Source organism: Cupriavidus sp. CP313, assembly GCF_054072015.1.
Genome location: NZ_JBSVZB010000006.1, coordinates 169,098 through 222,994, shown reverse-complemented (window position 1 = coordinate 222,994; position 53,897 = coordinate 169,098). Strand labels below are relative to the sequence as shown.

56 protein-coding genes and 2 pseudogenes (2 of these 58 cut by a window edge) are annotated in these 53,897 nt (G+C 66.1%); 29 read left to right on the top strand and 29 right to left on the bottom strand.

The features are described 5' to 3' along the window. Positions 1 to 485 carry the 5' portion of an LLM class flavin-dependent oxidoreductase gene (locus tag ACW4E8_RS11490; RefSeq protein WP_456804619.1) on the bottom strand. The gene continues 667 nt to the left of window position 1, outside the view, so only the first 485 of its 1,152 coding nucleotides appear in the window; its start codon is at positions 483 to 485; the stop codon falls past the left edge of the window. Between the two features lie 211 nt (positions 486 to 696). Here ACW4E8_RS11490 and ACW4E8_RS11485 point away from each other — a divergent pair, with 211 nt between their 5' ends. After that, positions 697 to 1,041 (top strand): VOC family protein, encoded by a 345-nt coding sequence (locus ACW4E8_RS11485; protein ID WP_010814000.1) that lies wholly within the window; start codon positions 697 to 699, stop codon positions 1,039 to 1,041. A gap of 15 nt (positions 1,042 to 1,056) precedes the next feature. Here ACW4E8_RS11485 and ACW4E8_RS11480 read toward each other — a convergent pair whose 3' ends face one another. Beyond that, positions 1,057 to 2,241, bottom strand: coding sequence for a helix-turn-helix transcriptional regulator (locus ACW4E8_RS11480; protein ID WP_456804618.1), 1,185 nt, complete (start codon positions 2,239 to 2,241; stop codon positions 1,057 to 1,059). Positions 2,242 to 2,643: 402 nt separating this feature from the next. On the opposite strand from ACW4E8_RS11480, the gene ACW4E8_RS11475 reads away from it, so the two are divergent. From ACW4E8_RS11475 to ACW4E8_RS11465, 3 genes are read left to right on the top strand one after another with little or no spacing between them, the layout of a single operon-like run. Then, positions 2,644 to 3,453: an SDR family NAD(P)-dependent oxidoreductase gene (locus ACW4E8_RS11475; protein WP_456804617.1), complete on the top strand. Its 810-nt coding sequence runs from the start codon at positions 2,644 to 2,646 to the stop codon at positions 3,451 to 3,453. A gap of 33 nt (positions 3,454 to 3,486) precedes the next feature. Then, on the top strand, positions 3,487 to 4,443 hold the full coding sequence (locus ACW4E8_RS11470; RefSeq protein WP_456804616.1) for an alpha/beta hydrolase: 957 nt from the start codon (positions 3,487 to 3,489) through the stop codon (positions 4,441 to 4,443). After that, entirely contained in the window at positions 4,440 to 5,540 is a 1,101-nt protein-coding gene (locus ACW4E8_RS11465) for a 3,4-dihydroxy-2-butanone-4-phosphate synthase (RefSeq protein WP_456804615.1), read from the top strand. Before ACW4E8_RS11470 ends, ACW4E8_RS11465 begins: the two co-directional genes overlap by 4 nt. A gap of 4 nt (positions 5,541 to 5,544) precedes the next feature. Here ACW4E8_RS11465 and ACW4E8_RS11460 read toward each other — a convergent pair whose 3' ends face one another. The 4 genes from ACW4E8_RS11460 to ACW4E8_RS11445 are packed head-to-tail and all read right to left on the bottom strand — an operon-like array spanning position 5,545 to position 9,667. Further along, a complete protein-coding gene (locus ACW4E8_RS11460) occupies positions 5,545 to 6,510 on the bottom strand; it encodes an acetyltransferase (RefSeq protein ID WP_456804614.1) in 966 nt (321 codons plus the stop codon). 23 nt (positions 6,511 to 6,533) lie between these two features. Next, a complete protein-coding gene (locus ACW4E8_RS11455) occupies positions 6,534 to 7,325 on the bottom strand; it encodes an SDR family oxidoreductase (protein ID WP_456804613.1) in 792 nt (263 codons plus the stop codon). A gap of 33 nt (positions 7,326 to 7,358) precedes the next feature. Beyond that, positions 7,359 to 8,552 (bottom strand): sulfotransferase family protein, encoded by a 1,194-nt coding sequence (locus tag ACW4E8_RS11450; RefSeq protein ID WP_456804612.1) that lies wholly within the window; start codon positions 8,550 to 8,552, stop codon positions 7,359 to 7,361. Then, positions 8,549 to 9,667 (bottom strand): DUF1214 domain-containing protein, encoded by a 1,119-nt coding sequence (locus tag ACW4E8_RS11445; protein WP_456804611.1) that lies wholly within the window; start codon positions 9,665 to 9,667, stop codon positions 8,549 to 8,551. Before ACW4E8_RS11445 ends, ACW4E8_RS11450 begins: the two co-directional genes overlap by 4 nt. A gap of 212 nt (positions 9,668 to 9,879) precedes the next feature. Between ACW4E8_RS11445 and cysD the strand changes: the two genes are divergently transcribed. The 4 genes from cysD to ACW4E8_RS11425 all read left to right on the top strand — a co-directional run bounded on the left by cysD (position 9,880) and on the right by ACW4E8_RS11425 (position 14,484). Next, positions 9,880 to 10,776, top strand: coding sequence for a sulfate adenylyltransferase subunit CysD (cysD, locus tag ACW4E8_RS11440; protein ID WP_456804610.1), 897 nt, complete (start codon positions 9,880 to 9,882; stop codon positions 10,774 to 10,776). Beyond that, entirely contained in the window at positions 10,776 to 12,722 is a 1,947-nt protein-coding gene (gene cysN, locus ACW4E8_RS11435; RefSeq protein WP_456804609.1) for a sulfate adenylyltransferase subunit CysN, read from the top strand. Before cysD ends, cysN begins: the two co-directional genes overlap by 1 nt. A 103-nt stretch (positions 12,723 to 12,825) precedes the next feature. Beyond that, complete coding sequence (locus ACW4E8_RS11430; protein WP_456804608.1) at positions 12,826 to 13,965, top strand: helix-turn-helix transcriptional regulator; 1,140 nt, start codon at positions 12,826 to 12,828, stop codon at positions 13,963 to 13,965. A gap of 78 nt (positions 13,966 to 14,043) precedes the next feature. Further along, positions 14,044 to 14,484 (top strand): nuclear transport factor 2 family protein, encoded by a 441-nt coding sequence (locus ACW4E8_RS11425; RefSeq protein ID WP_456804607.1) that lies wholly within the window; start codon positions 14,044 to 14,046, stop codon positions 14,482 to 14,484. A gap of 66 nt (positions 14,485 to 14,550) precedes the next feature. Here ACW4E8_RS11425 and ACW4E8_RS11420 read toward each other — a convergent pair whose 3' ends face one another. Both ACW4E8_RS11420 and ACW4E8_RS11415 read right to left on the bottom strand, forming a co-directional pair. Continuing rightward, positions 14,551 to 15,207, bottom strand: coding sequence for an isochorismatase family cysteine hydrolase (locus ACW4E8_RS11420; protein ID WP_456804606.1), 657 nt, complete (start codon positions 15,205 to 15,207; stop codon positions 14,551 to 14,553). Positions 15,208 to 15,284: 77 nt separating this feature from the next. Beyond that, the gene (locus tag ACW4E8_RS11415) at positions 15,285 to 16,205 is read right to left on the bottom strand and encodes a pyridoxal-phosphate dependent enzyme (RefSeq protein ID WP_456804605.1); all 921 of its coding nucleotides are present in this window, start codon (positions 16,203 to 16,205) and stop codon (positions 15,285 to 15,287) included. A gap of 143 nt (positions 16,206 to 16,348) precedes the next feature. Between ACW4E8_RS11415 and ACW4E8_RS11410 the strand changes: the two genes are divergently transcribed. Further along, on the top strand, positions 16,349 to 17,260 hold the full coding sequence (locus ACW4E8_RS11410; RefSeq protein ID WP_456804604.1) for a LysR family transcriptional regulator: 912 nt from the start codon (positions 16,349 to 16,351) through the stop codon (positions 17,258 to 17,260). A gap of 79 nt (positions 17,261 to 17,339) precedes the next feature. On the opposite strand, the gene ACW4E8_RS11405 is transcribed toward ACW4E8_RS11410, so the two are convergent. Then, positions 17,340 to 17,630 (bottom strand): excalibur calcium-binding domain-containing protein, encoded by a 291-nt coding sequence (locus ACW4E8_RS11405; RefSeq protein ID WP_018311926.1) that lies wholly within the window; start codon positions 17,628 to 17,630, stop codon positions 17,340 to 17,342. A 79-nt stretch (positions 17,631 to 17,709) separates the two neighbouring features. Next, positions 17,710 to 18,168 (bottom strand): MarR family winged helix-turn-helix transcriptional regulator, encoded by a 459-nt coding sequence (locus ACW4E8_RS11400; protein ID WP_456804603.1) that lies wholly within the window; start codon positions 18,166 to 18,168, stop codon positions 17,710 to 17,712. A gap of 68 nt (positions 18,169 to 18,236) precedes the next feature. Here ACW4E8_RS11400 and ACW4E8_RS11395 point away from each other — a divergent pair, with 68 nt between their 5' ends. Both ACW4E8_RS11395 and glnA read left to right on the top strand, forming a co-directional pair. Further along, positions 18,237 to 18,716, top strand: a complete 480-nt coding sequence (locus ACW4E8_RS11395) for a hotdog fold thioesterase (RefSeq protein WP_436223997.1) — start codon at positions 18,237 to 18,239, stop codon at positions 18,714 to 18,716. A gap of 150 nt (positions 18,717 to 18,866) precedes the next feature. Then, the gene (gene glnA / locus ACW4E8_RS11390) at positions 18,867 to 20,342 is read left to right on the top strand and encodes a type I glutamate--ammonia ligase (RefSeq protein ID WP_456804602.1); all 1,476 of its coding nucleotides are present in this window, start codon (positions 18,867 to 18,869) and stop codon (positions 20,340 to 20,342) included. 72 nt (positions 20,343 to 20,414) lie between these two features. Here glnA and ACW4E8_RS11385 read toward each other — a convergent pair. Next, positions 20,415 to 20,696, bottom strand: a pseudogene (locus tag ACW4E8_RS11385) (Rid family hydrolase); the annotation flags it as partial. A gap of 351 nt (positions 20,697 to 21,047) precedes the next feature. On the opposite strand from ACW4E8_RS11385, the gene ACW4E8_RS11380 reads away from it, so the two are divergent. Beyond that, entirely contained in the window at positions 21,048 to 21,488 is a 441-nt protein-coding gene (locus ACW4E8_RS11380) for a nuclear transport factor 2 family protein (protein ID WP_456804601.1), read from the top strand. Between the two features lie 65 nt (positions 21,489 to 21,553). On the opposite strand, the pseudogene ACW4E8_RS11375 reads toward ACW4E8_RS11380, so the two are convergent. From ACW4E8_RS11375 to ACW4E8_RS11360, 4 genes and pseudogenes are all read right to left on the bottom strand, one after another. Further along, positions 21,554 to 21,793: pseudogene (locus ACW4E8_RS11375) on the bottom strand (isochorismatase family protein); the annotation flags it as partial. Positions 21,794 to 21,798: 5 nt separating this feature from the next. Then, complete coding sequence (locus ACW4E8_RS11370) at positions 21,799 to 22,593, bottom strand: SDR family NAD(P)-dependent oxidoreductase (RefSeq protein ID WP_456804600.1); 795 nt, start codon at positions 22,591 to 22,593, stop codon at positions 21,799 to 21,801. Between the two features lie 91 nt (positions 22,594 to 22,684). Continuing rightward, positions 22,685 to 23,833 carry an alkene reductase gene (locus ACW4E8_RS11365; protein WP_456804599.1) on the bottom strand — a complete coding sequence of 383 codons (1,149 nt, stop codon included), beginning with the start codon at positions 23,831 to 23,833 and terminating at the stop codon, positions 22,685 to 22,687. Positions 23,834 to 23,851: 18 nt separating this feature from the next. Beyond that, positions 23,852 to 24,250: a VOC family protein gene (locus tag ACW4E8_RS11360; RefSeq protein ID WP_456804598.1), complete on the bottom strand. Its 399-nt coding sequence runs from the start codon at positions 24,248 to 24,250 to the stop codon at positions 23,852 to 23,854. Positions 24,251 to 24,354: 104 nt separating this feature from the next. On the opposite strand from ACW4E8_RS11360, the gene ACW4E8_RS11355 reads away from it, so the two are divergent. Continuing rightward, complete coding sequence (locus tag ACW4E8_RS11355) at positions 24,355 to 25,296, top strand: LysR family transcriptional regulator (protein WP_456804597.1); 942 nt, start codon at positions 24,355 to 24,357, stop codon at positions 25,294 to 25,296. Positions 25,297 to 25,611: 315 nt separating this feature from the next. Here ACW4E8_RS11355 and ACW4E8_RS11350 read toward each other — a convergent pair whose 3' ends face one another. Then, the gene (locus ACW4E8_RS11350) at positions 25,612 to 26,529 is read right to left on the bottom strand and encodes a LysR family transcriptional regulator (protein WP_456804596.1); all 918 of its coding nucleotides are present in this window, start codon (positions 26,527 to 26,529) and stop codon (positions 25,612 to 25,614) included. Between the two features lie 301 nt (positions 26,530 to 26,830). On the opposite strand from ACW4E8_RS11350, the gene ACW4E8_RS11345 reads away from it, so the two are divergent. From ACW4E8_RS11345 to ACW4E8_RS11330, 4 genes are read left to right on the top strand one after another with little or no spacing between them, the layout of a single operon-like run. Then, entirely contained in the window at positions 26,831 to 28,033 is a 1,203-nt protein-coding gene (locus tag ACW4E8_RS11345; protein ID WP_456804595.1) for a CaiB/BaiF CoA transferase family protein, read from the top strand. Between the two features lie 13 nt (positions 28,034 to 28,046). Beyond that, a complete protein-coding gene (locus ACW4E8_RS11340; protein ID WP_456804594.1) occupies positions 28,047 to 29,000 on the top strand; it encodes a hydroxymethylglutaryl-CoA lyase in 954 nt (317 codons plus the stop codon). 19 nt (positions 29,001 to 29,019) lie between these two features. Continuing rightward, entirely contained in the window at positions 29,020 to 29,406 is a 387-nt protein-coding gene (locus ACW4E8_RS11335) for a VOC family protein (protein ID WP_456804593.1), read from the top strand. A 38-nt stretch (positions 29,407 to 29,444) separates the two neighbouring features. Further along, positions 29,445 to 30,413: a Bug family tripartite tricarboxylate transporter substrate binding protein gene (locus tag ACW4E8_RS11330; RefSeq protein WP_456804592.1), complete on the top strand. Its 969-nt coding sequence runs from the start codon at positions 29,445 to 29,447 to the stop codon at positions 30,411 to 30,413. A gap of 47 nt (positions 30,414 to 30,460) precedes the next feature. Here ACW4E8_RS11330 and ACW4E8_RS11325 read toward each other — a convergent pair whose 3' ends face one another. Both ACW4E8_RS11325 and ACW4E8_RS11320 read right to left on the bottom strand, forming a co-directional pair. Beyond that, positions 30,461 to 31,615, bottom strand: a complete 1,155-nt coding sequence (locus ACW4E8_RS11325) for a glycerate kinase (RefSeq protein WP_456804591.1) — start codon at positions 31,613 to 31,615, stop codon at positions 30,461 to 30,463. A 22-nt stretch (positions 31,616 to 31,637) separates the two neighbouring features. Beyond that, positions 31,638 to 32,594 (bottom strand): D-2-hydroxyacid dehydrogenase, encoded by a 957-nt coding sequence (locus ACW4E8_RS11320; RefSeq protein WP_456804590.1) that lies wholly within the window; start codon positions 32,592 to 32,594, stop codon positions 31,638 to 31,640. A 435-nt stretch (positions 32,595 to 33,029) separates the two neighbouring features. On the opposite strand from ACW4E8_RS11320, the gene ACW4E8_RS11315 reads away from it, so the two are divergent. Together ACW4E8_RS11315 and ACW4E8_RS11310 are read left to right on the top strand one after the other, a co-directional pair. After that, positions 33,030 to 33,404, top strand: coding sequence for a VOC family protein (locus ACW4E8_RS11315; RefSeq protein WP_456804589.1), 375 nt, complete (start codon positions 33,030 to 33,032; stop codon positions 33,402 to 33,404). 121 nt (positions 33,405 to 33,525) lie between these two features. Then, positions 33,526 to 34,005 carry an SRPBCC domain-containing protein gene (locus tag ACW4E8_RS11310; protein ID WP_456804588.1) on the top strand — a complete coding sequence of 160 codons (480 nt, stop codon included), beginning with the start codon at positions 33,526 to 33,528 and terminating at the stop codon, positions 34,003 to 34,005. Between the two features lie 48 nt (positions 34,006 to 34,053). Here ACW4E8_RS11310 and ACW4E8_RS11305 read toward each other — a convergent pair whose 3' ends face one another. The 5 genes from ACW4E8_RS11305 to ACW4E8_RS11285 form a co-directional block, all read right to left on the bottom strand. Further along, positions 34,054 to 34,290, bottom strand: coding sequence for a hypothetical protein (locus tag ACW4E8_RS11305; RefSeq protein WP_456804587.1), 237 nt, complete (start codon positions 34,288 to 34,290; stop codon positions 34,054 to 34,056). Positions 34,291 to 34,377: 87 nt separating this feature from the next. Further along, positions 34,378 to 35,031, bottom strand: a complete 654-nt coding sequence (locus ACW4E8_RS11300) for a TetR family transcriptional regulator (RefSeq protein ID WP_456804586.1) — start codon at positions 35,029 to 35,031, stop codon at positions 34,378 to 34,380. A 13-nt stretch (positions 35,032 to 35,044) separates the two neighbouring features. After that, positions 35,045 to 35,422: a nuclear transport factor 2 family protein gene (locus tag ACW4E8_RS11295; protein WP_456804585.1), complete on the bottom strand. Its 378-nt coding sequence runs from the start codon at positions 35,420 to 35,422 to the stop codon at positions 35,045 to 35,047. A 23-nt stretch (positions 35,423 to 35,445) separates the two neighbouring features. After that, entirely contained in the window at positions 35,446 to 36,231 is a 786-nt protein-coding gene (locus ACW4E8_RS11290; RefSeq protein WP_114133871.1) for an SDR family NAD(P)-dependent oxidoreductase, read from the bottom strand. A gap of 39 nt (positions 36,232 to 36,270) precedes the next feature. Continuing rightward, on the bottom strand, positions 36,271 to 37,143 hold the full coding sequence (locus tag ACW4E8_RS11285) for an alpha/beta fold hydrolase (RefSeq protein WP_456804584.1): 873 nt from the start codon (positions 37,141 to 37,143) through the stop codon (positions 36,271 to 36,273). A 126-nt stretch (positions 37,144 to 37,269) separates the two neighbouring features. Between ACW4E8_RS11285 and ACW4E8_RS11280 the strand changes: the two genes are divergently transcribed. From ACW4E8_RS11280 to ACW4E8_RS11240, 9 genes are all read left to right on the top strand, one after another. Further along, on the top strand, positions 37,270 to 38,058 hold the full coding sequence (locus ACW4E8_RS11280) for an SDR family oxidoreductase (protein ID WP_456804583.1): 789 nt from the start codon (positions 37,270 to 37,272) through the stop codon (positions 38,056 to 38,058). A 297-nt stretch (positions 38,059 to 38,355) separates the two neighbouring features. After that, complete coding sequence (locus tag ACW4E8_RS11275; protein ID WP_456804582.1) at positions 38,356 to 39,918, top strand: DUF1302 domain-containing protein; 1,563 nt, start codon at positions 38,356 to 38,358, stop codon at positions 39,916 to 39,918. Between the two features lie 67 nt (positions 39,919 to 39,985). Further along, positions 39,986 to 40,768, top strand: a complete 783-nt coding sequence (gene dmpE, locus ACW4E8_RS11270) for a 2-oxopent-4-enoate hydratase (RefSeq protein ID WP_456804581.1) — start codon at positions 39,986 to 39,988, stop codon at positions 40,766 to 40,768. Positions 40,769 to 40,813: 45 nt separating this feature from the next. Next, positions 40,814 to 41,722: an acetylating acetaldehyde dehydrogenase gene (locus ACW4E8_RS11265; RefSeq protein ID WP_456804580.1), complete on the top strand. Its 909-nt coding sequence runs from the start codon at positions 40,814 to 40,816 to the stop codon at positions 41,720 to 41,722. Between the two features lie 10 nt (positions 41,723 to 41,732). After that, positions 41,733 to 42,758 (top strand): 4-hydroxy-2-oxovalerate aldolase, encoded by a 1,026-nt coding sequence (gene dmpG, locus ACW4E8_RS11260; RefSeq protein ID WP_340521575.1) that lies wholly within the window; start codon positions 41,733 to 41,735, stop codon positions 42,756 to 42,758. Positions 42,759 to 42,850: 92 nt separating this feature from the next. Continuing rightward, entirely contained in the window at positions 42,851 to 43,843 is a 993-nt protein-coding gene (gene surE / locus ACW4E8_RS11255; protein WP_456804579.1) for a 5'/3'-nucleotidase SurE, read from the top strand. Positions 43,844 to 43,854: 11 nt separating this feature from the next. Next, positions 43,855 to 44,517: a hypothetical protein gene (locus ACW4E8_RS11250; RefSeq protein WP_456804578.1), complete on the top strand. Its 663-nt coding sequence runs from the start codon at positions 43,855 to 43,857 to the stop codon at positions 44,515 to 44,517. Between the two features lie 186 nt (positions 44,518 to 44,703). Continuing rightward, the gene (gene bcsZ / locus ACW4E8_RS11245; RefSeq protein WP_456804577.1) at positions 44,704 to 45,891 is read left to right on the top strand and encodes a cellulose synthase complex periplasmic endoglucanase BcsZ; all 1,188 of its coding nucleotides are present in this window, start codon (positions 44,704 to 44,706) and stop codon (positions 45,889 to 45,891) included. Positions 45,892 to 46,022: 131 nt separating this feature from the next. Beyond that, positions 46,023 to 46,433: a hypothetical protein gene (locus ACW4E8_RS11240; protein ID WP_456804576.1), complete on the top strand. Its 411-nt coding sequence runs from the start codon at positions 46,023 to 46,025 to the stop codon at positions 46,431 to 46,433. Positions 46,434 to 47,190: 757 nt separating this feature from the next. Here the strand turns inward: ACW4E8_RS11240 and ACW4E8_RS11235 are convergent. The 4 genes from ACW4E8_RS11235 to ACW4E8_RS11220 all read right to left on the bottom strand — a co-directional run bounded on the left by ACW4E8_RS11235 (position 47,191) and on the right by ACW4E8_RS11220 (position 51,289). Beyond that, positions 47,191 to 48,363, bottom strand: a complete 1,173-nt coding sequence (locus ACW4E8_RS11235) for a thiolase (RefSeq protein WP_456804575.1) — start codon at positions 48,361 to 48,363, stop codon at positions 47,191 to 47,193. Between the two features lie 4 nt (positions 48,364 to 48,367). After that, positions 48,368 to 48,760, bottom strand: a complete 393-nt coding sequence (locus tag ACW4E8_RS11230; RefSeq protein WP_051591783.1) for a Zn-ribbon domain-containing OB-fold protein — start codon at positions 48,758 to 48,760, stop codon at positions 48,368 to 48,370. A 131-nt stretch (positions 48,761 to 48,891) separates the two neighbouring features. Then, the gene (locus ACW4E8_RS11225) at positions 48,892 to 50,436 is read right to left on the bottom strand and encodes an acetolactate synthase large subunit (RefSeq protein WP_456804741.1); all 1,545 of its coding nucleotides are present in this window, start codon (positions 50,434 to 50,436) and stop codon (positions 48,892 to 48,894) included. A gap of 76 nt (positions 50,437 to 50,512) precedes the next feature. After that, the gene (locus ACW4E8_RS11220) at positions 50,513 to 51,289 is read right to left on the bottom strand and encodes a GntR family transcriptional regulator (protein ID WP_456804574.1); all 777 of its coding nucleotides are present in this window, start codon (positions 51,287 to 51,289) and stop codon (positions 50,513 to 50,515) included. Between the two features lie 326 nt (positions 51,290 to 51,615). Between ACW4E8_RS11220 and ACW4E8_RS11215 the strand changes: the two genes are divergently transcribed. Then, a complete protein-coding gene (locus ACW4E8_RS11215; RefSeq protein WP_456804573.1) occupies positions 51,616 to 52,113 on the top strand; it encodes an acyl-CoA thioesterase in 498 nt (165 codons plus the stop codon). Between the two features lie 53 nt (positions 52,114 to 52,166). Here ACW4E8_RS11215 and ACW4E8_RS11210 read toward each other — a convergent pair whose 3' ends face one another. Together ACW4E8_RS11210 and ACW4E8_RS11205 are read right to left on the bottom strand one after the other, a co-directional pair. Next, complete coding sequence (locus ACW4E8_RS11210) at positions 52,167 to 53,585, bottom strand: ATP-binding protein (protein WP_456804572.1); 1,419 nt, start codon at positions 53,583 to 53,585, stop codon at positions 52,167 to 52,169. Between the two features lie 240 nt (positions 53,586 to 53,825). Then, positions 53,826 to 53,897, bottom strand: the 3' end of a protein-coding gene (locus ACW4E8_RS11205) for a CsbD family protein (protein WP_456804571.1). It continues 132 nt past the right edge of the window; 72 of the gene's 204 nt are visible here — the last part of the coding sequence; the start codon falls outside the window, past its right edge — the gene reads right to left on this strand; the stop codon is at positions 53,826 to 53,828.

Sequence of the window (53,897 nt, the reverse complement as noted above, 5' to 3'; positions counted from 1 at the left end):
GGGCGGCGCGGGATCTTGATGAACTCGCCGTCGTGCTCGATCTCGTCCTGCGTCATGATCTTCGGGATCAGGTACATCGATTCGTCGATCATCGGGTGCAGGCTGTTCAGGTCGTAGCCGAAGGTGCCGGCCTCCTGCTGGGTGCCACCCTTGCCCACGCCGAAGTGCACGCGGCCGCCGGACAGGATGTCCAGCGTGGCGATGCGCTCGGCCACCTTGACCGGATGGTTCATCGCCGGCGGCAGGCACACCACGCCGTGGCCGATGCCGATGCGCTGCGTGCGCCCGGCAACGAAGGCCAGGAAGGTCTCCGGCGCGCTCATGTGCGCATAGTTGGTCAGTGCGGTGTGCTCGACCGCCCAGACCACGTCAAAGCCCATGTCCTCGGCCAGCACCACCTGTTCCATGATTTCATCGAACACCTTGTGGTCGCCGGCACGCGAGGCATCGACGGTCTGGGCTTCATAGATCAGTGAAAAACGCATTGCAGTCCCCTTCTCTGGCAGTGATGGTTCAGGACCGCTGCCGGGGCGCCGCCCGTTGCCGCGCCACCGGCCCGAAGCGGCCTGTGTGATCGCAGTGTGGTCGGCGCAAGGCGTTGCAACATCGTCTGATTGGATTATGAGCAGTACATGGAGCATCCCTATCATTGGCCACGGGCATCACGCCCGCTTTCACCAGGAGGATCAGGACATCATGCAAGCCAGGCTGCTGCTTTACCCCGTCGCGGACATCGACACCGCGCTGCCGTTCTTCACGGAAGGACTCGGACTACCCGTGAAGTTTCGCGACGGAAACCGCTATTGCGCGCTCGACGCGGGCGCGCTGACGCTGGCGCTGGTGGCCGGCGAGGAACGCCTGGTGGACCAGCCCGCGCTGGCCTTCAAGGTGGATGAGGGTGACGATATCGCCGCGGCGATGGCGCGGCTGGTGGGCGCCGGTGCCGGCGTGACGCTGCCCGCGGCGCAGGGGCCGCATGAGACGCGCGCGGTGCTGGAAACGCCGGAAGGCTTTGCGCTGGTGCTCAGCGCAAAGCCCTGACGTGCGTTACGTGGATTAGCCCAGCGAAATCACGCTGCTCAGCAGCATGCGGACCAGCGTGGCCTGCCGGGTCACGCCGGTCTTGGAGAAGATCGCCCGCAGGTGCGCGCGCGCCGTGTTCTTGCTGATGCCGAGTTCGTCCGCGGCCTCATCGAGCGTGAGCCCGTTGGCCAGCTGCAGCGCCAGCTGCGTCTCCGCCGGGGTGAAGTCAAAGAGCTGGCGCACCACCTCGTGCGAGGCCTGCGAGCGCCGCTCCGGGTCGCGGATGAACACCACGCAGGCGGGGCGCTTGCGGTTGTCCTCGGACCACTCGCTGAGCGGGATGGTGCGGATCAGCACGCCCAGCCTGGCGCTGCCGGACGGGCGCGTGATCGACATCGCTTCCATCAGCGCCGGCGTGGTGCCGAGGTGGCCCATCATGGCCTGGCGCAGCAGGCGCTGGAACTTGCGGTTCTCCTGGCCGTATTCCACGTCCAGCCCGCCTTTGGCGACGCGGATGCCATCCTTGGCGCCAAGGATTTCATCGGCGGCGGCATTGGTCTTGATGATGGCGCCGGACTCGTCCAGGATCACCATCCCGACCAGCATGCGGTCGATGGCGCTGGCATACACGGTGCGCTCCGATTCGACCACGTCGATGCGCGAGTGCAGGTCCACCGCGCGCTTCAGGTGGGGCAGCAGCGCGGTGCACAGCGCCTTGTCCGCGGCGGAGAAGTCGCGGCCGTCATGCTCGCGGCAAACGCGGAAGCGGCATTCGACGCCGTCATCGGTACGCAGGTCCGCTCCCAGGATATAGCGGATGCCGATGTCCTTGAGGAACTGCTGGTAGAGCTCGCTCTGGCACCAGGCGCCGGGACCGAGATGTTCGTCGATGGTCACCACCCGGTCCGACGGCAGGCCAATGAACGGGTCGAGCGCGTAGTAGTAGTTGTTGTAGGAGGTCTCGCCCGGCAAGGTCGAGCCATGCTCGGACGCATTGACCATCAGCCCGGGACGGTCCGTGGCCGGCGAGCGCAGGATCAGCGTGACATAGTTGGCGTTGAGCTGGCGGCGGATCTGCTCCAGCGCCTTGCCCCAGGGCACCTGCTCCATCGGGCCCTGGTAGATATTGCCCAGCAATGTGCTGAACTCCGACAGCGACACCGTCGCCTGCGCGAACAGGTGTGCGGTCGCCTGGTTCTGGCTAACCTCCATCAGCATTTCCTCTGTCTCCATTGTGGCGTGCGCAGCGCTTCGGTCGTGCCGGGTCGGCGCTGGCCTGCTACGGGCTCTGTGGCCCTTTTTTGTGCCCTGATTATAGGGACGGCAAAGGGGTCGCGGCTTGCCCCCGCCTTCATGGTTTGCCCTAAGCAAGACCGGCCACACAACGCTGGCCGGACTAGTCCTGCGGGACAGGCCAATCCTCACGCGCCGGCGGGCCGAACACATACTCCAAACAGACTAAGGACAGACCCATCCCGGCCGTTCAAGGGCAAACCCCTACACGCCGTGTGATGCCGCCCTGTCCTACCCAAACAGACGATGCCGTGCCGCCGGGCTGCCGCTACAAGTCAGCCATGCGCGGCGATCCCCGCCGCCTTCTTTTCACGGAGAACCACGACCATGGCGGCAAACCCGCGGCAGCAGGCCGCAGTGATCACCGGAGCGGCCAGCGGCATCGGCCGCGCGCTCGCGCAGGCCCTGGCAGCGCAGGGCTACGCGCTGGCGCTGGCCGATATCGACGCCAAGGCGCTAGAGGCGGCGCGCGCGGCGCTTGCCGGCCAGGGGGCAAACGTCATTGCCGTGCCCACCGATGTCTGCGACGTGCGGCAGATCGAGCACCTGTGCGAGGAGAGCTTCCTGCGCCTGGGCCGTGTCGACCTGCTGGTCAACAACGCCGGCGTGCTCGCCACCGGCCGCTGCTGGGAGCTGCCGCCGGAGGTGTTCGACCATGTGATGCGCGTCAACCTGTGGAGCGTGCTGCACGCGCTGCGCTGCTTCGTGCCGCGCATGGCGGCGCAAGGCGCGGGCCATATCGTCAACGTGGCCTCGATGGCCGGCCTGGCCGTGGGGCCCTGGCTGGCCCCGTACACGCTGTCCAAGCAAGCGGTGGTGGCGCTGAGCGAAGGGCTCGCGCTGGAACTGCAGGCCGCGGGCCTGCCCCTGGGCGTGTCCGTGGTCTGCCCCGGGCCGGTGGCCACCGGCATCGCGGCCGGCCTGGACGGCGGCGGCCGGCAGGAGGTGGACCAGATGAACGGCGCGCTGCGCAGCGGCATTGCCGCCGGCATGACGCCGGACGCGGTCGCACGCTACATCCTGGACGGGGTCTCGGCCGGCCAGTTCTGGATCCTGCCGCACGAGCAGGCCGTGCATGCGGCGCTGGCGCGCGCGCAAGGCATTGCCGCCGGCACCCCGCCGGCGTTCGCGCTCTGACACTGATTTCCCCACTGCAATCCAGGAGACCCCATGCCGCTCGATCCCCAGGCCCGCGCCGTGCTTGAAGCCATGGCCGCCATGCCCAGCCCCGACTTTTCCACCCTGCGCGCCGCCGACTACCGTGCCGCGCTGGCAGCCATGCCCGCGTTCGCGCCCGGCGACACCATCGCCGCGCAGCAAGACCTCACCATCGATGGTGCCGCAGGCCCGCTGAAGGCCCGCCTGTACCGGCCCGACGACAGCGCGGCACTGCCGCTCGTGGTCTATTTCCATGGCGGCGGCTTTGTCCTCTGCGGCCTCGATTCGCACGACAACATCTGCCGCAGCCTGGCGCGCCGCAGCGGCGCGCTGGTGCTGTCGGTCGATTACCGGCTCGCGCCGGAGGCGCGCTTCCCGGCCGCCGCCGCCGACGCCGTCGCAGCCGTGCGCTGGGCCGCCGCGCATGCGGCGCAACTGGGCGCCGACCCGGCGCGGCTGGCCGTGGCCGGCGACAGTGCCGGCGGCAACCTTGCCGCCGTGGCCTGCCAGCAGTTGCGCGGCAGCGGCATCGCGCTGCGGCACCAGCTGCTGCTCTACCCCTACCTGGACTGCAGCGACGCCGCGGCCGCCAGCGCGAGCTACCGCGAATGCGCGCAGGGCTACTTCCTCAGCACCGCGGAACTGGACTGGTATCGCGCCCAGTATCTGGCCAATCCCGCCGACGCCGCCGATGTGCGCGCCAGCCCGCTGCACCAGCGCGAACTGCACGGCCTGCCGCCGGCCACCATCATCACCGCGGAATACGACCCGCTGCGCGACCAGGGCGAGGCCTATGGCGAGGCCCTGCAGCGCGCGGGCGGCAGCGCCACCGTGCGCCGCTGGCCGGGCCAGTTCCACGGCTTTATCAGCATGCAAGGGATGATCGATGCCGCCAGCCAGGCGCTGGATGCGGCCGCGGCCTCACTGCGCCAGGCCTTCGGCAGTACCAGCCGGCAGGAGGCAGCATGAGCGCCGCCACCACCCTGCCGCCGATGGCCGACGTGCTGGCGGCGCTGGCCGCGGGCCAGCGTGTGCTGGTGATCGAAGACGAGACCGACGAAGCCACCGGCTGCGTCCTGGTTGCCGCCGAGCGCGCCAGCGAGGCCGATGTCAACTTCATGGCCGCCGAGGCGCGCGGCCTGGTCTGCATGGCGATCACCGAGGCGCGCCGCGCGCTGCTGCAGCTGCCGCCGATGGCCGCGAACCACCGCCAGCGCGAGCGCTACACCGTGTCGATCGAAGCGGCCACCGGCGTCAGCACCGGCATCTCCGCCGCCGACCGCGCGCTCACGCTGCGCGTGGCGGCAGCCCCGCGCGCGCAGCCGCATGACCTGGTCCAGCCCGGCCACATCTTCCCGGTGGTGGCGCAGCCCGACGGCGTGCTGCGCCGCGCGGGCTTTGCCGAGGCCTGCTCCGACCTGCCGGCGCTGGCCGGGCGCGTCGCCGCCGGCGCCTATGCGATGCTGCTCGATGACGACGGCGACCTGCTGCGCGGCCCCGCCCTGCTGGCTTTCGCGCGGCGCCACGGCCTGCCGGCGGTTTCCATCAGCGGGCTGATCCATCACCGGCTGCTAACCGAAAGCGCGCTGCGCCGCACGCACTCGACGGAACTGGCCACGCCCTTCGGATGCTTCACCGTGCACGCCTACCATGACGCGCCGGTCGATGCGCTCCACCTGGCGCTGGTGCTGGGTCAGCCCGACCCGCAGCGTCCGGTGCTGACGCGCGTCCAGGCAGTGGAAATGCAGCGCGACGTGCTGGGCTTCGGCACGCCGGCCCTGCCCGCGTGGAACCTGGAGCGCTCGCTCGCCCGCATCGGCGCCGAAGGTTGCGGGGTGCTGGTGCTGCTGGATGAGCGCGAATCGCCGCAGCAGCGGCTGGACCGGCTGGCAGCGCCGGCCGCCGCCACGCCGGCGCCGGCCTTTGCGCAACGCGCGCTGGGGGTCGGGGCGCAGATCCTGCGCGATGTGGGGGCGCACAAGCTGCGCCTGCTCAGCCATCCGGTGCCGTATCGCGCCGTCACCGGCTTCGACCTGGAGGTCACGGAGTTCGTGCCGCCGTGCTGAGTTGCTATGAACGGCAGCCGAAGCAATCGGCAAAGCTGCGCGTGAAGCGCTCAACGTCGGCGTCTGACAGGTGGTTGATGCCGCCTGCCAGGCGCCGGCCGCCGCCGGTCTCGAAGCCGCGGCAGAAATCGGCCGCACCGGTGGCGCTGTGGGCGGGCACCCGCACGCTGACCGCAAAGCCGCCGCCGGACTTCGGCGACAGCAGGCCGATGGCGTCGCCGGGCCGGCCGCGCACCAGTTCATTGGCCAGCACGCCGATCGCGCGCCGCGCCCACGGCGCGTCCGGCAGTACCAGCAGCGCGGCGCCGGGCACTTCGTGCGCGGGCGCCAGGCAGCGCGCGCGGGCCATGTCGTCCTCGTAGCCGTCGCACAACACCGCATAGGCCCCGCATTGCGCCGCGAAGGCCAGCGGGTCGGCAAACGGCAGCATGTGCCGCGCCAGCTCGGCGGGATCGAAATGCAGGTCCGCCACGCACTCGCCATAGGCGTTGTAGTTCAGGCACGTGCCCAGCTGTTCCAGCACCGCGGTTTCGCACTCGCCCAACCCCGCCTGCGCCGCCAGCGCGCGCGCCACGCCGCCCAGGTTGTCGCCGAACGCGGCGGTGATCGCCCAGCGCCGGTGGCAGCCATCCAGGTGGCGGTCGACCAGGATGCTGGTGCAGGCCTCCGGCCCTTCGTCGATATGCGCGCGCAGGCCGGCATGCCCGGGCAGTTCGCCGGCATGGTGGTGGTCGAAGTAGTCCACCCGCGCACCGGCGCCGAGCAGCCGCATCAGGCCATCGCGGTTCTGCTCGAGCGAGATGTCCAGCGCGGTCACGGTGTCGCCCGGCCCCGCGTCGATACGCTCGAGCAGCCGGATATCGCGCTTGACGCCGGTGACCAGCGTGGCGTCGCCGGCATGCGCCAGGCGCAGCTGCTGCAGGGCGCACAGGCCGTCGGCGTCGCCGTTGAAGGCAAAGTAGCGTGTCATGGCAGGCTTGCGGTGGTGTGGACTCAGGGCATGAAATCGCCGCCGTTGGCATCGAGCGAAGCGCCGGTGATGGCCCTGGCGTAGTCTGACACGAGAAACAGCGCAGCGCGCGCGCAGTCGTCGTCGGTCGGCATGCGGCCCAGCGCGATCTGCGCGGCCACCGGCGCGATGACGGTGGCCTCGCTCACGCCCTGCTCGGCCGCGGCGTGGCGCACATAGCCCTGCACCGGCTCGCCCCACATCCAGCCCATGAAGATGCTGTTGGCGCGGATGCCATGCGGGCCCAGTTCGCGCGCCAGGTACTTGACCGCCACCGCCAGCGCGCCCTTGGACGCCGCGTAGCCCGATTCGCCCGGCATCGGCTTGCGCGTGGCCTGGGTGTTGATCATGACGATGGCGCCGCCGCCCTGCGGCTTCATCAGCGCCGCCACTTCCTGCGTCAGCGTCATGGTGCCGAACACGTTGGTGTCGAAGACTTGGCGCCAGACGTCCAGGTCGGCCGCTTCCACCGGCTCGGGGAAGTTGCCGTGCTGGAAGGCGCTGTTGACCAGCGCGTCGATGCGGCCGAAGCGGCGCATGGTCTCGCCGGCCAGGTGCCGCGACTGGGCCCGGTCGGTGATGTCGGTCACCACCTTGAGCACTTCGCAGTCGGCCCCCAGTGCATCGATGCGGGCCTGGGCGTCGTCCAGTTTCGCCGCGGTGCGCGCGGCGATGGCAACGGCGCGGGCGCCTTCGCGCGCCGCCTCCACGGCCAGCTTGACGCCCAGCCCGGGGCCGATGCCAGATACGATGACGATCTTGTCCTTCAACAGCATGGTGTTGTCTCCTGTGATGCGCAGTGCGCTGTCTTAGTTTTGCTTCAGGATGTGCCGCGCGCGGTAGCCGGCGAAATCGCGTTCCAGTTGTTCCTGGCTCAGGCCGAACTGCTCCAGCGTATAAGCGTGGGCCGCGCGCTGGTTGCGCGGGTTGCCCTCCATCCACGCCCACATGCCGGCGCGGGCGGACTCGGTCAGCGGCATGCCGGCAAAGCGGTAGACCGCCTGCGCCACGCCGAAGGGATCCCTCACCGTATCCTCGAAGCGCACGTCGAGGAAGCGATCGGCAGGCAGCCCGTCGCGCACCGTCATGGCATGTGCGGTGGCGCGCTGCATCTGCCCGCTCCACTGCCGCCCCACCGTGGCGGCATCGGGCGCATCGGCGTACAGCTTCCACAGCGTATGCGCCATGCTGGCCATCGACGGAATGGTCTGGGCGGGGTCGCGATGGGTCAGCACGACCTGCGCGCCGGGGAAGACCCGGAACAGGATTTCCAGCGTATGCAGGTGCTGCGGCGTCTTCAGCACCCACCGCTGCGCCGGCGCCTCGCCGCGCTGCCGCTTCTGCCACTGCAGGAACTGCAGCATGGTCTTCAGGTAGGCATAGACCTGGGTGCGGTCCTGCCGCGCCAGCCAGTCGGTATAGGACGGCACGTTGGCGTAGGAATCCATCGCGCACAGGAAGGAATGCTCCATCAGCATGAATTCCTCGTCGGCCGCCATGGCGTCGAGCGGATGGATGGCGAGGATGTCCGGGATAAAGCGGATCATCTGCGCCACTTCCTCGCGCGCCAGCCCGATGCGCCGGCCGGCGTCGCGCGCGTCCTCGCCGGGCAGCGGCGCCGGGTAGCGCGTTTCCCACCACGCCGCCGAATGGAAGCGCGCGTCAGTGGCCAGCATGCGCTGCAGCAGCGTGGTGCCGGTGCGCGGCAGGCCGACGATCACCAGCGGATCGTCGACGCGCTCTTCCAGGATCTCGAGATGGCGCCGGCAGTAGTCCTGGATCACCAGCCGGTTCACCAGTTGCGCCTGCAGCTTGCCTTGCAGCATCTGCGCGCCCTGCGGCGCCAAGCCGGCTTCGCGTGCGAGCGAGTCGGACAGCACCTCCAGTGCCTCGCGGTAGTCGCCCGGGCCAAAGTCAGTCAGTCCGCCGGCCTGTTCGCTGGCCTGAGCCAGCAGGCGCTCCACGTCAAGCACCGTGGTGTGTTCGGATGCGATGGTGTTCATGCGTTCTCCCTGATTTCTTCCCTGAGCGATGCCAGCTTGACCACGCGCGTGCGCGGATGCGACGGCTGCGCCGCTCCCACCCAGCGCCAGCACATGGTGCCGTTGCGATGGCCCGCAGTCTCCAGCCAGTTGGGCAGGCCCGGATCGCGCGCGCTGAGGATGACGGTGACGCCGCCGTTGGCATCCAGCCGGGCACTGTGCTTGTTCAGGCAGATGTCGTGGTAGCGGTAGTCGAGCGACTCCATCCAGTAGTTGTTGATCTGGAAGTTCCAGAAATCGCAGGCCGGCACCCGGTCCACCTCGACCACCAGCGCTTCGTCGTCCGCCAGCGCCCAGCAGGAGTGGTAGTAGAAGATGTTGGGATCGCCGCCGGCCGCCTGGCAGACGGCCTGGTCGGCGGGCGGCAGTGCATTGACATGGCCGCCATAGCCCTGGGCCCAGTCGGCGAAGATGCGCGCGGTGCTCTCGACAAAGCCCGCGGCGCGCAGCAGGCCGCCATGCAGGCGTTCAGCGTCAAGCACGGGCGGCTTGTCGCCGCCATTGAGGCGCTCGATGTGCAGATCGGCCGGGGTCTCAGCCTTGCGGTCCATAAAGGTCTGCCGCACCACCAACGCATTGGTGCCCGGCTCCATGCGCACCCAGTTGCCTTCGTGCTGGCGCGCGCTGAGGACGATTTCGAAACTGCCATCCGCCTCCACTGCCAGCTTGTTGCTGTCGAGAAAGCCGGTCTGGACCATGCGCCCGTCGGTTTCGTAGCCGCCCTTCTGCGTGCCGAAACTCAGGTAGGCCACCGTGCCGCGCCGGCCGCGGATGCGGTACTCGGCACTGCCGTCCAGGCGTGCGTAGCGATAGAGATTGTCCGGATTGTCCGCGCCGATCTTGGCGGTTTCGTGCGACGGCGAGAAGAAGCCGGGAAACGCCGCATCGGCAAATTCCACATGCATCTCCAGCGCAATGCGCAGCAAGCGGCTCAGGTAGCGGAAGCCCTCGGCGCGCGTGAGCGCGTCCGACGGGGCCTCCGGGCGCAGGATCTGCTGCCCGCTGCGCTTGAGCACCTCGCAAAACTCGGCCCAGGTCTGGCCGCACAGCAATTGTTCTTCGGCGGAGTTCGCCATCTGCCTGCTCCCGTGGTTCGTCGGCGAAGCAACGATACCCAGCGCGGGGCAGCCCCAGCCTCGTCCGGGTGGACTAGGAAATGCACGCCGCGTCCCGCGATTTCTTAGTCCGCCCGGACGAAGTGGCACAGGGCCCCGGCTCGCTACCTTGTGCCCATGCCAGACCGCCGCGACATCCCTGCACGGCGCCGGCAAACCAAGAGGAGATCCCGATGTTGACCCACCTGGAGCAACTGGAGGCGGAGAGCATCCACATCATGCGGGAGGTGGTGGCGGAATGCGAAAACCCCGTCATGCTCTATTCCATCGGCAAGGACAGCGCCGTGATGCTGCACCTTGCCATGAAGGCCTTCCACCCCGCGCGGCCGCCGTTTCCGCTGCTGCACGTCGATACCACGTGGAAGTTCGGCGAGATGATCGCGTTCCGCGACCAGACCGCCGAGCGGCTCGGCCTGGACCTGCGCGTGCATGTCAACCCCGAAGGGCTGGCGCGCAACATCAGCCCGCACGAGCACGGCTCCGCCGTCCATACCGACGTGTGGAAGACCCAGGGCCTGAAGCAGGCGCTGGACCACTACGGCTTTGACGCCGCCTTCGGCGGCGCGCGCCGCGACGAGGAAAAGTCGCGTGCCAAGGAGCGCGTGTTCTCGGTACGCACCGCCCAGCACCGCTGGGACCCGAAGATGCAGCGCCCCGAGCTCTGGCGCCAGTACAACACCCGCAAGCGCAAGGGCGAAAGCCTGCGCGTGTTCCCGCTGTCCAACTGGACCGAGCTGGACATCTGGCAATACATCTACCTGAACGACATCCCCATCGTGCCGCTCTACTACGCCAAGGAACGCCCGGTGGTGGAACGCGATGGCACGCTGATTATGGTCGACGACGAGCGCCTGCCGCTGCGCCCCGGAGAAACGCCGCAGCTGCGCAAGGTGCGCTTCCGCACGCTGGGCTGCTACCCGCTCACCGGCGCGATCGAGAGCGAGGCCGACACCCTCGGCGGCATCATCCAGGAAATGCTGCTGGCGACCACCTCGGAGCGCCAGGGACGGCTGATCGACAGCGACTCGGCCGGTTCGATGGAAAAGAAGAAGCAGGAGGGATACTTCTGATGGAAACCCTGATCGACACCGCGCCCGCGCTTTCGCAAGACGCCGCGCAAGCCACCGGCACATCGGGCGAGATCGCCCACTACCTGCGCGCGCAGCAAAGCAAGAGCCTGCTGCGCTTCATCACCTGCGGCAGCGTCGACGATGGCAAGAGCACGCTGATCGGCCGGCTGCTGTATGAATCCAAGATGCTGTTCGAAGACCAGCTCGCCCAGCTGGAAGCCGACTCGAAGAAAATGGGCACGCAGGGCGACAACCTCGACTTCGCGCTGCTCGTGGACGGCCTGGCCGCGGAGCGCGAACAAGGCATCACCATCGACGTGGCATACCGCTTCTTCGCCACCGACAAGCGCAAGTTCATCGTTGCCGACACGCCGGGGCACGAACAGTACACGCGCAACATGGTCACCGGCGCCTCCACCGCCGACCTGGCCATCCTGCTGGTGGATGCGCGCCGCGGCGTGCAGACCCAGACGCGCCGCCACAGCTACCTGGTGGCGACGCTTGGCATCCGCCGCGTGGTGCTGGCCGTCAACAAGCTGGACATGGTGGACTACTCGCGCGAGGTCCATACGCGCATCGAGAACGAGTACCGGGAGTTTGCCCGGCAGATCGGGCTGACCGACATTACCTGCATTCCGATGTCGGCCCTGCGCGGCGACAACATCACCGAGCCCAGCGCCAATACCCCGTGGTACCACGGCCCGACGCTGATGGCCCACCTTGAGAACGTGCCGATCGACAACGCGCCCGTGCAAGGCGAGCCGTTCCGGCTGCCGGTGCAGTGGGTCAACCGGCCCAACCTGGACTTCCGCGGCTTTGCCGGCACCGTCAGCGCCGGCGAAATCCGCCGTGGCGACCGCGTGCGCGCGCTGCCCTCGGGCCGCGAGAGCCGCGTGGCCGGCATCGTCGGCGCCGCCGGCGCGTGCGAGCACGCCATGCGCGGCCAGGCGGTGACGCTGACGCTGGAGGACGAGATCGACATCAGCCGCGGCGACGTGCTGGCCTGCCCGGAAGATCCGCCGGCGGTGGCCGACCAGTTCGAGGCCACCCTGGTGTGGATGAACGAGGACGCCATGCTGCCCGGGCGCCCCTACCTGCTCAAGCTCGGCACGCGCACCGTGGGCGTGACCGTGGCGCAGCCCAAGTACAAGGTCAATGTCAACACGCTCGAACACCTGGCCGCGCGCACGCTGGAGCTCAACGAGATCGGCGTGTGCAACCTGCACCTGGACCAGCCGGTGGCCTTCGATCCCTACGCGCGCAACCGCGAGCTGGGCGGCTTCATCATCATCGACCGCCTCAGCAACAACACGGTCGGCGCCGGCATGCTGCACTTTGCGCTGCGCCGGGCGCAGAACGTGCACTGGCAGGCCATCGACGTGGACCGCCGCGCCCATGCCGCGCTCAAGCACCAGTCGCCGCGCATCGTCTGGTTTACCGGGCTCTCCGGCGCGGGCAAATCCACCATCGCCAACCTGGTGGAAAAGCGCCTGCACGCGCTGGGCCACCACACCTACCTGCTCGACGGCGACAACGTGCGCCATGGTCTGAACAAGGACCTGGGCTTCGCCGAGGCCGACCGCGTCGAGAACATCCGGCGCGTGGCCGAAGTGGCAAGGCTGATGCTCGATGCAGGCCTGATCGTGCTGGTGTCCTTCATCTCGCCGTTCCGCTCGGAACGCGACATGGCCCGCTCGCTGGCCGGCGACGGGGATTTCGTCGAAGTCTTCATCGACACGCCGCTGGCGGTGGCCGAGCAACGCGACCCCAAGGGCCTGTACCGCAAGGCGCGGCGCGGCGAGCTGAAGAACTTCACCGGCATCGATTCGCCCTACCAGCCGCCCGAGCGGCCCGAGATCCGCATCGACACCACCGCCGACACCGCGGAGCAGGCCGCAGAGCGGATCGTGGCGTGGCTGCGGGAGACAGGCGTGCAGCGCGAGTAGCGCATCTAGCCCGAACGGACGATGCTGGCGTCGCCGCGATCGGTACGATGGGAAGGGCGGGATTCCCGCCTTTCCTGTTGCCCTGCATCGAGGGACCGCCATCATGCTGCCAGACCCCCTGCCGGCCGCCGAGCTGAGCGCCCTGCTCGCCCAGCTCTACCAGGGCCCGACCGAAGCCGTTCCCTGGGCCGGCTTCCTGGAAAACGTGCGCCAGCGCCTGGGCGCCGTCTTCGTCACGCTGGTGCTGCGCCACCCTGCTACCGACCGGCCGGGCCTGATCGTCAATGCCTCCGACTACGGCCCGCATCTGCCGGGCGAGCCGTCGTACAGCGAGCAGTACTACGCGCTGTGCCCCTTCCTGGACCTGCACCCGGACCGGCTCTTCAGCGCCGACGAACTGTTTGGTGAAGCCGGCTGGCTGGCACACCCCTTCTACACGCAATACCTGGCGCCACTGGGCCTGCGCTATATCCTCGCGGCCAACCTGGTCACGCCCGACGGCGTGGAATGCGCGCTGTTCATCAGCCGCGCCCACGCGGGACAGGACTTCAGCGAGGCCGACAAGGCATTGCTGCACGGCCTGCTGCCACACCTGAAGCGCGCAGTGGACCTGCATGCCGCGCTCGACGTGCTTGCCTCCGAACGATCCCTGTACGCGGATGCCGTCGACCGGCTGCAGGTCGGCACTGTGATCCTGGACGAGCACAGCAGAGCCATCCGGACCAACGACGTCGCCGGCCGCCTGCTGCAGGCGCGCGACGGCCTCTACCTGTCGGAGGGCGCGCTGCACGCGCACTGCCCGGTGGAAAACCGCAGGTTCCGCAAGATCCTGGAAGGCGCGGCCCAGGCCCACGCGCTGGCCGCACCGCGCAGCGAAGTCACCACGCTGAGCCGGCCCGCCGCGCCCACGCCCCTGAGCGTGCTGGTGCGGCCGATCCCGCTCAGCTATCGCACCGAAGACAAGTCGCGCCGACCCGCTGTGGCGGTGTTCATCCGGGACCCGGCGGGATCGCCGCGCAACACCCACGCCAACCTGCGCAAGCTGTTCCACCTGACCCCCACCGAGATCGAACTGGCTTTGCTGATGGTCGACGGGCTGACGCTGGATGAAGCGGCGATGCGGCTCGGCGTCAAGAAGAACACGGCACGGGCGCACCTGCGGGGCATCTTTGCCAAGACCGGGGCGACGCGGCAGGCGGTGCTGGTGAAGATGTTGCTGTCCAGTGTGGTGGGGATGGGGTAAGGGCTTCATACTCCAACCAGACGATGTCGAAGTATCGCTGGACTGCTTTAATTCTCGCAAGCCACCGGAGACCAGTCGATGACCGACGATGCAGTGCAGCTTGCCAATCTCCTCTACATCTATGCCGAGCGCATGGACGCCGGTGATCTGCCTGGGGTCGCTGCACTGTTCGAACACGCAGAGATCGAAACCGGAGATGCAGTGCAGCGAGGTTCCGAGGCCATGCTGAAGCTCTGGCAAGCCTATGTGAAATTGCACGCAGATGGAACGCCCAGAACCAGGCATGTCATCAGCAATCCGATCATTGAGATTGCTGATGACAGCCTGGCAGCGACCGTCAGATCGTACTATACGGTCCTTCAGGCAACCGACCGTATCGCGCTACAAGTGATTGCGGCCGGTCGCTATCATGACGCCTTTGAAAAGGTCGAGGGACGCTGGCGCTTCAGCCGCCGCAATTATGCGATGCTCGATTTGAAGGGTGACCTGACCGATCATCTGCTCGTGCCGTCTGCCTGAGGGATGACACGGTGGCATTCTAAGCAGGGTAATTGCTCCCCCAGACTGCCGCAATGCCAGCCAATGCTAGGCAAGCAACCGCAAGGCATCAGCGAGCGAGAGCACCGTTGTGCGCGAATCGAACGCCGTTGAAAAGAGATGATCGTGCACGACCTGATCCGGGTCGTAGCAGCAATCCTTGACCGTGAATAAACGGAAATCCGCATCGCTCGCGTACGCGACCGACGACAGCACCACACCGGTCGACGCAATGCCCACCATGAGCAGGGTATCGATACCCTGCGCGGAAAGCCGCACCTGCAGGTCGGTACCAAAGAACACGCTGGCACGATGCGCGATGATGAGCGGTTCAGTGGCCTGCTGGCCGAGTTCCGGTGAGATCTGGTCGTCGACGAAAAGACCAAGCTGCTTGATTCCCTGCCCGTTCCGGTTCAACGGACTGACTTCCGGATAGCCTGGACCAAAGTGGATCTTGGCGAAATAAACGCTGACGCCCTTTTCCCGCGCAGCGTCACACAGCTTGCGCGTATTGGAGAGCAAAGTGGGCGCGACCGATTGAAACAACGCCAGGATGTCGGTCTGATAATGCATGACCACCAGCGCGGTTTGCGCTGGAACGATTGCCGGAATCTGCATGGTCACACTGTGCGCATCAGCGGCGCTGTCCATGCCCTGTTGATGGTCTGCTGAACCGACGGGTCCATGTTCAACGGGTGGCGACATAGGGCTACGCGATAAGGAATGATGATCGACTCTACCACGACCAATCGGTTGGCCGTTCCGGGTTTCTTTAAACCCGCTCAGTCCGGCATTGCAGCAAAGTCATGCAGTTGCCGAGCAGTCACCGTGGCCCCGCCACATACCACCACGGCGACGTTGGAGGCCGTCTTCAGCACCGGGTTGTCGCAATCCAATGCCGCCAGGGCTGCGCCGCATGCCGGCTCGACCAGGACGCGGTGTTCGTCAAGAAACCTTATCGCTGCCTGCACCGCCTGTTCGTCTGACACAACGACGCTGTGGATCTCGTGACGCTGCGCCCATCGGAGCGCGCCATCACACGGCCGCCTGGCGCCAAGCGACGTCGCCACGCTGGTGATTCTTGAGAGTTCGACCGGCCTGCCTTGGGCGACCGAGCGGGCGTAGCAGTCCGCACCGTCGGTCTCTACCGCGATGACAGGCACGTCGGACCAGCCATTCCGCTGAAGCCCTTCCAGCACGCCGCACAGCAGGCCACCACCGCCCACGGCAAGAACGATTGCGCCTGGCTTCGGCCCGGATACCGCCATCTCGTCCACCAGCGTGGCGTGCCCCTGCCAGATGAGCGGATCGTCGAACGGATGCACGAAGGCATCGCGCGGCCCGATCAGGGACAGTGCAAACTCGTGCGCTTCCGCCCATGTGCCTCCGCGCACGATCAACTCCGAGCCTTCCAGGCGGATCAGGTCGCGCGCTCGCGGTGGCGTGCTCTCAGGTACCACAACCACCACGGGAACGCCGAGTTCGCGTCCGCAATAGGCTGCCGCAATCCCGGCATTTCCGCCTGAAGATGAAATGAATCGCTGTGCGCCCGCCGCGTGCCGCGCTTCACACAAGGCTCCGACACCCCGAAGCTTGAAAGAGCCGGACGGCTGTGCGGCTTCCATCTTTAACCAGACCGGCTTGCCGAGCCGCCGCGAGTTTGGCAGGGACTGTACAAAGGGTGTGCTGATGTGGAGCGTCATGTTTCGTAGCGAAATGTGGAAGCGAGCCGTCCCTGCAACAAGGGAAGCTGCGCCATCGTAGACGCAGGAAGCTATGCAAACAAATGTTGTTTAGGTAGTCTAGCTATGCTTTGAGAGTATGGTAATGAACGGGCGGAAGCGGTATGCGGAACATTGAATTGCGACATCTTCGCTACTTCATCGCGGTGGCGCAGGCCGGCAGCGTGGTGGCGGGCGCGCGTGCCGTCGGCATTGTCCAGCCCGCCCTGTCGCGGCAAATTATCGAACTTGAGGCGGCCATCGGTACTCCACTGCTGGCGCGCAAAGCAAGGGGCGTGCAACTCACTGTGGCGGGCGAGAGCTTCCTGCGGGATGCCACACAGCTTCTGGCAAACCTGCAAGCCAGTCGCGATCGCGCCTTGCGTTGCGCTGCCGGGCAGCTCGGCGAGCTGCGCCTTGGTGTGTTGCCGAACTACCTGAGTTCAGCCGTCGTGACAAACGTGCTCAGGGCCTTCCGGATGGCGTGCCCGGAAGTCAAGGTCCTGGTGGACCCGATGCTTTCTACGGAGCAGATTGCCGCGATCCGGCACAGGCAGGTGGATGGCGGCATCATGGCCTGGCGTCGGCATGAGGCGCCGCATCTGACTGGCATCGTGTTGCTCAGCGACCGCTTCGTATTGGCCATGCCTTCATCGCAGTCCGCCCGCCACAAGCAGCCGAAACGACTGGCGGACGTGGCGGATCTGCCCTTCGTCTGGTTCGATCCGGCGCGGTCCTCGTCCCAGCATCGCTTCCTGATGACGCAGTGTGAGCGCGCCGGTTTCTCGCCTCGCGTGACCCAGGTTGGCAGCGACATCCCGACCGTGCTCGGTCTGGTTTCGGCGGGGATGGGTTGCGCGTTTGTCCCCGAAAGCCTGTCAACCGTCTGTCCGCCGACCGTGCGGCTGGTGCCACTGCCTGAGGTCGCTGATCGCTTCGACGTGGAATTCGCGTTCGACGAGGAGGTAGCGACGCCAGCAGTCAGGCAATTTGTGCAGGCGCTACAGCAGGTGATCGATGATCGGGCAAGCCAATAGCCATTGGCTCCGTGGCGGCCCGTGCCGGTCGGTCACATGACTCATTGCGTGGTTCCGGTGTCGGACAGCAAACGGCCCGTCAAAACATACACTGGAGGGGCGGCGTCTCACATGGAATACCGTCGCCGTCCCCATCCATCTTTACCGCCGGGCAGTTTTTCAGATAGAAGCGCGCTTCCGCGCAGGATGCCATCTGGCTGCAGTGCTGTTTGCCCTCGCAGCGGAATGCCGGTTCCGCCGTGGCTGCCACGGCTGAAACCTCGATCTGCTGTGGCTCGGCCTGGGCAACGGGATTGACCAAAGGCGCGTGAGTTTTGTAATAGATGAAGGCGGCCGCGACGGCCGCAACTACCAGCAAGCCCTTATACATGTTGACCCCTACCCTTCTTTTTCTTTTTGGAAATGGAAGGATGCCACAACAGCGTCGTTGTCGGTCAGGCGCTCTGCCGCTACTCTGCCAGCCTTGCTGCGGCCTCGCCTACCATGTTGTGCAACTCTGAACCCAGCTTTTGGCGCAACGCACGGTGGGCGGGCTGCCACAGCGCCACAGCCTGTTGCAACTTAAAGGCGCCGGCCTCTGTCAACCACACCGCGCGGCGGCGGCGATCCGCTTCGGACATGACGACTTCCACCAGCCCCGTGCTGACAAGCTGATCCACATTCCTTGACATTGTCGATTGATTCAGTCCCGCTCGTTGCGCCAGTGAGCCAAGGGTGTCGTCTGTTGCCGACGCGATCAGACACATCAATCCAAATTGAGTACTGGACAGGCCAGATGAAGCCAACGCCTCATCCAACTCCGCTGTAATTCTGCGCGCCAGCAGGCGCGACCACCAGCCGATATCGACATCGAGAACCGCAGCGGCGTCTGCGCGCAGGGTCCTGGCTCCTTGCCTTCGCTTTTCCATGGCGATACTATATGCAGATGCATTGTTTGTATCTGCATATATTACCAACAACGAGGAGATCTGACGAGATGGAATATCGATATGGCCTTGCCTCACCCGCCGACGTCGCAAACATGAACGGCCGGGCAATTCTTCAAGCCATTGTGGACGGACATCTGCCACAGCCGCCTATCTCACAGATCCTCGACTTCTGGTTGGTCGAGGTCGGCGACGGATTCGCCGCGTTTGAAGGCGAGCCGTCGTCCAGACTGCTCAATCCAATGGGCTCGGTGCATGGCGGATGGCCTCTGACGCTCATTGACAGCGCAGCCGCCTGCGCAGCCAACTCCCTTCTTCCCGCCGGCACTGGTTACACCACTGTCGAAACAAAGGGAAATTTCTCCCGGCCGATCAAGCCTGATACAGGCAGGGTCCGTGTCGAAGGCCGCGTTGTCAGCCATGGCCGTCAAATCATTACCGCGGAAGCTCGCGTGCTTGCGAAGGACGGGCGCGTTCTGGCCCATGGCACGTCTACGCTACTCGTGCTATCGCCTGCGCGGGAACAATAGGCGAACCAAGCGAAAGTCAGGGGAAGCCGGCTTGAGTCAGGCTGGCGACCACAGCCATTCGGCAAGACTGCAGGGTTGGTGAGGCGCTTTCCATTCGGAATCTGACAGGCTAATGTTGAATGATGCTGCTGGCGGACGATGGAGGCGGATATGGGCATGGTCTCAATAGAACCCGGCAGCTATCACGTTGCGCCGCCGCAAAACCCCGGCGAAGTCATCGATCTGATCCGGACGCACGCAATCCAGGTCGTTGACCTCAGGTTCACCGACTTGCCCGGCGTGTGGCAGCACTTCTCGATCACGCTGCCGGAAGTCAACGACGATCTATTCTCGGCCGGCATCGGTTTCGACGGGTCTTCCATTCGTGGGTTCCAGGAAATCCACGAGTCCGACATGCTGGTCAGGCCTGACCCGGCCACTGCATTCATCGATCCGTTTTGCACAGCACCAACGCTGGCGCTGATCTGCGACGTGCTGGACCCTGTTCTGCACCAGCCGTACTCGCGCGATCCGCGCCACATCGCACGAAAGGCAGAGCTGTACCTCCAGCAAACCGGTCTTGCCACGGTTTGCTACGTTGGCCCCGAACTGGAATTCTTCATTTTCGACTCCATTCGCTTCGGGCAAGACCAGCACTCTGCCTACTACCATGTCGAATCCGCCGAAGGCGAATGGACCTCGGGACGTGACGAAGGCGCCTATGGCGGCGGAAATCTTGGCTACAAGCAGCGCTACAAGGGAGGATACTTTCCCGTGCCGCCAAGCGATACGCTGCAGGACATCCGCTCCGAAATCGTACTCGCACTGATGCAGGCCGGCATCCAGGTCGAGGTGCATCACCATGAGGTAGCCACGGCGGGCCAGAATGAAATCGACATGCGCTTTGCGCCACTGGCGCGCATGGCAGACAACGTGATGATGTACAAGTACATCTGCAAGAACGTTGCGCGCCGCCACGGCAAGGTCGCCACATTCATGCCCAAGCCCCTGTTTGCCGACAACGCGAGCGGCATGCATTGCCACCAGAGCCTCTGGCGCGACGCCGAGAACCTCTTCTATGACAAGAACGGTTGGGCGCAGACGTCCCAGATGTGCCGTTGGTACATCGGCGGCTTGCTCAGCCACGCCCCCGCGCTGATGGCTTTCTGCGCACCGAGCACGAACTCCTACAAGCGACTGGTGCCCGGATACGAGGCGCCTGTCAATCTGGCCATGTCGCAGCGCAACCGGTCCGCCGCAGCCCGGATTCCAATGGTTTCGGATTCGCCAAGCGCCAGGCGCGTTGAATTTCGCTGTCCTGACCCGTCCGCCAATGCCTACCTCGCCTTCTCGGCAATGCTGCTCGCCGGCCTGGACGGCATTGAAAACCAGACGGACCCCGGCGACCCGCTCGACAAGAACATCTATGATTTGCCACCGGAGGAAGCCGCCCGCATCCGGCAGGTACCAGGTTCCCTCGAAGAATCGCTTTCCGCGCTGGAATCCGACTCAGCGTTCCTGCGCAAGGGAGATGTTTTCACTGAAGACCTGATCAGGACCTGGATTGACTACAAGCGCACGCGCGAGATCGATACATTGAAGGTGCGGCCACACCCGTGGGAATTCCACCTCTACTTCGACATCTGATCAGCGTTCGCCCCGTGCCAACGAAAGCGTTCAGGGAAGCGGCGCTACCCTCATCAGTGGCAGTGCTTCCGCTCACCAGTCAGATATCTGGTCAGGCAGTCTGGCAATCACCTTGATCTCAAACTGGAAGCCGTAGAGCCATGTCACACCGACCCCCGTCGGCGTCGGATATGGCGCATCGCCCCAATGTTCTCCGACGACCTTCCAGATTCGCTCAAAATGCTTCTCAGGATCGACAATGAAGACCGTCACGTCGACCACATCCTTGAAGGTGCAGCCGGCCGCCGACAGGATCGCGTCCAGGTTTTCGAACGCGAGCATGACCTGGGCCTCCAGTTCGGGGCTTGCAACACCGTACGTGAGCGCTTGGCGTCACTAAACCCCTATGGTGGCATGGTGCAAGCGGACGCCGCCCTCTGTCATGAAAATTCTCCGGAGCGCAGAGGCACTGCGGCCCTTCATACTCCAACCGGACGATGTCGAAATATCGCTGGACTGCTTTAATTCCCGCAAACCGCCAACCAGGGGAATCCTTACTGGGATCCCCGCAAGGCCTTTCATCTTCAGCCGCTAAGAAGACAGAGCACGCCAGAAGCCTATTTCATCGATGGGCTGCGTGCTCCGACCGGAATGCGCAAGGGCGGTTTGGCCCGTGCCATGCTGCCGCCCTGGCCGAGGAATCACGAAATCACCGGAGACAAGTCGATGACCGACGATGCAGTGCAGCTTGCCAATCTCCTCTACGTTTATGCCGAGCGCATGGACGCCGGTGATCTGCCGGGGGTCGCTGCACTTTTCGAACACGCAGAGATCGAAACCGGAGATGCAGTGCAGCGAGGTTCCGAGGCCATGCTGAAGCTCTGGCGAGCCTATGTGAAATTGCATGCGGATGGAACGCCCAGAACCAAGCATGTCATCAGCAATCCGATCATTGAGATTGCTTCGGACGGCCTGACAGCGACCGTCAGATCGTACTATACGGTCCTTCAGGCATCCGACCGTATCGCACTACAGGTGATCGCGGCTGGTCGCTATCATGACGCCTTTGAAAAGGTCGAAGGACGCTGGCGCTTCAGTCGCCGAAATTATTCGATGCTCGATTTGAAGGGTGACCTGACCGATCATCTGCTCGTGCCGTCTGCCTGAGGGATGACACGGTGGCATTCCGAGCAGGGTAATTGCTCCCCAAACTGTCGAAATGCCAGCATATGCTAGGCAAGCAACCGCAAGGCATCAGCGAGTGAGAGCACCGTTGTGCGCGAATCGAACGCCGTTGAAAAAAGATGATCGTGCACGACCTGATCCGGGTCGTAGCAGCAATCCTTGACCGTGAATAAACGGAAGTCCGCATCGCTCGCGTACGCGACCGACGACAGCACCACACCGGTCGACGCAATGCCCACCATGAGCAGGGTATCGATACCCTGCGCGGAAAGCCGCACCTGCAGGTCGGCATTCAGCCTTGAAGCCCCATTTTTCCAGTGGCCATTGCTGCGAGGCGTACAACGAGCGTTCGCGGAAACAATCGCGACAACCAGGTGGCCGCTCGCACGCTTGTCCGCCCCGGGTAGGCGACGGCTTTCCTTCGATCGAAGGCCTTGAGTGTTTTATGAACAACCGATTCCGAGCTGTCCATCTCCTTGAGCGACACGTCGGTCGACAAGCCGTCAAAGAAGCTCGTTGCCGTTGGCCCCGGGCAAGCTGCCGTCACATGAACGCCCGTGCCAGCGAGCTCATACTGCAGCGCCTCGCTGAAGAAAAGGACAAACGCCTTGGTTGCAGCGTAGGTGGCCATATAGGGGAGTGGTTGAAAGCTTGCGTTGGACGCGAGGTTGATGATCCCGCCTCTGCCTCGCTTCGTCATTCCGCTGCCAAGCAGGTGGGTAAGCGCAACTAGCGCTTTAACGTTCACCTGGATCTCCGACTGCACCTTCGTGAAATCCTGCGAGAGGAAGCTGCCGGTCAGACCAAGCCCCGCATTGTTGACCAGCAGATCTACCTGGATGCCGCTGCGTTCGAGTTCCTCACCGATCCGGATGGCGGCGTCGGGATTGGCCAGGTCGGCGTTGAGCGGGAAGCACTGCACGCCGTATTTTTCGGTAAGCTCTTTCGCCAAAGCACGCAAAGCGTCACCAGACCGGGCCACCAGCACCAGGTTCATGCCTCGTGCCGCAAGTGTCTCAGCGAAGACCTTCCCTAGTCCTTTCGATGCTCCTGTAATCAGAGCGGTCGAGCCACGATAATCAAACATTTTCTCTTCCTTGTGTCGAGATGAACTTGCATTGGCGCGCGGATATATTGAACCCGCCCCGGATGACTGGTTACATTGCGGCCGGCGGCACTCACGCAAGGCTGACGGCGTCCACGGCCCGGCCGGAAATATCCGCTCCCGGCAAAGCGGGATGGTCGGTATAGCCTCGCTCGCCGCCGCCGAACAGAGTGCTGGCGTCGAAGGTAGCTAGCGGCAGGCCATCGGCAAGGCGGCGCGGTAAGTCCGGATTGGCCACAAACGGCCGGCCGAAGGCAACCAGGTCGGCGTAGCCTTTGGACAGAACCCAATCGGCACGCGCCTTGTCGTAGTTCCCCGCGACAATGATCGGCCGCTTGAACCGGGCGCGGATGGACCGGCGGAATGCCTCGGTGAATTGCGGAGCATCGTCCCAGTCCGCCTCGACCAGATGCAGATAGGCAATGCCGCGTGCCTGCAAAAATTCGGCCGCGTCGAGAATGGTCGGCAGGATGTCGGGACAGGCCATGCCACGCGCGGTCAGGAACGGGGCGAGGCGGATGGCGGTGCGATCGGCTCCGGCCTCGTCCGCCACGGCGTTGACGACTTCCTTGAGAAAGCGCAGGCGGTTCTCGCGCGTACCGCCATACTCGTCGGAGCGGACGTTCGAAGTCGTACGCAGGAACTGGTCGATGAGGTAGCCATTGGCGCCGTGGATCTCGACACCGTCGAAGCCCGCATCCATGGCATGGCGAGCAGCCTGGCGGAACTCCGCCACGACGCCGCTGATCTCGTCGCGCGTCAGCGCGCGCGGGGTCGGGCTGGCGACCATGGTGCCAACGCCCGTGGCCGGGTTGACCTTCCAGATCTGGCCTTCGAATGGGACTGCTGAGGGCGCCACCGGCAGTTCGCCGTTGTGAAAGTCCGGGTGGGACATGCGGCCAACGTGCCAGAGCTGCAAGAAGATTCGGCCGCCGGCGGCGTGGACCGCGTCTGTCACCAGTCGCCATCCGGCGACCTGCTCGGGGCTGTAGATCCCGGGAGTGAATGAATAGCCCTTGCCTTGGGGCGAGATCTGGGTGGCCTCAGTCACGATAAGCGCGGCGCCGGCACGCTGGGCGTAGTAGCGGGCGTTCATCGCGTTGGGTACGTCACCGGGCTGGGTGCTGCGCGCACGCGTCATGGGCGCCATGACGACGCGATGAGCAAGTGTTTGGCCGGCGAGAACGGTCGGCGTGAAAAGTGGCGAGACGCTTGTCGACATGATTGCGGATCTTCGGAATTAGTTGACGATGGTTGAAATGGAACTGCCTGACCGGGTTACGAATTCGACGACGACACCAGGAGCCAGCGAGATGAAGAGTTGGAGTTCGTTCGCAAGCGGTACCTCGGCGAGTTGGTAGGGAACGTTGTTTGATTCCATCCGATCAACGAGTGCCGTCCACTCCGCGTCGTCATCGACACGCAGTGCAATGTGGTCGATACGAGACGAGGTCTTGCCAGCAAGGGCTGGAAGAGTCGCTTCGACCAGATGGATGACCGGTTGCCCGTCCGTATACAGCCAGTGGCCCTCTATCCGGAAAGGAGGCCGCGGACCTTCGCTCAGGCCGATGACACGGCAAAGGAAGCGCCGCGCACCTTCGAGGTCACGGGTAACAATGGTTGCGTGATCGAGCTTCATGAGGGGTCGTTGGCCGATTGCTGATGTGGCACATTGTGCAAAGTCTGCCGGGCTTTGATAATTGGCCTACCATTTGAATCATCTTCAAAAAGAACGGAAATATCGTGGAGAACCTCGGCGACATCCGGCTTTTTGTTGAAGCGGCAAACCTGGGTGGGCTATCGGCCGCGGGACGGAAGCTGGGACTTTCTCCCGCAGCGGCGAGCGCACGTCTTGTCAAGCTGGAGGCGACCCTGAAGACGCGGCTATTTGAGCGCACGACGCGCCAGTTGCGGCTCACGGAGGAGGGGCGAATGTACCTGCTCCATTGCCAGCAGGCGCTTCAGGCCCTGGAAGATGCCCATGCCGCGCTACAGGCCGGCCGGAGTGTTGTTCGCGGGAAGGTGCGGATTTCGGCGACCTCCGATTTCGGCCGTCACGTCCTCAAGGGCTGGCTTGATGAATTCAACGTGCAATATCCGGAGGTGACTTTCGCCCTGGTGCTGTCCGATTCGTTGTCGAATCTGCTGCTCGACGACATTGACCTTGCCATCCGGTTTGGCGTGCCCCCCGATAGCTCCCTTGTCGCGCGGCGCCTCGCGTCTAATCGACGCGTGCTTTGTGCGTCGCCGGAGTATGTGGCGACGCACGGTGCGCCCGATCACCCGCGGGATCTGGCGCGCTTCGATTGCATCGTCCTGGGGACCGCAGTTGGGCTTACGAATGACTGGCGGTTTACGCGCGGCGGCGAGGTCGAGAGTTATACCTTGCCACTGGCAAGTTCCCGAGAGACGAATGACGGCGCGCTCGCACGTGAGTGGGCAGTAGCGGGTTACGGGATAGCAATGAAATCGGTATGGGACATAGGGGCGGATCTGCGCGCGGGAAAATTGAATATTCTGATGCCCGAGTGGCGGTCTCCGGATGTCCCGGTGCATGCCCTGTATCAACGTAGCCGGTACATGGCGCCGCGCGTCCGGGCGCTCCTCGACTTTCTGATAGAGCGCTGTTCTACGGCATCACGTGAACTGGAGGCCTATTTGAACCCGGGGACTGAGGTAGGCTGAAAGTATGGAGGTCCCTTCCGTGCGAAACGCCGCAGCCGCTTCCTGTCGTGCCTTTCTTGTCAGACACGCACCCCTGGGAGATTGGTCATGCCTGATTCCAACGATGTTCTGATCAGACACTCACCATGAGTGGCTGCTCTGATTCCGCAAACGCCCCCCCGATAACGAACTCCGGTAAGACCGCTCTGGGTCGGCAAGAGACAGTGAGCAACCGGTGAGGAGCAGTCCAACAAATTCGCCCTCCAAGTCAGGAATTCATCGCGCGCCTTGAGGATCGTGATTGACGCAATTCGGCATCACGGCACATCCGTGTCATCAGCGACTCGCGCTGGCCGACCCCGCTGCACGCAGATGCTCCAGCAGCGTCCTTGCCTCCGGCAGGAGACCAGCTTCGTCCCTCACGCCCAGCCAGAGAATGCGCGATGCCCAGGCGTCGGACAGGTACACGGCATGCAGCCCCGCCCCCAGCAATTCGGGCCGGACCGCGCCATCTGGCAGGACACCGATGCCCAACCCCGCCTCGATCATCCGGCAGATCGCATCGAAGCTGCTGACCTGGATCCTCAGCCGCACGACTTTGTCCAGTGCCGATGCAGCGTCGGTCAGACGCTGCAGCAGCGAGCTGCCCTGGTTGAGGCCGACAAAGTCGTACTCCAGGGTTTCGTCGAAACTCACTTCCGACCGCCCGGCCAGTGGATGTCCGGCAGGCACCAGGACGACCAGGCGGTCACGCCGATAGACAGACTTCCTGACGTCATAAGCCGGCACGTTGTCGGCGAACACGCCGATATCGGTTTCACCGGACAGCAGCGCCACCACCACGTCCTGGCTCAGGCGCTCCTCCAGGCTGATCCTGATCATCGGCTGCGAGGCCAAAAAGCTCGCCAGGTCGTGCGGAAGAAACTGGATCACGGCTGACGTATTGGCCCAGACCTTGACGTGTCCGCGCACGCCAACGGCGAAGTCGCTCATCTCCCCCGCCATCTGGTTGACCTTGTCGAGCACCATGCGCGCATGCTGGACAAGCTCATGGCCAGCGGGCGTCAGCTCAAGCCCGCGCCGAACGCGCAGGAACAGTGCGCATCCCACCGTGCGCTCAAGGTCCGCGATCCGTTTGCTCAGGGCCGAGAGCGTCATGTGTGACTTGTTCGCCGCCTGCGTCAACCCGCCGCATTGGGCCACCAGCTGGAAGACACGGAGGGACTGGAGATCGAAATGGGCAGGATTGATCATGGTATTGCCTTCGCTGCAAGACATGGCGACGCTGGCATCGCGCGCCGACAGGATTGAAAGTCAGGAAAGGCTAGTAAGCCGATCGCGCCTTGTCAAACGGCACGCCCGGCTCCCGGCATCTCAATGCAAGCCTTGATCCGCCTGGGATAGCTGACAAAGCGGCGGGTTGTACCGAGCGCGGGGCTCCCGTTAGGCGATATAGACCACCTTTTCCCGCAAGGAAAGGACGGTTGAGAATCCATCGATTACCAGGCAACGGCTTTTGACCCACTATCTCCAGCACACAGCAGGAGCCATGGAGATGGAAACAAGCAAGTCAAAGCCCCTTGCCGGCGTTCGCGTCCTGGAACTGGGACAACTGATCGCGGGGCCGTTTGCCGCGCGCATGCTGGCGGCATTCGGCGCGGAAGTCATCAAGGTCGAGCCGCCGGGCACAGGCGATCCGCTGCGCAAGTGGCGGCTGTTGCACGAAGGCACCTCGGTCTGGTGGGAGGCACAGTCTCGCGACAAGCAATCCGTCACGCTGGACCTGCGCACGCCGCAAGGCCAGGAAGTCGTGCGCAGGCTGGCCGCGCAAAGCGACGTGCTGATCGAGAACTTCCGCCCGGGCACGCTGGAAGGCTGGGGCCTGGGCTGGGACAGCCTGCGGGCGGCCAACCCGGGGCTGGTGATGCTGCGCGTGTCCGGCTATGGCCAGACCGGTCCCTATCGCGACCGGCCAGGCTTCGGCGTCATTGGCGAAGCGATGGGCGGCTTGCGCCACCTGAGCGGCGAGCCGGGCCGCACTCCGGTGCGTGTGGGGGTATCGATCGGGGATTCCCTGTCCGCCCTGCACGGTGTGATCGGCATCCTGCTGGCGTTGCGGCACCGGGAGCAGAACGGCGGCCAGGGCCAGGTCGTGGATGTGGCCCTGTACGAGTCGGTATTCAGCATGATGGAGAGCCTGCTGCCGGAATACTCGGTGTTCGGCACCGTGCGGCAAGCGGCCGGCAGCAGTCTTCCCGGCATCGCGCCGACCAATGCGTACCGCTGCGCCGACGGCAAGTACGTGCTGATCGCCGGCAATGGCGATGGCATCTTCAGGCGGCTGATGGACATGATCGAGCGCCCCGACCTGCGCGACGACCCTGCCCTGGCCCACAACGACGGGCGGGTCAGCCAGGTCGAGATGCTCGACGCCGCCATTGGCGAATGGGCGGCACAGCGCAGCCTCGAAGCCGCCCTCGACGCCCTCAATGGCGCCCGCATCCCCGCGGGCAAGATCTACGACATCGCCGATATCGCCAGCGATCCGCACTACCGCGCGCGCGACATGATCCTGGACGCGCAATTGCCGGACGGCACACCCGTCCAGTTGCCCGGCATCGTGCCGAAGCTGAGCGCCACCCCCGGCGAACTGCCCAACCCCGCCCCTGCGCTTGGCCAGCATACCGACGCGGTGCTGGAAGGCCTTGGCATCGGCGCGGCGCAGCGCGAGGCATGGCGCGCGGCAGGGATCATCTGACAAGGAGACCGGCATGACTGCCACGAAGGTGTACATAAATGAGGTCGCCACGCGAGATGGCTTCCAGAACGAGGCCCGCTTTGTCGAGACCGATGACAAGGTCGCCCTGATCGACGCCCTGAGCGCATGCGGCTACGCCAGGATTGAGGTGACTTCCTTCACCTCGCCCAAGGCGATTCCCGCGCTGCGCGACGCGGAAGCGGTGATGCATCGCATCGCGCGGCGCGAAGGTGTGGTCTACACGGTGCTGGTGCCGAACGTGCGCGGCGCGGAGCGCGCGCTTTCCTGCCAGGTGGACGAGGTCAACCTGGTGATGTCGGTCAGCGAAAGCCACAACCGCACCAACCTGCGCATGTCGCGCGAGCAATCGTTTGCCCAGCTTGCCGACGTCATCCGCGTGGTCAGGGAGACGCCGACCGCGATCAACGTCTCGCTGTCGACCGCGATGGGTTGCCCGATGGAGGGCGACGTGCCGCTGGAAAACGTGCTGGGCTGGATGCAGCGCTTCGCTGACCTGGGGGTTCACGGCGTGACGCTGTGCGACACCACTGGCATGGCGTTCCCGTCCCAGGTCGCCAGGCTGTGCGAAGCCGCGCGGCGGCAGTTCCCCAGCCTGGCGCTGACCCTGCATTTCCACAATACCCGGGGCCTGGCGCTGGCCAACACGCTCGCCGCGCTGGACCAGGGCATCGACCGCTTCGACGCTTCGCTGGGCGGCCTCGGTGGCTGCCCGTATGCCCCGGGCGCGACCGGCAATGTCTGCACCGAAGAACTCGTCCATATGCTTGAACTGGACGGCTATGACACCGGCGTCGACCTGGCAGCCATCCTGCACGCCGCCGCGCGCTTGCCGGGCCTGATCGGCCATGACGTCCCAAGCCAGCTGCTGAAGGCCGGCCGCCGCCTCGACCTGCATCCGATGCCTGCCGCCGACGCGATTCCCGAACAGCGGGCCTTCCAGCCCTGACATCTACCTGGAAACCATCATGTCCCTGATCGACCATCTTGACCACCTGGTGCTCACCTGTGTTGACCTCGAAGCCACGCGGCACTTCTATACCGAAGTCATGCAGATGCAGCCTGAAACCTTCGGCAACGGTCGCCTGGCTTTCCGCTTCGGCAACCAGAAGATCAATCTCCACCAGCGCGGCGCCGAGTTCGAGCCCAAGGCACACCTGCCCGTTCCCGGCGCACTCGATCTTTGCTTTATCGCTTCCGTCCTGCTCGACGACGTCATCGCCCATCTTCAGCGATGCCAGTGGCCCATTGTCGAAGGACCTGTGGCGCGCACCGGCGCCACGCAGAAGATCCGCTCGGTCTACGTGCGCGATCCGGACCTGAACCTGATCGAGATATCAGAACTGGTCGACTGAAGATCGGCCAACCCGACAAGACGACGGAGGAGACACCCATGAAACGCATGACGATCGCCGCGGCCGCCCTGGCAGCCCTGGCTGCGGCCGCCCCGGCCCACAGCGCCAACGCCTACCCCAGCAAGCCGGTCACCCTGGTGGTGCCCAGCGCACCGGCCGGATCCACCGATATCGTGGCCCGCCTGGTTGGCGAACAACTGCAGGCCGCGCTTGGCCAGCCCGTGGTCGTGGACAACAAGCCCGGTGCCAGCGGCAATATCGGCACCGAAGCCGTGGCGCGCGCCGCGCCGGACGGCTATACCCTGCTGCTCCAGTATTCCGGCTACCACGTCGGTAATCCGGCGCTGTTCCCGCAGATCCGCTGGAAGCCGTCCAGCTTCGTCCCGGTGGCGCTGGTCATGCGCGCGCCGCACGTCATCGCCGTCAGCGGCAAGCTGCCCGCGACATCGATAGCCGAACTGGTCGCCTACGGCAAGAGCAATGGCAAGGGCCTGTTCTATGCCTCGTCCGGCAATGGCTCGATCCAGCATATCGCCGGCGAGATGCTGGCGCGGCAGACCAAGGTGCCGATGACGCACGTACCGTACAAGGGCGCCGGGCCCGTGGTCACCGACCTGATCAGCGGGCAGGTCGACATGTTCATCACGACCCCGCCGAGCGTGATCGGGCATGTGCAGGCGGGCAAGATCAAGGCGCTTGCCTATGCCGGACCGAAGCGCCATCCCTCCATGCCCAATGTGCCGACCACCGCGGAGGCTGGCCTGCCGGGCTATGAGGTGGAATCCTGGTTTGCACTGTTTGCGCCGGCGAATACCCCGCCAGCCATCGTCGAGCGCTTGTCCCAGGAGGTGAAGAAGATCGTGGCCAGCGACACGTACAGGAAGAAGATCGAGGAACAAGGTGCCTTCGCTGCCTACATGGGGCCGCAGGAGCTGGGCAAGTTCGTCGATCAGGAACTGGCGTCCTGGTCGCGTGTGGTCAAGGCATCGAATATTCGCGCGGACTAAGCGTCTTCAATGCGTGGAGGGTCTCCCCCGACGGGGAGACTCTTTTGCTATACGCCCAGGCGATTCTCCTGGCGGCTGGCGGCGACATACAGGCGCGCAAGCTGGCACGCCGCATCCTCAAGCAATGCCGCCGCATGCTCCATCGCAAAGCGGATCGATACCGGTCCCTGCTGAATCGAGATGCACCCGTCGAAGGCTTCGGCCAGCCCGGCATCGGGCTCGACGGCCCCTGAGAGCAGCGTCACCGGTACACCCGCCTGGCGCGCCATGCGCGCGATCATGGCAGGACCTTTCCCCATCATGGTCTGCGCATCGGACCGTCCCTCGCCGGTAATGACCCAGTCGAAGGCGCCGAGCCCGGCATCGAGGCCGGCAGCACCCAGCACAAAGGCCGCGCCGGGCACGATCTCGGCACCGAGCAGGCGCAACGCAAAGCCGATGCCGCCGGCGGCGCCGCTGCCTTGCACATCGGCAACATCCAGCCCGACGACGGCCGCGCATCGCTTTGCAAACCGTTCCAGCCGGGCATCCGCAGCGGCCAGGTCTTGCACGCCCTTCTGCGGGCCGAAGACAAAGGTCGCGCCGTTTGGTCCGCAGAGCGGATTGTTGACGTCCGAGAGTCCCAGCAGCCGGACGCCGCCAAGCTGCGCAGGCCGCTGATACGTTGCGGCGCCGATCGCGTCCAGCGTATCCAGGCTTGGCCACAATGCGTTGCCCTGCGCATCGGTAAAGCAAAAACCGGTTTCCGCCAGCAGGCCGGCACCTGCGTCATTGGTGGAAGAACCACCCAGCCCGATCGCGATGGTATCGACACCCCGCTCAGCGATCGCCCGGATGACATGGCCGACTCCCCTGGTCGTGCGTTGCCCCGGCGACACCAGGGCGTGCGGAAGGCCGACAACTTCAGCCACCTCGACGATCGCGAGCTCGCCAAACTCCTGCGTGCGGCCGCGGAAGTACCGCACCGGCTTTGGCACGCCATTGGCATCGGTGGCAACCACCTCCTCCCACATGCCCGCAAGCGAGGCCGCCAGGACTTCGGCGGTCCCTTCGCCGCCATCGGCAATCGGTGCGACCGTGACATCCGCACCAGGCACCGCGCGCCGGATGCCGGCGCGGATACGATCCGCCACCTCCGTCGCGCAGAGGCTGCCTTTGAACGAGTCAGGTGCAACCAGCACCTTGAGTCCTGCTGCTTTCATTGTGGGCTCCATGGCGGGCACGTCATCCGGCCACAACGTTCCTGGGCGCTCCTTGCGCGAAGGCACAGATGTTGTCGACAAGCTGGTCGGCCAGGCCTTGCACGGCCTCGTCGCTGGCCCATGCAACGTGCGGGGTCAGGATGAAGTTCGGCGCATCCTTCAACTGATGGAACGGGTGCTCCGCGCCGGGCGGCTCCTGCGTCGCAACGTCAAAGCCGGCCCCGGCCACCTTTCCGGATTGCAGCGCTTCCACCAGCGCCGCTTCATTGACCAGCCCGCCTCGGGCGGTGTTGATCAGCAACGGACGCCGTTCCATCTTCGAGAACTCCGCGGTGTCGATCAGGTTGCGTGTCTGCGCCACCAGCGGGCAATGCAAGGTGATGATGTCGCTACGACGCAGCACCTCGTCGAAAGGCGTGTAGAGCGGTCCCATGCCCTCGCGTCCCTTGTAGGCGGCAAAGAGCGGTTGCATGCCCAGCGCACTCGCCATCCTGGCCACCGATTGACCGAGCACGCCATCGCCGACGATGCCAAGCACCGACCCGTGCAAGTCCTTGATCGGGTAGTCAAAGAAGCAGAAGGCCCCGGATTCCTGCCAGCGGCCGCGCCGGACCGCATCGTGGTAGGCGGCCAGGCTTCGCCGCAGCGCGAAGATCAGGGCAAAGGTATGTTCCGGCACCGTATGGACGGCATAGTTGCGGATGTTGGACACGACGATGCCGCGGGCGGAACAGGCTTGCAGGTCGACAACATCGGTGCCGGTCGCCGCAATGGCGATGAGCTTCAGGTTCGGTGCCTGCTCAAGCTGCCGGGCATCCAGCTTCACCTTGTTCGTGATGACCACGTCCGCGGCGGCGATGCGCGCGGCGACGTCCTCGTCAGCCGTTTCCCCGTAGAGTTCGAGCTCATGCGGGAACGGCAGCGCTCGCAGCGTGGTCTGCGGCGAGATGGTGGAACGGTCCAGGAATACGATCTTCATTGGCGTGACTTCGAGGTTTTCGGGTCGGCCGCAGCGTGCCGATGTGAGGCACGGCTCATCGCACTGGCGCGTAAGGACGAGCTGCGGTCGAAGGGCGGCAGGCATCTGCCGCGTTGCTGCGCCACAGACATGATGAGGGGAAGGCGGGCCGGGCTGGAATCGCGGCTTTCTCCACCTTCCTTTCTCAAATGGAAAGGGACAATGGCCACGCCACGGGCAGCATCGGCCCTGCTCGCGGAGGAGATCGAGCTGCGGCGCCACATTGGCTGGGATACCAGGGTGGGAGATAATATGGAGCCTCGCACGCGGGCTCGATCTGCCTTTGGAGAACAAGGTGGCTCGCTTCCCGGCATGACAAGGAGTCATGCTCCGTGCAACCTTGTTTCAGATGGGCCGGCCTGCAGTCCGGCGAATGCTCAGCTTTCAGGAGAACTCATGTTTGACCACGTCAAATTCGGAGTCAGCGACTATGCAGCGAGCAAAGCGTTCTTCCTCAAGGCACTCGAACCGCTCGGCGTAGCTGTTGCCTCGGAGGGGCCGCCGACGTACGGTGTCGAGCTTAGCCCAAAGGGTAAGGCTTCATTGTGCCTGTACCAAACCGAGGAGAATCCGGCGCATCTTCACCTGGCGTTCACCGCCGAGAATCGCCAGCAAGTCGAAGCTTTCTATCGCGCGGCTCTGGAGGCGGGTGGCAAAGACAATGGTGCGCCTGGTCTGCGCCCGCACTACCACGCGAACTACTATGCTGCTTTCGTCATTGGTCCGGACGGGCACAACATCGAAGTGGTTTGCCACGAACCCGAGGCCTGACCCTGCATTACCTCGACAACATCGCCTTCGTCCACCCGGACTCGTCCGTTCGGGGTATGCGAACCGCAGTCACACGGCTCTAGTGTGTCCCTTCCCAATGACTTTCATGAAGGAGGGGCCAATGGCCAAAGCGGAGAATCTCGTGACGTCGATCCAGGTGGAGATCGACGCGCCGGTAGCGCTGGTGTGGGAAGTGCTGACCGACTTTGCGCGCTACGCGGAATGGAATACGTTCTGCCCGGGGCTGGAGACCACCGGCCGGCTCGGCGACCTGGTGTACATGCAGGTGCGTATCCCGGGCACCGACCAGGTCATCCCGGTCAACGAGTACCTGGTGGCGTGGGAGCCGGAGCGCCTGCTCTCGTGGGAGCAGCGCCCCACCGACGAGAACAAGGACGCTGCCCGGCGCGACCAGTATCTGGAGGCCGTCGGGCCCGGGCGCACCCGCTACTTCACCACTGACCTGTTCCTGGGGCTGAATGCGGAGACCATCATGCGCGAGCACGGCGCCTGGGTGAAGCAGGGGTTCGACCAGGTGGCACGGGACGTCAAGGCGCGCGCGGAAGCGCTGAGTGCGCAACGGCAGGCTGGCCGATGCTGACAGGCAGGTATTAGTCGAACGGCCTGCAGATGCAGGCCGTTCGACAGGTCATTGCGGAGGTCTCTGGCTTAGCACCACCAACGCCGCGGTGCCGCGGCTGCGCACGCAGGCGTCGTCGCAGTGGTCCTGCGCCGCGTCGGCGGAGGCCATGCTGACAGGAGGCATCTCGTCCGGGCTGCCATGCGCGGTGGCAAGGTCACCGCCCACGGCAATCGCCCAGGCCGCGCCCATTGCGGCGCCGGCCCCGGCCAGGCCTGCCGCCCAACGAAATCCGAGCCGCTTCATTGCTGTCTCCTCCGCACCCTTGCTGGGTTTCCATGCCTTTGAAAGCATCGTAGTCAGCGCCGGCCCGAAACTCTTCGTCCGAGCAGACTAAGGGGTATCCCGCAGCAGCGCCGGAGCGAAAGTGACGTCGGGTCGACAGGAAGGGATGGTGGACAGGGCCGGATGCGGCGGCACATCAAGCCCTTGATACAGCCGGGCCAGCGCTGCGGCACAGCCGGACAGACCAGACGGAGCCAGGTGCATGGCGTGCGCGCTCAGCAGGCCCCACAGGTGCGCCACCAGCAGGCTGGCCAGGCCGGGGGCCGGCAGCAGGTCAGCGAAGGTTGCGCGCAGCGTCTCAACGCCCACCAGCACGCGGTCGCGCAGCGGGCAAAGCTCACAGTCGTCGCCGCACTTGTGCTGCAGCAGCGCCGCCAGCAGGCTGACGTGGCGCGCCAGGTCATCGCCATGGAGCAAGGCGGCCAGCGCCTGCTCCAGCGTGCCTGGCCCGCTGCCGGCGCGGCCCTGTGCCAGCGGCGCGAGGCGGGCGGTGAAGTCAGCCTCGGCGCACGACAGCAGCGCGCCCAGCAGCTCGGTGCGGGAATGGAAATGCCCATAAACGGCCCCGCGCGTCATGCCGATGGCGCGGGCCACGTCGTCCACGGTGACGCAATGCAGGCCGCGGTGCCGGATCAGTTGCAGTGCACTGGCCAGGATGCGCGCCCGCGTGACGGCGGCATCCTCGCGGGTGTGGCGGGCCATGGGCGCGGCCGGCCTACAGGAAATGCACGTCGTCCGGCCCCCAGTGGGCGCGCATGCTGCGGATGCGGCCATCTGCGCCGAACGTCATGATGTCGGTCACGTCGATGCGGGCCGGCCGCCCTTCCAGGCGGGCGTGCACGGCAAAGGTCAGCGCGGCGGCGTCGCCGTGCGAACCGCGCGGCGGCGCCACCACCTCCAGGCGCGCGCCCAGCGCGGTGGTGTGCTGGTAGAAGGTCAGGATGGCCGGCTTGCCGGCGATCGGCTGCGCGCCGACCGGGTCTTCCACCGTGGCATCGTCGGCGTAGAGCGCGGCAACGCCCTGCGCGTCACCGGCATTGAAGCGTTCGACATAGGCGAGCAGCGTGGCTTTCATCGCGGCGCTATCGGGCATGGGGTTCTCCTTGTGTGGTTGCTCTAGCGTGCGGTGTAGCCGCCGTCGATCACCAGTTCGGCGCCGGTGACGTAGCGCCCGGCGTCGGACACGAGGTACAGGATGCCCGCGGCGATGTCGCGCGGCTGGCCCACCTTGCCCGCGGGGGTCTGCCCGCCAAGATAGTCAAACAGCGCCTCGCCCTGCCCCGAGGCCTGGGCCACGTGTTCGAGCATCGGCGTGCGGATATAGCCGGGATGGATCGAGTTGGCGCGAATCCCCTTGCCGGCGTAGAGCATGGCATCGGTCTTGGCCATCATCCGCACCGCGGCCTTGGACGCGTGATAAGGCGGCACGTCCGGCCCGCCGGCGATGCCGTACATCGACGACACATTGACAATGGCACCGCCGCCGGCGCGCTCCATGTGCCCGATGGCGTGCTTGGTGCACAGGAAGGTGCCGGTCACGTTCACTGCCATGACCTGCTGCCATTGTTCCAGCGCCAGTTCATGGGTCGGCGCATTGGGCCCTTCGATGCCGGCGTTGTTCACCAGGATGCCAAGGCCGCCGAAGCGCGCCGCGATCTCCGCGAACACGCGTGCCACGTCGCTTTCGCTGGTGACGTCGAGCTTCCAGAACGCGGCCTCGCCGCCTTCGGCGCAGATGGCTTCGGCAGTGGCCTTGCCGTCGGCTTCCAGTACGTCAAGCACCGCGACCTTCGCGCCGGCCGCGGCCAGCACGCGGGCGGTTTCCGCGCCGATGCCGCGCGCGGCACCGGTGATGGCGGCAACCTTGCCGCGCAGGTCGAACAGGCTATACGGGTATTCCATGATGTCTCCTGGGTCTTGTTGTGTGGGCGTGCGAGCCAATTATGCCGCGCCGCCCTGGGCGGTATCCGCCAGGAAGCCGAGACATTCACGGTTGAAATAGGCCGCGTGCTCAACCATCACCCAGTGGCCGCAGCGGTTGATCATGACAAAGCGCGCGTCGGCACAGCCGGCCAGGAATTTGGTGGCGCCCGAGGCGGGATTGAACTGGTCTTCCGTGCCCCAGAAGCCCAGCACCGGGCACCGGATCTCGCCCAGCCGCGCGGTCAGGTTGGGCACATTCATGGTGGCCAGCACCTCGCGCGGCTGCTCGCGGCACACGGCCATGCGCTCGTCGACCAGCGCGTCGGTGACCAGGCTGGCGTCGTGCACCAGCAGTTGCAGCAGCTGCCGCATGGTGTCCGGGTTCATGTGGCCGCCGGTAAACAGCGACACCATGCGCTGGATGCCCTCCATCTGGAAATAGGTTTCCCGCTCTTCCACGCCGCCGGGCGCCATCATCACCAGGCGGCTGACATGCTCCGGGAAGTCCAGCGCGTACTGCAGCGCGATGGCGCCGCCAAGCGAATTGCCCACCAGCACGCAGCGCGGCAGCTCCAGTGCCAGCAACTGCTCACGCAGCGCGGCGACGAAGAAGTCCAGGGTGTACTCGACATCGTCCGGCTTGGACGACAGGCCATACCCGGGCAGGTCCACCACCACGGTGCGAAAACCCGCCTCGGCGAAGGCCGGCACGTTGTGGCGGAAGTTGCTGTGCCCGCTCGCACCCGGTCCGCTGCCGTGGATAAAGACCACCGGCTCGCCGCTGCCGGAGTCCAGGCAGTGCAGGCGCAGGCCCGTGGACGTGGTGATGAAGCGCCCGACCGGCAGCTTCGGGTGTGGGGACAAAGGCGTGTGCTGTGACGAAGCGGACATGAGGGCGTCTCCCGTGGTTTGCCCAGCATATTGCGCAGCGCCGCCAGCGCGGGCATCGTTCATTCGGACTACGAGCCGGACGGCCACTTCTCCTACGATGGGCGCTCCATGCATCAAGGGGGACCCATGACAGGATTCGATTACACCGGCCAGACCGTGCTGGTCACGGGCGGCATGCGCGGCATCGGCCGCGCCATCAGCGAGGCCTTCCTGCGCGCCGGCGCGCAGGTCTTCGTGTGCGGCCGCACGGCACCCGCTGACGACAGCGAACTGCCGGCCGCGGATGGCCGCAGCGCCCGCTTCATCCCGGCGGACATCCGCGACATCGAACAGGTCGATGCCATGCTGGCGCAGATCGCGCAGGCCAGCCCCACGCTCGACGTGGTCATCCACAACGCCGGCGGCTCGCCGTTCGCGCTGGTCGCGGAGGCCTCGCCACGGCTGCTGGAATCGGTGATCCGGCTCAACCTGGTGGCGCCGCTGCAGCTCGCGCAGCGCGCCAATGCACGCATGCAGCAACAGGCTGGCGGCGGCACGCAGCTGTTCGTGAGCAGCGTCAGCGCGCTGCGTCCCTCGCCCGGCACGGCGGCCTATGGTGCCGCCAAGGCCGGCATCCTCAATGCGGTGCGCACGCTCGCGGTGGAATGGGCGCCCAAGGTGCGCGTTGCCGCGGTCAGCCCGGGCATGGTGCTGACCGACACCTCGCAGCAGCAGCACTACGGCGACCCCGAGGCGTTGCGCACCATGGCCGCGACGGTGCCGCTGGGCCGGCTCGCGCACCCGGACGACATCGCCGGCGCGTGCCTGTTCCTGGCATCGCCGCAGGCGTCGTACGTGTCGGGCGCCAATCTCGTGATCGACGGTGGCGGCGAGCGCCCGGCCTTCCTCGACGCGGCTTCGCTCAATCGCGGCTGAGCGGCCGCCCGTAGGGAAAACGCTAGTCCACTGAATCATTGAAATGGGAGGTGAAGGACATGTCATGCGGGATGCAGCGCTAGGCGCAAAGCGCAGCCATAGCACGGCTATTGCGAGCATTTGCAACGACGCGATGCGCCCGCATGACATGGCAGGCACCGACCAATTTCAGTGATTCAGTGGACTAGTCCGTTCTGCCGATTTGTGCATGGCTGCCCCTCTCTACGCTTGCGGCCAGGCGAGCGCCATTCGAAGTGCCAGGCAATGAACCAACACCGACACCACGGGGAGACCACCATGCACCATTCACCATTCGGCCCACTGAAACGCCGCAACCGGCTGCGGCCAATCGCTGCCGCGGCGGCACTGGCCGCGCTGCTTGCAACGCCAGCCAGGGCGGGAGAAACCATCGACCTTGGCCACGACACCACGCTCGACTACAGCGTCACCGCCTCCTACGGGGCGGCAGTGCGCACCGGCCACCAGAGCAACACGCTGCTGAGCCCGGCCAATATCAACGGCGACGATGGCGACCGCAACTTCAAGCGCGGCGACATGATCGCCAACCGCGTCTCGCTGCTGGGCGAAGCGCATCTCAAGCACGATGCCTTCGGGGCACTGGTGCGCGGCAGCGTGTTCCAGGACTGGGCCTACAGCGGCACCAACTCGAACAATGCGCCGTTCACGGTCAACCACAGCGGCCCGTTCAACCAGTTCACCGACTCCGCGAAGGACTATCACGAGCACCGCGCACAACTGCTCGATGCCTATGTCTATGGCGCGACGCCGATCGGCAGCACGCAGCTGAGCTTCAAGCTGGGCAATCAGGTGGTCGCCTGGGGCGAGAGCCTGTTCTTCGCCAATATCGCCGGCGCGCAAGGGCCTGCCGATGCCACCAAGGCCTTCGTGCCGGGCGCCGAGGTCAAGGACATCCTGCTGCCGGTGCCACAGGCGTCGCTGCAGCTGCAGGTCACGCCGGCATTCAGCGTGATGGGCTATTACCAGTTCACCTACAAGCCGAACCAGATCTTCGCACCGGGCAGCTATTTCAGCACCTCCGACGTGGTCGGCCCGGGCGCGGAGTTCATCATCGGACCCGGCTTCAATATCCCGCGCGGCCCGGATATCCGCCCCTCGGACTGGGGGCAATGGGGCGTGGGCGCGCGCTTCCGCGTATTTGAAAGCACCGAGATCGGACTCTACCAGCTGCGCTATCACGACAAGAACCCGAGCGTGGTCACCTCGCTCTTCCCCACGCTGCAGTACCAGCAGAAGTTCTACGGCGGCATCAACCTGACCGGCGCCAGCTTCTCCACGCAGGTGCTGGGCGCCAACGTCGCCGGTGAAGTCAGCTACAAGGACGGCGTGCCGATGCTGGTGGACGTGGCCGGCTCGCCCACCGCGACGCGCGGCAAGGCGCTGCAGGGCCAGCTCTCTGCCATCTACTCGGTGGGCCCGACCTTCCTGGCCGACTCGCAGACGCTGCTGGGCGAAGTCGCCTACCTGCACGTGCTGGACGTGGACCCGGTGATGGGCTTCAGCAAGCTGTCGAACACCCGCAACTCGGCGGCGTTCCAGGTGGGCTGGTCGCTGAACTACAACAATGTGTTCGATGGCTGGGACATGTCAGTGCCGCTCACCTACGCTCAGCAGTTCAGCGGCCAGTCGGCGGTGGCCGGCGCCTTCGGCACGCTGATGGGCTATGGCGACAAGCGCGCCAGCGTTGGGCTGACCTTCAAGTACCTGAACAACCTGGAGCTCAACCTGACCTACGCCGCGTTCATCGGCGGGGCCAACATCGCCAACCGTCCGCTGGCTGACCGCGACTACGTGGCCTTCAACGCCAAGTATTCGTTCTGACTTTGTCCTGACCCGAACTGCCGCGGCGCGCTGCCGCCGCGGCAGTTCGGCCCGACCCTCCCCTGCCATGAACGCCGACCTGATCACCACGCTCAGCAATGAACTCCACCATGCGCTGGTCACGCGCTCGCCGGTGCCGCCGCTCAGCGGCCGCGGACTGGGGCTCGACGTCCACGCTGCCTATCGCATCCAGCAAGGCTTTATCGCCCACCGGCTGGCGGCCGGCGACCGCATCACCGGCAAGAAGATCGGCGTGACCAGCGAGGCTGTCCAGCAGATGCTGGACGTGCACCAGCCGGACTTCGGCATCCTGCTGCAGAGCATGCAGTACGCCGCCGGGCAGCCCATCCCCACCGATACCCTGATCCAGCCGCGCGCCGAGGGCGAGATTGCCTTCTTCCTGCGGTGCGACCTGCGCGGCCCGGGCGTGACGCGCGACGATGTGCTCGACGCCACCGAAGCGGTGGCGGCCTGCTTCGAGATCGTGGATTCGCGCATCCAGGATTGGCGCATCCGCATCGAGGACACCGTCGCCGACAACGCCTCTTGCGGCGTCTATGTGCTCGGCGAGGAACGCGTCAGCCCGCACGCGCTGGACCTGGGCGCATGCGCGATGACGCTTGAGAAGAACGGCGAGTGCGTGGCCACCGGGCTTGGCAGCGCCGCGCTGGGGCATCCCGCCGACGCGGTGGCATGGCTGGCCAACACCCTGGGCAGCTTCGGCATTCCCCTGCTGGCCGGCGAGACCATCCTGTCGGGTTCGCTGGCGGCGCTGATTCCGGTGCAGGCGGGCGACCGGCTGTCCATGCATATCACCGGCATCGGCGGCTGCAGCGCCGTGTTCTGCTGACTTCCAAGACTTTCCTGACTTCCTGACTTTGCCAAGCGAGACCTCATGAACAAGATCCGATGTGCCCTGATCGGGCCCGGCAATATCGGCACCGACCTGCTCTACAAGCTGCGCCGCAGCGACATCCTGGAACCGGTCTGGATGGTCGGCGTGGAGCCGTCCTCCGAAGGCCTGGCGCGTGCGCGCGAGCTCGGGCTGAAGACCACCAGCGACGGCATCGACGGCCTGCTGCCGCACCTGGAGGCCGACGATATCCGCATCGCCTTCGATGCCACCTCCGCCTACGTCCACGCTGAGCACTCGGCCAGGCTGACCGCGCGCGGCGTGCGCGTGATCGACCTGACGCCGGCGGCGATCGGGCCGTTCTGCGTGCCGCCGGTCAACCTGGACGCCCATATCGGCAGCAACGAGATGAACGTCAATATGGTCACGTGCGGCGGGCAGGCCACCATCCCCATGGTGTATGCGGTATCGCGCGTGCAGCCGGTGGCCTATGGCGAGATCGTGGCAACGGTGTCGTCGCGCTCGGTCGGGCCCGGCACGCGCCGCAATATCGACGAGTTCACGCGCACCACGGCGGGCGCGATCGAAGCCGTGGGCGGCGCGCGCCAGGGCAAGGCCATCATCGTGATCAACCCGGCCGAGCCGCCGCTGATCATGCGCGACACCATCCACTGCCTGACCGACGATGCGCCCGACGTTGCCGCGATTACCGCCTCGGTCCACGACATGATTGCCGAAGTGCGCAAGTACGTGCCCGGCTACACGCTGAAGAACGGCCCGGTGTTCGACGGCAAGCGCGTGTCGATCTTCCTGGAGGTTGAGGGCCTGGGCGACTACCTGCCGAAGTATGCCGGCAACCTGGACATCATGACCGCCTCGGCAGCCCGCACCGCCGAGTGCATCGCCGCCGCCATGCGCGCCGGCAGCGCGCAAGAAACTGCCAACGCCTGAGGAGCCAGCCATGGTCCAACGCATCACCCTGCACGACATGACCCTGCGCGACGGCATGCACCCGAAGCGCCACCAGATCTCGCTGGAACAGATGAAAGGCATTGCCCGCGGGCTGGACGCCGCCGGCGTGCCGCTGATCGAGGTCACCCACGGCGATGGCCTGGGCGGCGCCTCGGTCAACTACGGCTTCCCCGCGCACAGCGATGAGGAATACCTGCGCGCGGTGCTGGGCGAACTGAAGCAGGCGCGCGTTTCCGCGCTGCTGCTGCCCGGCATCGGCACCGTCGACCACCTGCGCATGGCGCATGAGATCGGCGTGCATACCATCCGCGTCGCCACCCACTGCACCGAGGCCGATGTCTCGGAGCAGCATATCGGCATGGCGCGCAAGCTGGGCATGGATACCGTGGGCTTTCTGATGATGGCGCACATGGCACCGGTGCAGACGCTGGTGCAGCAGGCGCTGCTGATGGAGAGCTATGGTGCCAACTGCCTGTATATCACCGACTCGGCCGGGCACATGCTGCCGCACGATGTCACCGAGAAGCTGGGCGCCGTGCGGCAGGCGCTGCGCCCCGAGACCGAGCTGGGCTTCCACGGTCACCACAACCTTGCCATGGGCGTGGCCAATTCGCTCGCCGCGATTGCCTGCGGCGCGAGCCGCATCGACGCCGCCGCGGCGGGACTGGGCGCCGGTGCCGGCAATACGCCGATGGAAGTGCTGGTGGCCGTGTGCGAGCGCATGGGCATCGAGACCGGCGTCGACGTATACGGCATTGCCGACGTGGCCGAGGACCTGGTGGTGCCGATCATGGACCACCCCATCCGCATCGACCGCGACGCGCTCACGCTGGGCTATGCCGGCGTGTATTCGTCCTTCCTGCTGTTCGCCAAGCGCGCCGAGGCCAAATACCGCATCCCCGCGCGCGAGATCCTGGTGGAACTCGGCCGGCAGCGGCTGGTGGGCGGGCAGGAGGACATGATCGAGGATACGGCGATCACGCTGGCGCGCGAACGGGGCCTGCTGGTGCCGTGACGGTGCCGCCCCGGCATCTATCAAACCTGGCGGCGTCGCTGCGCGGCCGGGCACTGCTTTCACCACGCATAAGAGTAAGGAGACAGGTTCCCATGCTTCGACTTCGCGCCCGCCTGCGGCTCGCTTCCCTCGGTATCGCGGCCACGGCACTGGCTGCCGCGGCCAGCCCCGCCCAGGCACTCAATGTGCTGCTGACCAATGACGACGGCTGCGCCGCACCTGGCATCAGCGCGGTCCGCAAGGCCCTGCAGGACGCCGGCCACCGCGTCATCACGGTAGGGCCGGCCAGCAACCAGAGCGGCTCGGGCGCTGCCTATGCCGTGCCCGACGGGCGCACCCGGCTGGTGGTCGATCCGCTCGCCGGCAGCGCCGACACGTTCTGCGTGCACCGGGTCAAGACCACCTTTGTCGCAGGCGGCGCGCTCAATGCCACCAACCCGGACTACCTGGGCAGCGGCTCGCCGGTGGACGCCACCGCCATGGGCCTGAAGATCGTCGGGCCGGAAAGCAGCTTCACGCCGGACCTGGTCGTCTCCGGGGCCAATTTCGGCGAGAACCTGTCGGACTCCATCCCGCACTCGGGCACGGTGATGAACGTGCTGTTCGCCGCGCGCCGCGGTGTGCCCGGCATTGCGCTGAGCGTCGGCGTGGACTTTGCCGAAGCACGCACCGGCTTCGGCAGCACCGTGGCCGCGTTCCCCAAGGCCGGGGCCTTCCTGGCCCGCGTGATTGCCAGCCTGGAAGCCACGCGCACTGCCGGCCAGCCATTGCTGCCGGTGGCCCACCCGCTGAGCATCAACTACCCGATCGTTGCCGGCGGGACCCCTGCCGGCGTGCGCCTGACCACGCCTGGCACGGTGGATTCCTTTACCACCGCCTACAAGCGCAATGCCGACAACACGGTATCGATCGACGTGGGCGCGCCGGAGACCGAACCGGCAGCGCTGGCGCGGATTGCAGAGACGCCGGCCTTCCTGGCCAAGTTCATCACGATCTCGCCGCTTGACGTTGATTTCCGCCCGACGCCGCTGGCGCGCGGCCTGTTCAACCGCTCGCGCCGCGAGCTGGCCACCCTGGCACCTTAGGCGGAGCAACCATGGGCAAGGACCTTCGATCCTGGCGCCACCTCGTGCTCGCATGCGGGGTCGCGGCTGTCGCAGCATGCGGGGATGACCATGCGCCGGAAGTGAGCGGCACGGCTGCCGTCGGCGCCGCGCTGGCAGGCGCCACCGTGCAGTTGCGCGATGCAAAAGGACAAGTGCGCAACGCAACCACCGATGCAAAGGGCGCATTCCGCCTGGCCGAGGTTTCGGGCGGGGCGCTGATGGTGCGCTGCGAGGGCGGGCTCGCGCAGGGCGAGCCGAACCGCCTGCGGCTGCATGGCCTGGTGCTGGGCGGGCGCACCGTGAACTGCTCGCCGCTGACCGAACTGGCGTTGTGGAAGCTGCTGGGCGGGCCGCCGGGCCAGGCGTTCGACAGTTTCGGACAGGGGCGCGCCAGGGACCTGTCTGCCGACGCCATGGCCGCAGCGGAGTCCTCCGTGCTGGCGGCGCTGGCAACAGGAGCCGGGGTCGATATCGACCCCGCTGCCGTACCCCGGCGCTGGCATGACACACCGCTCGAGGCCGGCAATGCCAGTGATCCCCATGATGCCGCGCTGGATGCGCTGCGCGACGCGATTGCCGACCAGGCTTCCATGGACTTCATGGGCGAGATGGTGGCGCGCGGCGTGTGCGTGGCCGACGGAACCTGCGGGTGAGGCGGTTGCCGCTGCGCCGCCAACAGGTAGCCTGAAGCGGCCGGTTTGCCAACCGCAAACGCCGCCCCCTTGCCAGGGGCGGCGTTTCTGCTTTTTTATATCACCCCTGAATCTTTTTTTAGAACCGGAGGAAATGTGGCTCGCGCGGTGCTTTTCGGGCATATGGGCAGCGCAACCGGAGCTGACATGCGGCGCACGCTGACGGGCCTGACCCGATGGCTGCTCGCCGGTGCGCTGGCCTGTGCCTCGCTGGCCGCCCCGGCTGCCAGCGCCCCGGTCTGCAAGTGGGCGGACTGGGATGCCTTCAGGCAAACCCTGCTGAGCGCCGATGGCCGCGTGATCGACGCCAGCACTGAGAACCAGGCCACGGTCTCTGAAGGCCAGGCCTACGGCCTGTTCTTTGCCCTCGCCGCCAATGACCGCGCCAGCTTCGACAAGCTGCTTGCCTGGACCGAGAACAACCTCGCTCAGGGGGACCTGATCGCGCACCTGCCGGCCTGGATCTGGGGACGGCTGCCGCCGGAGCAGGCCAGGTCTGCCGGCAAGGCCACGGACAGCTGGGGCGTGATCGATGCCAACCCGGCCTCGGACGCCGACCTGTGGCTCGCCTACACCCTGCTGGAGGCCGGCCGGCTCTGGCAGGAGCGGCGCTTCACCGCGCTGGGCACGCTGATGGCCCGGCGCATCCTGCGCGAGGAAACGGCGGTGCTGCCGGGCCTGGGCCGCACCGTGCTTCCCGGAACGCAGGGATTCAGCCTGAGCGAGCGCCGCTGGCGCCTCAACCCAAGCTACGTGCCAATGCAGGTCATGCGCCGGCTGGCCACGCTGCTGCCCGATGAACCGGCCTGGCAGCAACTGGTGGCCAGTTCGGCCAGGCTGATGCTGGACACCGCGCCGCGCGGCTTCGCGCCGGACTGGGTGGAATACGAGACCGGTCGCGGCTTCCTGCCCGATGCGCAAACGCACGCCGAAAGCGCCTACAACGCGATCCGCGTCTACCTGTGGGCCGGCATGCTGGCCAGCGACGAGCCCCAGCGCGCCGCGCTGCTGCGCACCTTCACGCCGCTGGCGGACTACGTGGCGGCCAAGGGCTTCCCGCCCGAACGCGTCGATACGCAGACCGGCCAGCCCGGCCCCAACGCCGGCAACGGCGGCTTCTCCGCCGCGGTGGCGCCCTACCTGGCCGCGCTCGGCCGCGCCGACCAGGCCAGCGCGCAAGCGCGCCGCACGCGCGAACTGGCGCAGCGCGAGCCGCCCGGCTACCACACGCAGGTGCTGACGCTGTTCGGCCTGGGCTACCTCGACGGCCAGTTCCGCTTCGCGCACGACGGCGCGCTCGTCCCCGCATGGGAGACCGGATGCCCCGCGCGCTGACAGGCGCTAGCGAAGAAGGCGCACGAAGGCTGAGGCTGACATGGCCATCAAGATAGCCTGCGAAGCGCCGTAATCGCTAGAATGCGCGTTAATGCGCAGCGGTGCGCGTTGGTCTGATCCCGGAGCCGGCAATGGAACCCCTCTCTTTTGAATTCGTCACCGTTGAGGAAGCAAAGAAGGTACTGGACGGCGCGCCGCCATTGCAGGCCGAGCCTGACTGGAGCGGCGTGCGGCGAGCGCCGTCGCCGCAAGATACATTGCTTTCAGACGTCGCCATGCGGTGGCTGGCGTCGCTGCCGGCCGAGGCGCGCCCCGTGGAGCTATGCCGCCGCTATGCGCGCATCGGCAACCATCTGGCTGTGCTTGCAGCCAACCCGGCGGCTCTGCATGCTTTTCTGGTTGAGCTGCTGATCGATAAGCGGGGTGGGCGGCAGGGGTTTCCGGATGGGATTGCGCTTGAATTGTCGCGGTTGCATGAATATGTGGTGCGGATATTGCCCGGGTTGGGGGGTGAGCAGGGGTGGCCTGAGTTGGCGGATTGAGGTGGGCTGGGGGTTGTATGCCATGCGGTAGCTTGTCAATCTTGGCGAGCGTGGCTGTTTCGCCGGCGTAGCCGGCGAGTCACTTTCTGTCCGAGCGACAGAAAGTAACCAAAGAGCGCGTCGCCTGAGCGGCTGGCTATCAATTTGGCGGCGGGGGTGGTGCGAGCGGCGGTGATTTCCGTTCATGTGGTAGGTGGTTCGACCCTGCTACGCACCCTGTCCGGTGCCTCCGTCCACGGACTATTGGACGAACCCGACTTTAGGCCATTGGCAGCCTGCTAACCACCGCGTCGGCGGGACGCCTTCGGCTGCGCTTCGCGCCGGCCCTAACGTGGTAGCGCCAACGACCGCGTTCTGGCTTGCGCATTTGGCCTGGCATCATTCACCACAGCGCGGTGCGAGCGCAGCGATGCACTCTGTGCCAGGGCACCCGACCTACGATACTGAGTGCGCGCAGCGCAGCCGAAGGCGTCCCACCGATAACCTGGTTAGTAGGCTGCCAATAGCCTAAAGTCGGGTTCGTCCAATAGTCCGTCGACGCAGGCACCAGACAGGGAGCGTAGCTGGGTCGAACGGGCAACCACGCAAAAACGGCAAGCACCGCCGCCATATGACCAACACCGTGCAATTTATGGCCAGCCGCCCAGGCGACGCGCTCTTTGGTTACTTTCTGTCGCTCGGACAGAAAGTGACCCGCCCAGCAGGGCGGAACAAGGCCGTCGACCTACGACAACATCGAACCAGGCCCCAAGCCCCCCTAAACCGTCGCCCCAGTCCCCAAAACCGCCGTAGCCTGACTAGACAACGTCCCCCCATTCCCATGCACCACGGCAACCTCGGCCCCCTCCACCTGCCGCTCCCCACATTCACCCCGCAACTGCCGCACCGCCTCAATGGTAATGAACATGCCATACATCCCAGGATGCACGCATGACAGCCCCCCGCCATTGGTATTCACCGGCAGCCTCCCGCCCGGCGCAATGCCCCCGCCGCTGACAAACTGGCCGCCCTCGCCCTTGGCGCAGAAACCCAGGTCTTCCAGGAACAGCAGCGTGTTGATGGTGAAAGCATCGTAGAGCTCAGCCACGTCGACATCGGACGGCTTCAGCCCCGCCATGGCGAAGGCGCGCTCGCCGGATTCCTTGGCGGCCGTGACGGTCAGGTCCGGCATGCACGAGATCTGGCGGTGCCACGTGGCGGTGGCATTGCCCAGCACATAGACCGGCGGCTTGGCCAGGTCCTTGGCGCGGTCGGCGCGCACCATCACATAGGCGCCGGCGCCGTCGGTGACCAGGCAGCAGTCACGCACGGACAGCGGGTCGGACACCATCCGTGCATTGAGCACGTCGTCGATGCTGAGCGGGTCGCGCATCATCGCTTCCGGATTGAGCTGCGCCCACTTGCGCGCCGCCACGGCGACCTCGGCCAGGTGCTCGCGCGTGGTGCCGTACTGGTGCATATGGCGCGCCGCGGCGAGTGCATATGACGTGATCGGCTGCAGCGGGCTGTACGGGTGCTCATACGGCTGCGGGTCCAGCACCGCGCGCACCTTGGAGATGCCGGCGCGGCCGACGGTGGAGGTGCGCTGGTTGCTGCCGTAGCAGACCAGCACCGCATCGCACTGGCCCGATTCGAGCGCCATCATCGCCGGCAGCATGTGCGAGACAAAGCTGGAGCCGCCGATCATGGTGCTGTCGACAAACTTTGGCTTGATGCCGAGGTACTCGGCCACCGGCATCACCCACATGCTGGCGCCGACGCTGGCGGTGGCGATGCCGTCGATGTCGCGCATCGACAGGCCCGCATCCCTGACGGCGGCCTTGGCGGCCTCCACCAGGATTTCCATTTCAGTCTTGCCGTGGGCCTCGCCCATGCCCGCCTGGCCGACCCCGACGATGGCGACGCTGCCACGCAAATTGGACAAACTCATGGCCTCAGCCCTCCACCGGATCGAACACGACGAGAGCGGCCTCGCCTTCCTTGCCCTGCGCCACGCGCGCCTGCACACGCATGCCGATGCGCACGCTGGCGGGCGCAATGCCTTCCACGCGGCTCATCATGCGCACGCCCTCATCCAGGTCGACCAGCACCACGTTGTAGTCGCCGCCGGCATCCGGCTTGCGGCGGATCACGCTGGTGGAGTAGACCGTGCCGGTACCCTTGGGCTCGACCCAGGCGAGCGTGTCGCCGCCGCAGTGCGGGCAGATATTGCGCGGGAAAAACACGTGGCGCTTGCAGTCCTGGCAATGCTGGATGCGGAACTGGCCAGCGGCGAGCTGGTCCGCATAAGCCTTGTCCGGACCCACCGCCGCTTCTTGTTGGGGCATGGAGTCTCCTTCACTTTTGATGGTGCCGCCATGGGCCTTCCATGGCACGGCAATGAGCTTGCCGCAGTCTGTGCATTGCAACAATTCACATCTGCCGAAGGCTGGATTATTGAATGCGGAAAGCGCCGCGCTCAGATCACCAGTTCGATCACAAACGGCCCCTTGCGCGCATTGGCCATGCGGAACAGGTCGGCAAAACGCTCCATGTCCCTGGCCTGCGCGCCCTCCACGCCCATGCCGTTGGCCAGCTTGACCCAGTCCAGGTCGGGATTGCCGATGTCCAGCATGTCCAGGGCGGTCTTGCCCGGGTTGGCCCCCACGCCCGCCAGCTCGCCCAGCAGGATGGCGTACTTGCGGTTGGCCAGCAGCACCACGGTGACGTCGAGCCGCTCGCGCGCCATGGTCCACAGCGACTGCAGCGTGTACATGGCCGAGCCATCGGCCTGCAGTGCCACCACGCGCCGGTCCGGCGCCGCCACCGCCGCGCCCACGGCCAGCGGCAGGCCTTCGCCGATGGCGCCGCCGGTCAACTGCAGCCAGTCGTGCGGAGCCGCGTGGACCGTGCCCGGATAGAAGGCGCGGCCGAAGCTGATGCTCTCTTCCACCACGATGGCTTGTTCGGGCAGCAAGGCGGTCAGCGTACGTGCCACCGCCTCGGACGTGACCGCGCCACGGGCGGGCTCCACGGATGCGGGCGCTGCTGCAGCCGGCAGCGGCGCATTGCGGGCGCCCACCTCGTCGGCCAACCGGGCCAGCGCTTCGGCCAGGTCTTCCTCCGGACGTGCCAGCACATGGATCACGGCATCTTCCGGATACGGGCGCGGCGACTTGCCCGGGTAGGCAAAGAACGTCACCGGCGCCGGTGCGCCGACCAGGATCACGTTGCGGATGCCGGCCAGCTTGTCGCGCGCGACGTCGCCCGAATATGGCACGCGGTCCACCGCCAGGAGGCCGCTGCCGCGCGACACTCGCGCATTGGACATGGGCGAGATCAGCCGCGCGCCGGTCGCTGCGGCAATGCGGTGCGCATCGGCCAGCGGCGCCTCGCGCAGCGCGCTGCCCCCCAGCACGACCAGCGTGGGCTGGCCCGAGCGCAGCACGCGCGCGGCCTGCTGCACGGCGTCGGGCGAGACCTTGGGCACCGCCAGCGGCGGCAGCGGCGCGGCCACCACGCCGCCCGCATCCCAGCACACATCGGAAGGCAGGATCAGGCTGGCGACCCCGCCTGGCGCGGCGCATGCGGCCTGCACCGCCGACGAGGCATCGGCGCCGACGGACGCAGCCTGCGTGGCCGTGCGCGTCCACACCGAGACAGGACGGGCCCAGCCTTCGGTATCCGCGGTCAGCGGTGCGTCCAGCGGCCGGTGGTAGGTGGCCTGGTCGCCAATGATGTTGACCACCGGCGTCTGCGCGCGGCGCGCGTTGTGCAGGTTGGCCAGGCCGTTGGCCAACCCCGGGCCGCAATGCAGCAGCGTGGCGGCGGGCTTGCCGGCCATGCGCGCATAGCCATCGGCCGCGCCGGTGACCACGCCTTCGAACAGGCCCAGCACGCAGTGCATGCCCGGGATGCGGTCCAGCGCCGCGACGAAGTGCATCTCGCTGGTGCCCGGGTTGGCAAAGCAGGTGTCCACGCCGTTGGCGAGCAGGGTCTTGACCAGGCTCTCGGCGCCGTTCATCGGTTGGGTAGTTTCCATGTCTCGGGTTCCGCTCAGGTTCTGGGTCAGCAGGTTGGCATTGGTTGCACGGGAGGCGTCAGGCCGGGCGCGGCCGCGCCGCCAGCAGGTCGAAATCCAGGCAGACAAACTCGGTCGGGAATTCGATGCGTGCGTAGTAGACGATCAGTTCGCCGCTCTCGCCCGGGACACAGGCAAAGCGGCGCAGCTCAGCCACCGGCGCGCCCACGGCAAGCGCCAGCGCGGCGGCGGATTCGGCCCCGGCCGCGACGATCGACAGGCGCTGGCGCGCGGTGCTGACCGACAGGCCGGGGAAGCGGTCCAGCACCGGCACCGAGGCGCCCTGGCGGAAGGCCTCGGGCTCGCGCGCAAAGACGCCGGCCTCGATATAGACCTCGCCCACCGCGAACGGCCGCCCTTCCAGCCGGTGCAGCCGGCGCAGGAAGTGGTATTCGGCGGCGCGCTCACCGGGGCACGGCATGCCGAGATCGTCGGGCAGCGGCACGTTGCCGGCCGACTCGACCATCGCTTCGGTGTCCAGTTGCGCGCCCACCGCCACCGCCTCGTCCCAGCTGGTTGACAGCGACACCTGCCGCCGCGCCTGGCACGGCGCCTTGACGAAAGTGCCGCGCCCGCGCGAGCGCTCCACCAGCCCTTCTTCATCGAGCATCGACAAGGCATGGTGCATGGTCATGCGCGCCACGCCGTACTGGCGGCACAGTTCTTCCAGCGACGGGATGCGCTCGCCCTGGCGCCAGGCGCCGCTTTCGATCTGGCGGCGGAAGATGGTGGCCAGCTGCAGGTAGACCGGCTGGCGGCTGCGCGCGAGGAGTTCGCTGGACGTGGTGTCTGCCATGCGGCAAGGGAGGTCGGGAAACGTCGGGGAACGTCGGGAAACGGGCGATGCGGAGACCGCCCGAAGGCAGCCTGGTCGGACGACTATATAAAAGTCTATAAACCTAGACTACTCGGGTTAACGCCGATCCATGCCTTTCCGGTAGCGCCAGGCCCAGGCGTGCATTCCGGGTTTCCTGTCGCCCGGGCGTCACGCGCCGGAACGTGCCGGAACCCCCACTTCAGCGCCCACCTTGCCACTGCCCAAGCGGACAGAATGCCACCATGCCCCAACCTTCCCGGGGGCAGGCGTGGCTGCCGCTTGCAGCCATCTCAAGGAGTCAACTTATGTTGATGCGAGACGTGATCCCCCAATTCCTGAACCGCGGCACGGCCCAACTGGCGCCCGACGCGTTCGAGACGGCTTCGCACAAGACCTTCCACCATGCGATCGACATTTATCTCAAGGATTCCAATGCGTTTATGAATACCTACTTCGCCCGCTACTTCGAGTGGCAGGGCGTTTGCCGGGAGCGATGGTTCCATGAATGCATCCACGACAACCTGCTGGCCGCTGGCGGCGTCTTCGTGACCAAGCGCGCGCACCAGGAGTATGTCGAGGAGACGTTTCCGTTCCAGCGCGTGGATTGCTACCTGAACACCTTCCAGGTCCGGCAGTGCTCGGCCTACCTGCTGTTCCGCTTCTGCGTGGGGGGCAAGCCGGTGTCGCTGGGCTACCAGCAGATCGTCTTCGCCGACCGGCAAAAGCGCATTACGCGCTTTCCGGCGGGCATCATCGAACGGGTCAGGGAATATGAACTGGCGCTGCCGGCACTGGCCAGCTGAGCCAGGCGTGGCTGACCCCGCGCGGGTCTGAATCCGGCACCGCCGGCCGTGGGTCAGCCGGCGGTGCTGGTGCGCAGCCGGCTGTCGGCCATGGCGGTGAAGCGCGGCAGCCTGAGGGTAAAGGTGGTATGCACGGCCGGCACCGACTCGCATTCAATGCGCCCGCCGAAGGTCTCGATCACGCGCCGGCAAAAGGCCAGGCCCAGGCCGGCACCGGTGCCATGCGCCTTGGTGGAGAAGAACGGATCGAAGATGCGCGGCATGACGTCGGCCGGAATGCCCGGGCCGGTGTCGCGAAAGCGGATCACGTGATACTGGCCCTCGGTCGCTCCGGTGATGTCGATGTGGCCGCCGCCGGCCGCCCGGATCGCATGCAGCGCGTTCTTCAGCAGATTGAACAGCACATAGACCAGCAGCGTGTCGGAGCCGACAAAGCGCCAGCCCTGGTCGATGCCGCGCACCTGCACGCAGCCGCGCTCCTCGCCCTGGAACGGGTAGCGCTCCAGCGCCGCATGCACGCAGTCGGCAATGCCGTGCGGGGCAAAGCTGCTGCGGTCCAGCCGCTCCAGCGTGACCGAGGCCAGCGCCATGTCGATCACGGTGCTGGTGCCATCGACTTCTCGCGTGATGGCGCCGACCAGGCTCGACACGCGCTCAAGCTGGCCGGGCCGCATGCGGTCCTCGCACAGCCCCTGCTGGACCGCCAGCTGGTAGCCGTGCAGCACCTGCGGCCAGGTGCGCGCCAGCTCCTGCGCCTGCATGCGGATGGTCGCCAGCGGCGTGCGCATCTCATGCGCCACGGTGGCGGCCAGCGAATACGGATGCATCAGGTCGTAGCGCACCACGCTGACCGCCAGGATGCCCAGGCTTGCCGCCACGAACACCACGCCCGGCGGATAGAAGGCCGCGCCGTAGTTGACGGCGTAGTCCACCGCCGCCAGCGAATAGAGCGCCACCGCCACCAGGCACAGCTTGTAGCGCTTGCGGCGTTCGGCCGTTGCATTGCGCCGCGCCGCCACCAGCAGCCAGGCGCTGCGCAGCGCCACCAGCACCGTCTGCACCAGGTGCAGCGGATGCAGCGGGCCGGCCTTGGGATAGTCGCCGAAGAAATAGCTGTAGTAGCCAGAGACCACCTGGTCGGTGGTCAGCAGCAGCACCGCCAGCACCAGGCTCAGGCCGTACGAGGCCAGCAGCAACGGCCGCTCGCGGCGGCACTCGGTGACTTCGGCAATGAAGTGGTAGAACGTGGTCGGCAGGAACAGGATGAAGAGGTAGCCGAGCCGGGCCAGCGCCAGCGCCACATCGGGATGCGAGGCCTGGAACAGGAACACCCACGTGCCCTGCCAGGCGAAGGTGGTCACGCACAGCAGGAAGAACGAAGTGGAGACGCGCGTCACCCCCTTGGTCACCAGCACATAGAGGCCGTAACCGAGGAAGATCGACGAGACGAAGGCGGGCAAGGCTGCGTACATGCGGAGCGCGAAGGCAAGCCGGGTGGATGGCGGGGTCGGCGACGCGCCATGTTATGCCCTGCGCGGGTGGCGCGTGCATCATTCGGTTGCATTCAGAGCTAATCCGCGCTTAATGCTGTGCGATTCACGCCGAAATACCCCTCGTTCCGGGGGTGCCTGAGAGGTATCGAGTACGCGCCAGACAAGAAACAAGGCGGGGCGCCCGCTGGCACCCCGCCTTTCCGTGCTGCCACGCCCTGCCTACCAGCGCGTGTCCCGTTCCCACGCCTTCATTTCTTCCTCGGCGCGCTCCTTGGTGTAGCCATAGCGCTC

What these genes read in the sequence shown, in the direction of transcription:
- ACW4E8_RS11480 (WP_456804618.1), bottom strand. Translation starts at nt 2,241, where the DNA reads ATGCTGATGGAGGTTAGCCAGAACCAGGCGACCGCACACCTGTTCGCG.
- surE (WP_456804579.1), top strand. Translation starts at nt 42,851, where the DNA reads ATGCTTCGACTTCGCGCCCGCCTGCGGCTCGCTTCCCTCGGTATCGCG.
- ACW4E8_RS11290 (WP_114133871.1), bottom strand. Translation starts at nt 36,231, where the DNA reads ATGGAATACCCGTATAGCCTGTTCGACCTGCGCGGCAAGGTTGCCGCC.
- ACW4E8_RS11300 (WP_456804586.1), bottom strand. Translation starts at nt 35,031, where the DNA reads ATGGCCCGCCACACCCGCGAGGATGCCGCCGTCACGCGGGCGCGCATC.
- ACW4E8_RS11285 (WP_456804584.1), bottom strand. Translation starts at nt 37,143, where the DNA reads ATGTCCGCTTCGTCACAGCACACGCCTTTGTCCCCACACCCGAAGCTG.
- ACW4E8_RS11420 (WP_456804606.1), bottom strand. Translation starts at nt 15,207, where the DNA reads ATGTCGCCACCCGTTGAACATGGACCCGTCGGTTCAGCAGACCATCAA.
- ACW4E8_RS11235 (WP_456804575.1), bottom strand. Translation starts at nt 48,363, where the DNA reads ATGAGTTTGTCCAATTTGCGTGGCAGCGTCGCCATCGTCGGGGTCGGC.
- ACW4E8_RS11415 (WP_456804605.1), bottom strand. Translation starts at nt 16,205, where the DNA reads ATGACGCTCCACATCAGCACACCCTTTGTACAGTCCCTGCCAAACTCG.
- ACW4E8_RS11465 (WP_456804615.1), top strand. Translation starts at nt 4,440, where the DNA reads ATGAGCGCCGCCACCACCCTGCCGCCGATGGCCGACGTGCTGGCGGCG.
- ACW4E8_RS11430 (WP_456804608.1), top strand. Translation starts at nt 12,826, where the DNA reads ATGCTGCCAGACCCCCTGCCGGCCGCCGAGCTGAGCGCCCTGCTCGCC.
- bcsZ (WP_456804577.1), top strand. Translation starts at nt 44,704, where the DNA reads ATGCGGCGCACGCTGACGGGCCTGACCCGATGGCTGCTCGCCGGTGCG.
- ACW4E8_RS11445 (WP_456804611.1), bottom strand. Translation starts at nt 9,667, where the DNA reads ATGGCGAACTCCGCCGAAGAACAATTGCTGTGCGGCCAGACCTGGGCC.
- ACW4E8_RS11345 (WP_456804595.1), top strand. Translation starts at nt 26,831, where the DNA reads ATGGAAACAAGCAAGTCAAAGCCCCTTGCCGGCGTTCGCGTCCTGGAA.
- ACW4E8_RS11320 (WP_456804590.1), bottom strand. Translation starts at nt 32,594, where the DNA reads ATGAAGATCGTATTCCTGGACCGTTCCACCATCTCGCCGCAGACCACG.
- ACW4E8_RS11240 (WP_456804576.1), top strand. Translation starts at nt 46,023, where the DNA reads ATGGAACCCCTCTCTTTTGAATTCGTCACCGTTGAGGAAGCAAAGAAG.
- ACW4E8_RS11450 (WP_456804612.1), bottom strand. Translation starts at nt 8,552, where the DNA reads ATGAACACCATCGCATCCGAACACACCACGGTGCTTGACGTGGAGCGC.
- ACW4E8_RS11395 (WP_436223997.1), top strand. Translation starts at nt 18,237, where the DNA reads ATGGAATATCGATATGGCCTTGCCTCACCCGCCGACGTCGCAAACATG.
- ACW4E8_RS11215 (WP_456804573.1), top strand. Translation starts at nt 51,616, where the DNA reads ATGTTGATGCGAGACGTGATCCCCCAATTCCTGAACCGCGGCACGGCC.
- ACW4E8_RS11230 (WP_051591783.1), bottom strand. Translation starts at nt 48,760, where the DNA reads ATGCCCCAACAAGAAGCGGCGGTGGGTCCGGACAAGGCTTATGCGGAC.
- ACW4E8_RS11455 (WP_456804613.1), bottom strand. Translation starts at nt 7,325, where the DNA reads ATGCTGTTGAAGGACAAGATCGTCATCGTATCTGGCATCGGCCCCGGG.
- ACW4E8_RS11210 (WP_456804572.1), bottom strand. Translation starts at nt 53,585, where the DNA reads ATGTACGCAGCCTTGCCCGCCTTCGTCTCGTCGATCTTCCTCGGTTAC.
- cysN (WP_456804609.1), top strand. Translation starts at nt 10,776, where the DNA reads ATGGAAACCCTGATCGACACCGCGCCCGCGCTTTCGCAAGACGCCGCG.
- ACW4E8_RS11475 (WP_456804617.1), top strand. Translation starts at nt 2,644, where the DNA reads ATGGCGGCAAACCCGCGGCAGCAGGCCGCAGTGATCACCGGAGCGGCC.
- dmpE (WP_456804581.1), top strand. Translation starts at nt 39,986, where the DNA reads ATGAACGCCGACCTGATCACCACGCTCAGCAATGAACTCCACCATGCG.
- ACW4E8_RS11315 (WP_456804589.1), top strand. Translation starts at nt 33,030, where the DNA reads ATGTTTGACCACGTCAAATTCGGAGTCAGCGACTATGCAGCGAGCAAA.
- ACW4E8_RS11220 (WP_456804574.1), bottom strand. Translation starts at nt 51,289, where the DNA reads ATGGCAGACACCACGTCCAGCGAACTCCTCGCGCGCAGCCGCCAGCCG.
- ACW4E8_RS11405 (WP_018311926.1), bottom strand. Translation starts at nt 17,630, where the DNA reads ATGTATAAGGGCTTGCTGGTAGTTGCGGCCGTCGCGGCCGCCTTCATC.
- ACW4E8_RS11295 (WP_456804585.1), bottom strand. Translation starts at nt 35,422, where the DNA reads ATGCCCGATAGCGCCGCGATGAAAGCCACGCTGCTCGCCTATGTCGAA.
- ACW4E8_RS11470 (WP_456804616.1), top strand. Translation starts at nt 3,487, where the DNA reads ATGCCGCTCGATCCCCAGGCCCGCGCCGTGCTTGAAGCCATGGCCGCC.
- ACW4E8_RS11275 (WP_456804582.1), top strand. Translation starts at nt 38,356, where the DNA reads ATGCACCATTCACCATTCGGCCCACTGAAACGCCGCAACCGGCTGCGG.
- ACW4E8_RS11335 (WP_456804593.1), top strand. Translation starts at nt 29,020, where the DNA reads ATGTCCCTGATCGACCATCTTGACCACCTGGTGCTCACCTGTGTTGAC.
- dmpG (WP_340521575.1), top strand. Translation starts at nt 41,733, where the DNA reads ATGGTCCAACGCATCACCCTGCACGACATGACCCTGCGCGACGGCATG.
- ACW4E8_RS11250 (WP_456804578.1), top strand. Translation starts at nt 43,855, where the DNA reads ATGGGCAAGGACCTTCGATCCTGGCGCCACCTCGTGCTCGCATGCGGG.
- ACW4E8_RS11305 (WP_456804587.1), bottom strand. Translation starts at nt 34,290, where the DNA reads ATGAAGCGGCTCGGATTTCGTTGGGCGGCAGGCCTGGCCGGGGCCGGC.
- cysD (WP_456804610.1), top strand. Translation starts at nt 9,880, where the DNA reads ATGTTGACCCACCTGGAGCAACTGGAGGCGGAGAGCATCCACATCATG.
- ACW4E8_RS11400 (WP_456804603.1), bottom strand. Translation starts at nt 18,168, where the DNA reads ATGGAAAAGCGAAGGCAAGGAGCCAGGACCCTGCGCGCAGACGCCGCT.
- ACW4E8_RS11360 (WP_456804598.1), bottom strand. Translation starts at nt 24,250, where the DNA reads ATGAAGCTCGATCACGCAACCATTGTTACCCGTGACCTCGAAGGTGCG.
- ACW4E8_RS11380 (WP_456804601.1), top strand. Translation starts at nt 21,048, where the DNA reads ATGACCGACGATGCAGTGCAGCTTGCCAATCTCCTCTACGTTTATGCC.
- ACW4E8_RS11265 (WP_456804580.1), top strand. Translation starts at nt 40,814, where the DNA reads ATGAACAAGATCCGATGTGCCCTGATCGGGCCCGGCAATATCGGCACC.
- ACW4E8_RS11325 (WP_456804591.1), bottom strand. Translation starts at nt 31,615, where the DNA reads ATGAAAGCAGCAGGACTCAAGGTGCTGGTTGCACCTGACTCGTTCAAA.
- ACW4E8_RS11425 (WP_456804607.1), top strand. Translation starts at nt 14,044, where the DNA reads ATGACCGACGATGCAGTGCAGCTTGCCAATCTCCTCTACATCTATGCC.
- ACW4E8_RS11460 (WP_456804614.1), bottom strand. Translation starts at nt 6,510, where the DNA reads ATGACACGCTACTTTGCCTTCAACGGCGACGCCGACGGCCTGTGCGCC.
- ACW4E8_RS11485 (WP_010814000.1), top strand. Translation starts at nt 697, where the DNA reads ATGCAAGCCAGGCTGCTGCTTTACCCCGTCGCGGACATCGACACCGCG.
- glnA (WP_456804602.1), top strand. Translation starts at nt 18,867, where the DNA reads ATGGGCATGGTCTCAATAGAACCCGGCAGCTATCACGTTGCGCCGCCG.
- ACW4E8_RS11410 (WP_456804604.1), top strand. Translation starts at nt 16,349, where the DNA reads ATGCGGAACATTGAATTGCGACATCTTCGCTACTTCATCGCGGTGGCG.
- ACW4E8_RS11330 (WP_456804592.1), top strand. Translation starts at nt 29,445, where the DNA reads ATGAAACGCATGACGATCGCCGCGGCCGCCCTGGCAGCCCTGGCTGCG.
- ACW4E8_RS11370 (WP_456804600.1), bottom strand. Translation starts at nt 22,593, where the DNA reads ATGTTTGATTATCGTGGCTCGACCGCTCTGATTACAGGAGCATCGAAA.
- ACW4E8_RS11310 (WP_456804588.1), top strand. Translation starts at nt 33,526, where the DNA reads ATGGCCAAAGCGGAGAATCTCGTGACGTCGATCCAGGTGGAGATCGAC.
- ACW4E8_RS11365 (WP_456804599.1), bottom strand. Translation starts at nt 23,833, where the DNA reads ATGTCGACAAGCGTCTCGCCACTTTTCACGCCGACCGTTCTCGCCGGC.
- ACW4E8_RS11350 (WP_456804596.1), bottom strand. Translation starts at nt 26,529, where the DNA reads ATGATCAATCCTGCCCATTTCGATCTCCAGTCCCTCCGTGTCTTCCAG.
- ACW4E8_RS11340 (WP_456804594.1), top strand. Translation starts at nt 28,047, where the DNA reads ATGACTGCCACGAAGGTGTACATAAATGAGGTCGCCACGCGAGATGGC.
- ACW4E8_RS11280 (WP_456804583.1), top strand. Translation starts at nt 37,270, where the DNA reads ATGACAGGATTCGATTACACCGGCCAGACCGTGCTGGTCACGGGCGGC.
- ACW4E8_RS11225 (WP_456804741.1), bottom strand. Translation starts at nt 50,436, where the DNA reads ATGAACGGCGCCGAGAGCCTGGTCAAGACCCTGCTCGCCAACGGCGTG.